This is a genomic window from Alteromonas sp. H02, from assembly GCF_059682525.1.
The window spans coordinates 3,914,961-3,972,631 of sequence record NZ_CM185021.1; the positions used below are offsets into that span (position 1 = coordinate 3,914,961).

The following is a 57,671-nucleotide window of genomic DNA, read 5'->3' on the forward strand; positions in this document are numbered from 1 at the left end:
CAGCACTGACTGCAAAATCACCTCTGGCATCATGGTGTTTCCGTTTTCACGATGGTCGATGGATAACCGGCATGGGTGGTCGCTTCGACCAATCTGTCAGCGTTGGTCAGGGAATCCTCAAAGGTTACTACGGCTTGCTTATGCTCATAACTGACCTCGGCTTTTGTTACGCCTTGGACCTTGGTGAGTGCCTTTTTGACCGTGATCGGGCACATGGCACAGTTCATGGTTGGCAGATCCAGCGTGATGGTTTGTGGCTTGGCCCAGGCCGAGAAGCTGGCGATGGTGAATACGAGACCGAGAATGATTTTCTGCATGGTTAGCTCCAGAGTGTTCATGCGAACAGAGGAATCCAGTAGGTGCTGGTGACGAGCACCAGCGCCACGATTGCAGCGATCCAGAAAACCATTTGCCGCCGTTTCCGAGTTTGCGGCACAGCGCAGACGGTTCCCGGTTCACAGGTATCGACCGGTCGATAAACCTGCCAGCCAGCCCAACCGAGCAACAACATAACAAGCATGATGAATACGGGACGGTAGGGCTCCAATACAGTCAGGTTACCGATCCAGGCCCCGCTGATCCCCAATGTGAGTAAAACGAACGGGCCAACGCAGCAAAGACTGGCGCCAACCGCAGCCAGCACACCGCCTATCAGGGGGAGATTATGTTTGGCGAACTCGTCTTTTACGGGCATGACAGACTCCATGAAATGCATTCAATGAAGTCAGTGTAAACGCCGTACTTCGGTACGGAGTCAAGTCCGCCTTAGGTAGAGGTCTGGATCAGGTTGCAACGACTCCACAATAGGGCAGGCGGTGTTGTCAGGATTGGTGCGGCACTGAATGATTAAATCTTCCAAAACTTGCTCCAGGCGGCACAGATCGTTGATTTTTGCCCGCACGCTGATCATTTTGCCTTCCGCCAACTCCTGGACTTCCGAGCAATGGGATTGACCCAGTATCAGCAGATTGGTGATTTCCTCCAGGGATAACCCCAGTTCCTGGGCGCGCTTTATAAAACGAATCCGGTCCAACGTGGTTTCTGGATAGCGACGGTAACCTTCTGCTGGCTTATCAGGTTGTTCAATAAGACCACGGCGTTCGTAATAGCGGACGGTTTCGACATTGACGCCTGCGGCCCTGGCAAGCTGACTGATGGTATACATAATGCTCCACTAATACCGTACCTAAGTACGGAGTATTATAGCCCGAAACCACGACCAGCAATAGGAGGCATTTAACCGCGGTCTTCGTACCGAGCGGGTGGCAAATAAATGGACCGCGTTGGCGTTTTGACGAAGATCGCTCGGTTCGAGTATACTGAACGAATCGAACGATTCATAGTGAGGAGCCAGACAATGGATACACTTTCGGCCAATGAAGCCAAAACCCAGTTTGGCGACCTGCTGCTAAAAGCGCAACGCGCGCCAATCCAGATCAATAAAAACGGCAAGCCCGTTGCCGTGGTTATCTCAATGGATGAGTACGAGAGCATTGAAGCGCTCAAGTTGCGGTTGCTGCAATCAAGGGTTGCGCAGGCAAAAGCCGATATCGCAACAGGCAACCTGGTCGATGGTGAAGCATTTTTTAATGCATTGGAATCAGGTCATCACGACTAGGAACGATACAATTTCTCGGAGAAGCAAAATGCCTGCTGTCGAACTTAATGCAGAACAACTCCAGATGGTGGAAATCATCCATAACCACGCGCGCCAGTTTCCCTGCAACGAAACCGGCGATGCGCAATTATTACAAACTTGCTATGACTATATGGATGCGTTCAAGCGGGTGATGGACAGTACGTCACGCATCCAAATGGATGACATCTGCCAGCGGTACGATGGCTTTTATCGTTTCGCCAAACTTATGGAAATGCTGGCTCGGGGTATTGCCGATGGCATTGTCGAGGTTCCCAAGGATCATTAGCCCGGCCAAATGACTGTATCAAATTACCGCTTAACCCCAGATGCTCAATCTGACCTCATCGACATTCGCCGCTTTACCCTAAAACAATGGGGGGAGGCACAATCGATAAAGTACCTGTCCGAACTCCGGCAAACTCTTCGCCTGCTGACGGAAACACCTTCCTTGGGAAAACCCAGGCCGGACGTGGGCGCGGAGGTGTTGAGCTTCCCCCATGTCAGTCATGTCATCTATTACGTGTTGCATGAGCAGCAGTTGGTGGTTTTTGGTGTCCTGCACAAACGGATGGTACCAATGAACCACCTGGACGGGCGCGAGCTGTTTTGATGATCTGGCCGCATTGAAACCGCACTCGTGATGGAGAGTATCGAACGTATTCAGCTGTTATCCAGCACGGAAGTCGAAGAGTTATATACTCGCCCGGATTTCAATGCCCATGAACAATGCCTCTATTTTTCATTGAGCACGGCAGAACGCACTGCACTTGAGCAGTTTCGCAATACCCAGACCCGTATCCACTTCATTCTGCAATTGGGTTACTTCAAAGCCAAGCAGCAGTTTTTTAACTATTCACTTGATGAAGTCAGTGCCGATGTTGAATATATCGTTGCTACCTACTACAACGGAACAGATGCGGCACAGTTCACCGGAAGCCTTTCCCGTGAATATTCACGTAAGCAACGCCAGGCGATACTGTCGCTTTTCGACTACCGAAGCTGGTCACCTCAGTTTACGGCAGAAATAGAATCCCACATCGGTCTGTTATTACGCTACTACCCAAAAGGACACAGTGCTTTCCGGCAGTTACTCACGTTTTTCGATCACCAGAATTTAATCATTCCGTCCTATCGAACGTTTCAGGACATGTTCAGCCGCGCTTTTGCCGCTGAGGAGCAGCGACTAAACAACGCCATTTCGTCTATTCCGACTTCCATCAGCGATCAGCTTGTGGCGCTGGTGCGGCGAGATGATGGCATTACGGCGCTCAATATCATCCGCGCCGATCAAAAAGATTTTCAGTATACGGCGGTCAAATCGGAAGTGGACAAAGCCCTGCGGATTGAGGAGCTGTACGAGTTTGCGAAGGGTTTTATTCCGTCCCTGGGTCTGTCAAAGAATGCGGTTCGCTACTACGCCGATATTGCCGAACAGTATGCCGCGTCCCGCTTACGTCGGCTGGGTAAACCGCAACAATGGCTTTATGCGCTGTGCTTTGTTTACCATCGCTACCAACAGATCATGGATAATCTGATAGTCAGTTTTTGCTATCACACGCGCGCAATCATGGACGCCGGCAAGACCTACGCCTCAATGGCTCACATGGAGCACAGCTCCAAGGTGGTGACCGATTTTCCCAAGTTGGCCAAGTTTTTGAAGTGGTTCCCAAACCGAAACCCCAACCTGAGCCAGGATGAACTGAATGAGGCAGCCTACAGCTTGTTACCCAAAGAACAGTTTTCAGCCATGGCGGAGTTTCTGGAAGGAAAATCTTTTGATAAGAAAGCCGCTTTGTGGGAGTACTATGGTAAATCTTCACGCATATTTGCTTTGTATCTTCGTCCGATATTTACAACAGTCAATTTGGAGTACTACAAGGAAAACAGTTACATCGGTGATCTGATTAATCTATTGAAAGCGCATTATGCCAGTGGAAAGAGCCCATCGGATTTAAAGATCTGTGATGACCTGGGATTCACCATCCCTAAAAACATGAATCAATATTTAAAGCGGGAGTCGAGTGATACGCACCTTGATCCGTATCTGTTCGAGTTCTTTGTTTACCAGAAGATTTACCATGAAATTGACCGAGGCCGCCTCTATTGCAATGACAGCGTCTCATACTGTGATATCGACACCGATCTGGTGGACGATGCACTGGTAGATGATGTTGAGAAGATCGCTGCGGAGTTTGGTTATCCCAAGATACCCATCTACTGTGATCAGCGACTTGATGAGGCGCTTCAGGAGCTGAATAACGCCTGGGCGCGAACGACTCACAATATCCGTGAGAATGATAATCCTGGATTTAATGTTCGAGAAACCAAGACCGGACAGCAGCACTGGAGTTTGCTCTATGACAGTGTAGAAAAACTGGATGATGCTTTCTTCAAAAATCTGCCCAAGGTCGATATTGCCAGTATCGTCATGTTCATCGGCAATCGGATCGGAATGTGGAGCGCATTTACTCACATGAAAGATCGCTACACCAAGCGGAAAAAACCGGTGCCGCTGGCGATCAACGCCTGCTTATTATCCGAGGCATTTGGGTTCGGCACATTGAAAATGGCTGATATGTCCGATCTCGAAATCAGCCAGTTGCGTGCAATGCGTGAGGATTTCGTGCGAGTGGATACGCTGTGCGCCGCCAATGATATTGTCAGCAATCATATTCACGCCTTACCGATTTTCAAACAGTGGAACCTCATGGATGAGAAAGTGCTGGCCGATGCCGATGGACAAAAACATTCGACCTCCGACAGCACTATTCAGTCCCGTTATTCTAGAAAGTACCTGGGTAGAGGCCGAGACATCTCACTCTACACGCTGCTCGCCAACTATGTAGCGGTCAATGCGAAAAATATCGGCCTGAACGAATACGAAGGACATTCGCTGTACGACATGATCTACAACAACAAAACCGATATTGATATCCAAATGGTAACCGGTGATAACCATTCATTGAACAAGCTGAATTTTGTCACGCTGGATTCCATCGACGTGGATTATGTTCCCAGCATCAAAAATGTGCGGGACGCTGCCGACGATATTTATGCAGCAACACCACTAGACTACGACACCGGCCTCCTAAAACCCAAAGGCGTAATTAATGTGGAGCGCATCAGATCTCAACGTCGAGGTATCATGCGCGTATTGCTTTCACTCATCATGCAGGAGAACACCCAAAGCAATATCATTCGCAAACTTAACTCTCATGCCCGTTACGCCAGGCTAAAAGCGGCACTGTTCGAATACAATACCCTCTTCAAGAGTATCCATGTTCTCAATCTGATTGATGATATGCAGCTCAGAAAAGCAATCCGAAGCGCCCGCAACAGAACAGAAGCCTACCATCAGCTTCAGAGCAATATCCGGAAGACTTATAATGGCATCTTTCAAGGTAAAAGAATCGTCGAAAACCGGGTCAGCGCCCATGCTGCCAGGTTAATCGCGAACTGTATCGTGGCCTACAATAGCATGATCTTGAATGCCGTGTACCAAAGGATGCTGGCCAATGGTGCCTCACAAGGGATCATTGACGAATTTACCCGGATTTCACCGATTGCCTGGACACATACTTTATTTACGGGCCGGTATAACTTCAAGAAAAGCAGTGGGAAAATTAATGTGGAAGCGATGGCAAGGATATTAGAGGATCATGTGAAACAGCATTTTTGGCGTGACGATGGGCTTTAGAGTTGATCGTAATTTGGTCGTTTGTGCAAACTTGTCAAATTTGTCGGTTCTTCCACAGAACCCCTTATAGATACCGTTCGGGTAAAAGAGATATGAACATGACAAGAACTATCAGTAAAGTTGCCAAAGAACTGGCTATCAATATAGAAACCGTTCGCTTCTATGAGCGTCGTGGATTAATAGAGCAACCGCCAAAACCCGAGTTGGGCTACCGCCATTATCCCGATGAAACGGTTAATCGCATCCGGTTCATTAAGCGGGCGCAAGAATTGGGGTTTACCCTGGAAGAGATCGCCAACCTGCTAAGCTTGAATGACCGCCCATGTGCTCAGGTGCAGGAGCTGGCCGAGTATAAACTCAGCGCCGTCATGGAAAAAATTGCCGATCTGAAGCGGCTCGAAAGCGCACTCAAGGCATTATTGACGCAATGTCAGAGTAATAACGATGACTCACATTGTCCCATTATCGACTCCCTGCAACCTTAATTAGTTTTACACGGGCATCACAAAAACGTTTGACTCCGTACATCGGTACGGAGATTACACTTGCTCCATACACTGAAATCAGAGGAGTAAGTCGTGTCACAGAAAGAATCCAATCTACCTATTATTGGCGGCGTTATCGCGGCTGTTGGCGCTGGCCTGTGCTGCGCTGGTCCTTTCGTGTTGTTGCTGCTAGGCGTGAGTGGCTCCTGGATTGGTAATTTAACCTTGTTAGAACCTTATCGTCCCATTTTTATCCTGCTGGTTTTAGCCTTATTTGGCTTCGCAGGCTGGAAGGTCTATCGCCCCGTTGAGGACTGTGAGCCAGGCACCGCCTGTGCAGTTCCTCAAGTGCGAAAACGCCGGCAGGTGATCTTTTGGTTAACGGCACTGACTGCGTTGGTGCTAGTCACCAGCAATTATTGGATTGTCTGGTTTGCCTGAATACTTTCTTACCGCTCACTTTTATTAATGACTTAATACGTTACTGGAGAAAATGATGAAGAAAATTGCCTTGTTGTCTTTGCTAGCCTTGACCAGCCTGACCGCTTTTGCTGCGCCGAAAACAGTTACTTTGGAAGTTCCAACCATGAACTGTGTGACCTGCCCCTTTACGGTCAAAAATGCCTTAAAAAATGTTGAGGGTGTGAGTAAAGCTGAAGTCACCTTTGAAACCAAATTGGCAGTTGTCACATTCGACGACGAAAAAACCACAGTAAAAGCACTGACCGAAGCCACCACTAATGCGGGTTATCCATCAACGCTCAAGGAGTAAAGCATGGAAATGCTAATACAGTTACTGACCCGTTTCGGCGATAAGATTAGCTCATTGGGCGCGCTGGTTTCTGCTATGGGATGCGCCATGTGTTTCCCGGCCATCGCCAGCCTGGGCGCTGCGGTCGGGTTGGGTTTTCTCAGCCAATGGGAAGGTTTGTTTGTTAATACCCTGTTACCGTTGTTTGCCTGGATTGCCCTGGTACTCAACGGACTTGGCTGGTTCAGCCACCGGCAATGGCACCGTAGTGCGCTGGGTGTGGTCGGCCCCATTTTATTGCTGTTATCGCTCTATCCGTTTTTCCAATACGGCTGGAGCAGCTATGTCACCTATTCAGCGTTAGGCCTGATGGTTGCCGTATCGCTTTGGGATATTTTTTCACCCGCGAATAAACGCTGTGATGATGACAGCTGTGCTGTTTAACACGACGCAATGCCTGACTACTATTTGAGGAAAACGAATGATCTTACTATCGATAGAAGGGATGACCTGTCCAAGTTGCGTCGCTCACGTTAAAGAAGCGCTCGATGCGATCGAAGGCGTGAATAAGGTTGAAATATCTTATGAAAACGCCAGCGCAACGATCACCACAAACGGTGGGGTCAGCGTAACCGATCTCATTGGAGCGATTGAAGCCCTGGGTTATACCGCAAAAGAAAACCCCTTAGCGGAAAACACAGCACCGAACGCCTACTGTGACAACGAAAATACCAGCAACACAGAAAGCAACCGAACTCAACATGTGGCGATTATCGGTACGGGTTCCGGCGCTTTTGCCTGTGCTATCAAAGCCGCTGAAGGTGGTGCCAAGGTCACTCTTATTGAGGGAGCCGATGTGATTGGCGGCTGTTGCGTGAATGTCGGCTGCGTACCCTCAAAAATTTTGATCCGCGCCGCTCAATTGGCACAGCAGCAACGCAATAATCCCTTTGCCGGACTGGAAAATCATGCGCCCCAATTGAGTCGAGCCTTGTTGGCTCAGCAGCAGACCGCTCGAGTCGAAGAGCTGCGCGCTGCAAAGTATCAGAATATTCTAGAGACAAATCCTGCGCTTAGTTTACTTAAAGGTTGGGCGCAATTTAAAAATGCAAACACCCTGATAGTCAGAAAAAATGATGGCACTGAGCAGGAAATCTTTGCTGATAAAATCCTGATCGCCACTGGCTCCACGCCAACCATTCCTCCCATCGAGGGGCTGGCCGAAACGCCTTACTGGACCTCTACCGAAGCGCTGTTTGCCGAGGAATTGCCGCAGCACCTGGTGGTGATTGGTTCATCGGTCGTGGCGCTAGAAATTGCCCAGGCTTACCGACGATTGGGCAGTGAAGTCACCGTGTTGGCAAGACACTCACTACTTTACAGTGAAGACCCCATAATCGGTGAAAAACTGGCAGGCTGTTTTGAAAAAGAAGGCATTCGAGTTTTAAACAACACGCAAGCCACCCAAGTGACCCACGATGGAAATCAATTCACCCTGAACACTAATGCAGGCGAGCTCAGTTGTGATCGTTTGCTGGTAAGCACCGGGCGACACGCCAATACCAGCCAACTCAATCTGGACGCGGTGGGTGTCACCACCAACAAAAAGGGCGAAATCGTTGTTAACGAACGCATGGAAACCAATGTTGCTGGTATTTACGCTGCCGGTGACTGCTCTAACATGCCGCAATTTGTCTATGTCGCCGCGGCCGCCGGTAGCCGTGCTGGTATCAATATGACGGGCGGCGACGCCAAACTGGATCTGTCCACCATGCCCGCCGTGATCTTTACCGATCCACAGGTGGCTACCGTCGGACTGACCGAGGAGCAAGCCAGGGCTCAGGATATTGAGACCGACAGCCGCGTACTGGGTATGGAAAATGTCCCACGTGCGTTAGCCAACTTTGAAACCGACGGTTTTATCAAACTGGTCACAGAGAAGGAAACGGGGTTGTTGCTAGGCGCGCAGATCCTGGCTCACGAAGGCGGCGAACTGATCCAGAGTGCGGCTTTAGCCATCCGCAACCGTATGACGGTGACGGAATTAGCCGACCAGCTTTTCCCTTACCTCACCATGGTGGAAGGTTTGAAGCTCTGCGCGCAAACCTTTAACAAGGATGTCAAAGAACTGTCCTGTTGTGCAGGATAAGAGAGGGCAGTATGGGAACGGCACCCGCCACGCATTCACTGACAGCCCCAACGGTCAATGCGTTGGCGGATGGATTGAACAAGGGTGAATTCGTTCCTTTTTACCAGCCTCTATGGGATGTTCAACACCAATGCTGGGAAGGCGCTGAAACGCTCATTCGCTGGCAACATCCAACTGAAGGATTGATCCAGTCAGACACCTTTATTCCCGTTGCCGAACAAAGCGGATTAATTCTGGAACTGGGCGCGTTTGTCTTACGGGCGGCCTGTCAACAGATGATGCATTGGCGTCAACGCGGTTTACCCGAGGGTATCATCGCGGTCAACGTCTCTGCCTTACAAATCCACCAACCTGACTTTGTCGAAGACCTTGCCAGGATATTGCGTGATACGGGACTGCCTGCTCCGGCATTGGAACTGGAATTAACCGAAACACTGGCCCTGGAGGATACGCCAATCCTGATCGAAAACCTGCATCGCTGCCAGGCGCTGGGCATTCGCCTGTCCATCGACGATTTTGGTACCGGGAGTTCGTCGCTGGCACGCTTGCAATGCTGCCCAGTGACCCGCCTAAAAATCGACAAAACCTTTGTCACGCATATGACAACCGAGCCAAAGGATCGCGCCATTACCGAAAGCGTCATCACCCTTGGCCATAACCTGAATTTATCCATCGTCGCGGAAGGGGTTGAGACGGCCACTCAACAACAACTTTTAGAGAAGCTTGGCTGTGATGTATTACAGGGCTATCGGCTGGCGCGGCCAGCCGATGCCGAAACGACTGAAGCGTTGTGGCCAGGCCGCAGTGTTTGAAACGAACGGAGACAAACCCATGTCAAAAGCCGCCGTGTCAAAAGATGTGTCACGATACTTTGAGGTGATCCCCGACTTTGCGGCATTCATGGATGCCGATGGGCAGGCACTCGAATTTCCCCTGACGATCTCGCAACTGGCGAAAGCCGCGCAAACCACAGTGCATACCGTCAGGAATTACGTCTTGGAAAATTTGGTACTTTGCCCAGAGCATTCCGCGGGTGGTTTCGGTTTATACAATCAATGCGCTTTAAACCGGCTGCGCTTCATTCGCGCAGCGCGTGCGGCGGGCCTGCTGATCCTGGATATAAAACCCTTGCTCTACGCCATCAACGAAGGCGACCAGCAAGCCTGTGAAGCCGCCATGCGCGAACTGCAAACCAAAATTGATGAACGCCAGGCTTACTTGCAGGCATTGGATTCACAGCTGTCGGAGCTGCGCCAACTGGCCTGATCGCCATAACAAAGGAGTATACGATGTCAGAAAAATGTGAAACCGGCCCCCACGACTGGGTAGCCAATAAAGGCCGATTTATTCTCACCTGGGTATTGCCAGCGATACTCATAGTGATTACCGGCATGATGCAACTTGCACCGTGGATGACCGGCAGTATCTGGGCGATCGCTTTAAGTTGGATGGGATATGCCTGTTTAAGAAATGCGCGTCAATGTGGGCGAATGCATTGTTTTTTCAGCGGGCCATTTTTTCTGGGTTCCGCCATGTTGGCATTAGGCATTGGGATGCAGTGGATACAATGGCTCACCTTTAACGGATTAGGACTCTTTTTACTGATCGGTACACCACTGGTTTGCGTGTTACCGGAGATGTTCTGGGGAACTTACAAAGTTGCGACAAACGGCAAAGAAGAATGAATGCGATAGTGAAGCGCGCTACAAACTCTATAAAACGCCTCTGGTCACTTGTAGTGTATGCATTTCAATCGCCGGTTCAGGATTCTCACTCAAAACGGCGTACCGCGATCCTCTTTAGTCTGGTGCTGGTCGTCCACTTGGTAGTCCTGCCAGCGCATGAACTGGGTTCCGATATTGGCTTGCGTTCTTTTGCACATCTTAATCTGAGAATCGCGCTATTTGCGTTTTTGTTCGCAACGCTGGAGAGCGTTCTCATCAATTTATGGGTTCAACTGATACGCAAGAAGACCCATTGCAGAACGGCACCAGCGGCGGGCGGCATAGTTATCGGGATTGTAAGCCCCCTGTTGTGTTGTACCCCGCTGCTGCCGACCATCTTAAGTTTTATCGCCATTTTGTTTCCTTCCGCTGTTTCTGGTATGGGTCTCAAAATTCAGTATGCGGTCAATGTGTATCAAACCGAACTGTTGCTGTTGGCGTTGGTATTACTGTTGTTTGCGATTGTTCAAAATGCTTGGCATCTCAATTCAGGCGACGTAATGGCAGGCCATCACAAGGAATAAAGCAATGAAAGCCACTTGCGACTAATCTAGGCATATCCAAATGACGACTAGAAACCTGATAACTTTAACGCGATGCTTTTACACAATAATGCATCTATCAGAGAAAATTTAAGTCGATGGCCGCTATCTATCAGACAGCTTATCCACGAATTAAATCTGATATCACCGAAGATGAGTTAGGGGATGTCTATACACCTACGCCGGAAGATCAGAAGTTTGCACTGCGTCACTGTAAACGAACCAGCGCATCCTTTTTGGGGCTCCTGATTCAGCTAAAAATCACGCAGCGATTGGGCCGGTTCGTAAACCTGGGTGAAATACCAAAGGTGATCATCACGCACATTAAAAATCAGTGCCGTTCGCGGGTGACACTGAAGGATCTCCAAACCTATTACACATCGGGCGCGAAGGATCGTCACGTAAAGCTGATTCGGCGCCATCTTAATATAAAAGCCTACGATGCGGCCAAGACCTCTGAATTGGCACAGATTTGGGCACTTGAGGCAGCGACTACCAAAGAAGCATTACCGGATATCATCAATGTCACGTTGGAATATTTGGTCAAAGAGCGATACGAGTTACCGGCGTTCAGTGTACTTGAGCGGATATGTCAGGCGGCCAGGGCCGAAGTCAACACTCGGTATTACGATCAATTGTGTGGCTTTTTAGAGTCTGAAAGTCGCCAATGCATCAACGATATTCTTCGATCTAGCACAGGACTGAATGGTTTTGGTTGGAGCACGCTGAAAAATGAACCCAAACGCCCGACCCCTCGCAATATCCATGCGTACATCCAATACCTGGAATGGCTTACATCCCTGCAAACACTTTTGCCCACGGATTTGGGGTTGCCGCCAGTTAAACACCAGCAGTTTATCAACGAGGCCAAGGCCCTGGATTACGCCGAATTGATGAAACTAAAGCTGAACAAGCGACTCGCACTCGTCATCGTTTTAATCCGGCACCAATACGCACAAACACTGGATAACGCCGCCGATATTTTTATCAAGATGTTGTTAAAAATGGATCGCTCGGCGCAGAAGCTGTTGGAGAAGTACCTTGCAGACCATCAAAAGCAAACCGATCATTTGATTTCTGTGTTGTCTGGGACGGTCAAGGTGTATCTTGATAAACCCGATTCGGTGGCAGCTTTTGATCCGATACTGGGAAAGAACAGTGATCAGCTAATGCAAATGTGCGAACAATATATGGCATTCGCAGGCAACAACTATTTGCCGTTTATGGTTCGACTCTATAAAAAGCAACGATCCACCTTGTTTCGTACGATTGAAATACTCAACCTGGCATCGGCCACGGAAGACAAGGACTTGCTCAATGCGTTCCAGTTTATTTTGACGCACAAAAAGCGTCGCACGGAGTTCCTGTCAATTCAAAGCGATCCGAACGATCCCTCTTCCAGAAATGTCATTAATATTCGCTGGATTCGCGAAAGCTGGTGGAAATTAGTCACGGGAAAATCAACCAAATCAGCACAGGTGTCGGAGGTTAATAAAACCTGTTTTGAGCTGTGTGTGTTTGAACGGATCGCTGAAGAACTAAGTACCGGTGACTTGTTCATTCCCTACAGTGAAACCTTCGATGATTACCGGGAGCAGATGATCACCTGGGAAGAATACGAAGCGCAGTTGCCTACCTATTGCGAGGAGGTAGGGCTCGTCGCCGGTGATACTGAATTTACAACAACGCTGAAGAAGTCCATGGAAACGAGCTGCCGGAAAGCTGACAGCCAATTCCCGGAGGACGAACTGGTTCGTATTGAAAACGGGAATCTGATTATCGGTAAACCAAAGCCTGATCAACCCTTACCTGAAGTCGAAGAAATTGGAGCGCTTTTGCGCGATCGGTTGGACAAAATCAACCTGCTTGATGTGATTATCAATGTCGAAAAGTGGCTGAACCTGAATAAACATTTTGGCCCGTTGTCGGGCTTCGAATCACGTATCAGCGACCCGGAGTTACGTTTTGTCCTGACCGTGTTTTGTTACGGTACCAACATTGGTCCCACCGAAACCGTGCGATCTGTGCAGGGCGTTTCTCGCAAGCAAGTCGCCTGGCTTAACTTAAAACGCACGACGGAAGCGCGTCTCGATAAAGCTATTGCGAAGATCAATAGCGAGTATAAGAAATACCGGCTCATTGAGTGTTGGGGATCAGGCAGCAGTGTGTCCGCTGATGGAAAGCTTTGGGATCTCTACGAAGATAATTTGCTATCTGAATACCATATTCGGTATGGCAGCTATGGCGGCATTGCCTATTACCACGTCTCGGACACCTATATTGCATTGTTCAGCCGGTTTATTCCCTGCGGTGTCTACGAGGCGATTTATATCTTGGACGGCCTACTCAACGATGAATCTGATTTTAATCCGGACACCGTTCACGGCGATACACAGGCGCAATCCACACCCGTCTTTGGCCTGGCGTACTTGCTGGGCATAAAGCTCATGCCCCGTATCCGAAATATCAAAGATCTCAGCTTTTATAAGCCTGATCGCTCCATGGTACTCAAGCATATTCAGTCTTTGTTCAAGGAGCCGATCAAGTGGGATCTCATTGAAAAGCACTATGCGGATATGATGCGAACGGCCATGTCAGTTAAAGCAGGGAAAATCACCGCTTCGACAATCCTGCGCCGGTTCGGCACCAAGAACCGGAAAAACAAGCTGTACTTTGCGTTCCGTGAACTCGGGCGCGTGGTCAGAACCATGTTTTTGCTGGAATACATTACCGACGTTGATCTGCGCAAAACAATCCAGGCAGCGACCTGTAAGAGCGAAGAGTTCAATGAGTTTGCCCGGTGGTTGTTTTTTGCTAATGGCGGGAAAATTCCTGCAAACTTGAGACACGAACAAAGCAAAATCGTTAAATACAATCATTTGCTGGCCAACTTCGCGATCTTATACAACGTAAACGCGATGACCGAAGTGTTCAATCAATTGAAGTCGGAAGGGTACAATATTACCCGCGACATTATGGCCGAATTCTCACCGTATCATACCGAGCATTTGGGGCGGCTAGGAAGTTTTGAGCTGGATCTAACCAAGCAGGTTAAGCCCATGACTTTTGAACTGCTGGTTGATTAATTCATAATATTCAATCGGTTACGTTAGAAGTGGCTAAATTCAACGCTTTTACCGGCCGGACCTCAAAATCACGTAATTCATTGCTTATAACAAGCGTGGCACCTTCCCACTTACTTTGAGTGTGATGGTAATATAATCCACATGCTATGTGCGATAACACGCTGTCAAAACGTCTTAGGTCGATTGAATACGCCGCAGTGTGTTCTACTTTTCCATCGGGATGTTTTAGCATTACACGTTGATAGTTATCTAAAAAGTTCGAGTATGTGTCAGGCCGCCGGTCAATTGCTCGCATGATCTTGGTATTAAACAGCTGCTCTTTTATGTCATTTCCATGAAAGCACGTAGATAGACAAAACACTAAATACTCATCGTCTCTACTCTTACTATTATTGTGTTTCTCACAGGATGGTACCGTTATTAAATCTTTGCGTAGACTGATTTCACTGAGCACATCTTTTTGTTTTGGAAACAATGCTTTTGGAGGAATATGCTCCTTCGTTGTCGCTAAGGCATCGCACATGTAGCACGTTCTCTTTCGCATTAGCTACTCGACTTTTCTATCTTTGCCAGATGAGGCACGCTTTTTTCGCTCAACCTGCACATACACCGTATCGGTTGTCGCACTGCTAGAATGGCCCAGATCTTCTGATAGATCCTTTAGCGGTCTATCACGCTCTATCTCCATGCTTGCACCGGTATGACGCAGATAATGTGTGGTGGCTTCATTTAATTTCTGAGCGGATTCTAATCCTTGTTCTGACTTCATTTTGTCAAATGCAGCGTCGAACACGCTCTGAATAAGCCTCGAAATTTGACGACCTGTTAAACCACCGCGGCCTCTTATTTTTTCAACCAGAACGGTTTGCTCACCTTTGGACGGTAAAGGTGATAGTCCACGCCATTTTCTATAGCGTTTCAAAAACGTAAGATAACCCGGTGGTACCGTGATATCTCTTATCTTTTTACCTTTTCCATAGGCCTTAAACCACCAGTTGTTGCCCTCATCTGTCCAAAAATGACTCATCAAGGGCGTCCAATCATTGCGCTCCGAGAGTTCTGAAAGCCTCAGAAATAGGGTTTTCATGGTAGCAATAGTAAATAAACTACGCTCCAAAAGCGGATCACTATCCGCCATCTCAACGGCAGTATCCAAGAGATATTGCCATTGCTGCTCAGTTAATCGACTTATCGTCTTTACCTGACTGTCTTTTATCAAGTACTTACAGTCTCGTTTTGCCAATGGAATAGGATTGCCGAAACAAATTTCTTCATCGATGAGATGGCGGTAAAAAGAGCTTAATGCCACAAAGGTAGATTCGAGGGTCTGCAATGAGGGTTGGTACTTTTTCGGATCGAGCACTCTGTCTTTATCGTATTTCGGCGGCGTTTGCCTGAACGGCGTCCACTTAAGGTTTGAAGCAAAGTAACCGTTATTGAGGCGAAATCGGTCATGGAGCTGGGTGCTTATCCATTTAACCGGTGGCGCCACACAGAAATCAATGTATCGCAAAATATCTGCTTTACGTAAATCATCTACTGGCTGCTTATCTACCATAAAGACCCACAATAGGAACTTTTCGATGTCATTTCGAAAACGCACGTACGTGTGTTGTGATTTGTTGCGACCAATATATAAAAGGTATTCTTTCGCCCAGTCCCAGTGCTGTCTCATCCATGTCGGTTGATTGTCTAAGAATGAACTTAGCTGTGGATAGTCAGACAAACTGAGCTCTGCTAGCTCAGTATACGTGGGAAACAACGGTGTGGGTTTAGTGATGGCCAAGTGTGTTGTGATTGTTAGTTAAGATGCAAACATTATAACTTAATCCTGCACCCTATGTCTAATACTGAACAGTATTAGACATAATGGTGGTAATGCAACAAATCTACATATAAAAACTGTAACTGACTTGAGGCTTTTCACCTAAATCCACGTATTTCATTATATCCCCAACCTTTTTTGCACACTCAAGAGTAATAGGCAATCTGCCATCTAGTTGTGTGTTATTCCAATTCATCTTAGTTAAACCCAATACTTCCTCAGACAACTCCTCTAAAGACGAATCGTTTTCATAAACATCTATTTTTAGCGGATTTGGTACGTAAGCTCCAGGATAAGTTTGATAAAAATCGATTGTGCCGCGTGTATACAAAACGCCTTCACTTTCATTTATTGAGAGCAATGTGCCTCTCTTGGGTGGATAACTAGTCTGACTAAACAATCTAATATCCGTATTAGTGATAGAAACAAAGTCCTTAGAACGAACGCCTTTCTCTTCTAAAACACGACAAAACCCCCTGATTTCAGTTTCTCGAAATTTTGACGTTTTATGAATAACAATTCTGGCAGGCATTTGCATAAGGGCTTTATCGTATTCAGATAACGCTGAGCTTAATAAATCATAAGCTTGTTCTTCTGACATAAACGGACGCTTATCATTTTTATCGATGACAACAGGTGTCCCGCGTAAGATTACCCCGTGACCAAACTCATCAAATACTTGAGCTAAACTTGTTGATATAGTTTCACCATCTCTACTCTTATAAAATCCAATTCCAACATAACAACTCTTCGGTTTAAAGCGCTCTTCTTTTAGCCTCCATGGAACTGTTTTATTACCTTTATAGTACAAAGCCGTTGCAAAATTCCACGCGCGAGTCGCATCGTCCTGATTCCCTCTATTCGCTTTCCCTGTCAATAGCGTACTTTCGAGCACAAGTTGCAAAGGTATGCCAAGGTGCATGCATTTCGCCTTTAGTAAACGTCTAAAGTCATGTTCCATATACTGTTCGACTGATCCGGTGTCTTTTTTCGAACCAGCATCTTTTTGCGTTAATGATAGGAATAGTTCTTCTGGTATAACGCAAATAATGACGTCAATTGCTCTATTCTCTGCAAGAAACTGGACTTGTTCGTAGTACAAGTTTACTGCTGCCACGACTCTTTCTTCTCTAGTTTTAATACGACTAACTTTAACAATTGAAGATTTTTGAAGCGCGCGCGTGAATCCTGGTGAAGATAATAGTCGCGTGAAAAAACCATAGTCAGCCGAAACACCACCAAAACCTTTAAACAGGTTTGATAGCTCACTTTCCTTGCCGACAATACCGCTGCGACATAAGTCCAACCAAACGTCGAGTTTATCTACGCCCTCCCCCCTTCCTACTATTCCGAGTCTTAGCTCTGAGCGTCTAAGTTCATCTTTAGTATCATAAACACCCATTCGTTCGATTCCATTACGTGGACAAATATGTGTTCCTTTACCGAACTCTAAAAGCGGCTCTTCAATTACGGTAACCTTCACTGTTTATTCCTCCTCATCGATATCAATCAATTCTTCGGTGATGTTTTCTGGGACAAGCTGAATAAGCGAACCGAACTTAATTTCCTGATGTGTCATTTGAGAGAGAAAAAAAGCAATAAACCGGGTCAGATTTCTCACTGCTTGATTGTTTTCAAGCCTTTTTTGCTTCGTTACCAACTTGTCGTGAAAACGGATGCGACGATAAGAGTTATAGGTATAAAGCCAACTCGGTACGATCAGGGTATGGTACTGACCCATCGTATGAATAAACCTTAATTGGAAGCTTAGGTGTTTATAGTGTGCAAGACTACCGGGTTCTTTCTTACTATCTACACGTTCAAAAACTGTTCTATGAGCTGTTTTCATACCTTTCCATGTTTCTTTCCTGTGTGTTTGCTTTTCGTCCTCTTTATTAAAATAGAATTGCTTTTCATACATATCAAAGTTGACATTATGGTGTATGAGCTGCTCCCGTATTTGCCCTTGAAGAAGCGACTTAAAGACATTTTCATATTCTACATATTCTGAGTTATATAGCTCATCGCTATCGACTTCTTCGATAGTTCCAACATCAATTAGAGACTTCAGCGCGGATTGGACTTCGAAATCTTCGAACGTGAATATCTTACCATCATGAAAAGCCCACCCCGTAAACTTAGAGCCTTCAAGTTCTAAAGCAAGACGAATGCACATGTGCATATCTGACTTCCTGCCCTTATATTCAAGTTCACTTTTTGCTCGCGAAAGCACATCCTTTTTGACTATTGTAGTTTCAGCAATAAAAACCTTAGATGGGAAAGTAATTGGCGCAATATTTGACGTGAACACGACTGGAACATCGGTTTTTGGTTCGCGAAGCGCTAAATAAACATCAATTTCTCCAAGAATAAGTTTGAATTCGTGCAGGATCCGACGTTGGGCAGTAACTCTTAATTCTGTTACTTTTGATAAAATGTCGCCGCAATCAATAATATGTGTTTTTGCAATGAAATTAAATTTCTCTCCCGTTATTTTATCAATAGCCTGTTGTGAGTAGCTTTTCTGTTTGCCCACAAGCATCAGAATAAAGAGCTCATCAAAGTTGGATTGATAGTTTTTATCAACGAAAATGGATAGCGTTTTTTTAACTTTTTCGAGATCTGTAGTTGCGGTTACCTGAAATGCTACTCGATCATACTCATCCCCTAGATCTATACCAGGGTAATTTTTCTGCTTCGCATTTAGATTGTGTAACTTTTGCAAGTGAAACAACTCTTTGAGAATGGGTATAAATGCATCTTCCATCGCTAAGTTAATATCAAGCCTACCCTGCTTACTTGCGAGCTCAACCTGACTAACTATTCTTGATACGGCTTCGCGTAATTCGTTTTCGACAGTTAATGCATCCATGTTGATCCTTGATATAAGCCTGATTTTATATACAGTATACATTGGCGCTTGTTTGTATAAATCAAGCTTAATTTACCTTTTTGTTTAGAAACAATACAAACAGTAAAAATACATAAACCTATCAATGTTATTGCAGCGAATGTACTACACTGCTTGTAACTGCTCAGACAGATTAGTACTGTAACTATTATTGGCTGGTCACATGTTCAGCAATCACCCTCGCATTTTCGGGTATTGATTCAAATGTAACGTTGAAAATAGCTTTGTTCGTTGGTCTTATTCTACGATGTCTATCGGTGCTTATTCTCCTTCTGTATTCTGCATACTTTTGCTGAATTACCTTTCCATCATCTGAAATGACTGATATCCGTATGCGAACATTTCGCATTGTACTGTGGGTGATTGACTGTAGCTCACCCCATACGTTCCAGCTATCTCCACTTTGGTTAACATTCACACTAAGAATAGTAACTGGGTCATTAGGTAAGTTTACTATTTCTGTTTCTCTAAGTGAGCTGCTGCAAGCCACGACAGACATCGTCAGGACTATTAGGAGTGCCCATCTTTTCAATGTATATGATTTTTTCATAATTTACTGTCCTTTGAAGAGATTAAGTCATTGATTGCAAAAGAGCCTCGCGTCTTGACGCCCCGAGGTTTCCTGACTATTTCATTTTTTTAGCATGAGCCATTCATTCGATACAGCACTGGCATCACAAAAGGGGTTAGTAAGGTTGATCTACCGATGGCCACTGTCGCCAGAGGCGTTTGAACTTCAGTACCCGTACCCACATTTAACTCCATGTGAATAAAACCCAAGTTCGCAACGAGCGCTGTCATCAACACAGGGCGAAATCTAGTGATTGCACCTTCTACAATCGATTCGATCAAATCATCTGTTTCCTCCAACTGCTGTTTAATAAACGAAATCATCACCAGCCCGTATAACGCCGCAATAGCAGATAGCGCTGTGAAACCTACTCCAGCGGATATAGACAATGTAAAAAAGAGATGTAATATTTTTTGGTAGCCTTTGATAGTTTTTCATATCTACTCCTATAAGGTTTGATGCTAGCCTATCGATGCTTATCGCATGCAACAGGCCAGCTCAAATTAAGATTATGCTCTTGTCATATCTTTTAACTTCCCTTTTGAAAACCAGGCAAAAAGCACAGGCAGTACAAAGAGCGTCAAAAATGTCGCGGTTACTAAGCCGCCTACAATAACACTTGCTAACGGTTTTTGGATTTCAGCACCCACGCCGTTAGACATTAACATTGGAATTAGCCCTAGCGCAGATGTAATCGCCGTCATCAACACTGGCCGAAGTCTTGATGTAGCACCATCGAATACAGCGTCAGATACTGATAATCCGTCTGCAATGCGCTGATTGATGCTTTCTACCATCACCACCCCATTTAGGACCGCCACTCCAAATAAGGTAATAAAACCTACGGAGCTCGGTACAGAAAGATATTGCCCTGATAACCAAAGTGAAAATACTCCGCCTATCACAGCTAGAGGCACATTCACGAGGATCAGCATTGCCTGACCAAACGAAGCAAAAGCAAAGTACAGTAGTAATGCAATTAAGCCCAACGAAAGCGGCACAACTAGTGATAATCGTTTCTGCGCCCGTTGTTGATTCTCAAATTGCCCGCCAATATCCACTGAATAGCCAGTAGGCAGTGCTAGCTGCTCATCAATAGATTGACGAATATCTGCCACCACGCTACCCATGTCTCGACCTTGAACATTTGCCTGGATAACAACTCGCCTCTGTACGTCATCACGTCTGACTTGCGGTGGACCAGAAGCAATCGTCACTTCTGCAACATCTCCTAAACGAACCCATGCACCTGACGGAGTTTGTAAGCGCAAGTCGGCTATCGTTTGACTGTTATTTCGAAATTGTTCAGCAAGCCTGACATAAATATCATAGCGCTCATTACCATTGATGATTTGGCCAGCGCTGGCTCCACCTAAACCTTCGCTTACGAGCTCCATTACATCACCCACGGCCAACCCATAGCGCGACAGAGCGCGGCGATTCGGTGTCACAATCAGTTGAGATTCACCGGCAATTTGCTCCATAGCAACATCTCTTGCACCTTCAACTTCTTTTACTAAAGCTTCAATGGCTTGGCCTTTTTCAGCCAAGATGTCAAGATCAGGTCCAAATAATTTAATGGCAAGTTGAGCTCTTACACCCGATAACAACTCGTCCACTCTTGTCGCGATAGGTTGAGAAAAATTGAAGAGCAAACCCGGATGTTGCTCCATTTTTTCTTCCATTAACGCTTGCAGTTCATAGCGGTTACTTGCACTTGTCCATTCAGGCACTGGCTTTAACCCGATATAAATTTCGATATTGTTTACAGGCTCAGGATCGCCTCCTATTTCGGCGCGACCGATACGCGACAATGTATAGGTGACTTCTGGAAACCCCATTAATATATTCTCAAGCTTAGGGGAGACCTCTAGGGCAGTATCTAAACTAGATGAAGGCGCTAAAGTAACACGCAAGTTAATGGTGCCCTCTTCCAGTTCTGGTACAAACTCTGTGCCAAGCCGAGGAAGCACTACACCAGCAGCGACTACCATAATTGCAGCAATTCCAATCACTACTTTTTTATGCAAAATTGCCCACGATAGCCCTTTGCGATACCCCGCGTCTAAAGGTTTCAACACAACGCTTTCTCGTGGTTTCACGCCTTTTTTAAATAGATACGTCGCCAATGCCGGTACAATAATCAGTGCAACTAATACCGCCGAAAGCATGGCCAACATAATACTAATAGCCATTGGTTGAAATAATTTTGCTTCAACGCCTTCAAAGCTAAACAAAGGCATGAATACCACAAGGATTATGGCTGTTGCGAAGAAGATAGGCCGGGCTACCTCCTTGCCCGCTTCTTGTAATCGCAAAGCGATACCGTGCGTATCATGGGACGAGTCTAATGGATCATCATCTTCAACATGTTCACCCAATTGTCTCTTGTGATCATGCTCAGCATCAGTGTGAGTCAAGTGTTTAAACATGTTTTCAACCATTACCACTGAGCCATCTACTAGCATGCCGATTGCCACTGCAATGCCCCCAAGCGACATAAGGTTGGCAGAAAGTCCAAACCACGACATGACCATTAAGGCAATACCAATAGAAATAGGGATCGAAATCAGGACTAAAAACGTGGCTCGTAGATTCATCAAAAATAAAGCTAGAATAACAATAATAAATACGAACGCTAACATTAGCGCATTTACAACCGTATCCACGGCTTGAGTAATTAAGTCAGCTTGATCGTAGAATACTTCAAAACTCACGCCATCAGGCAATGCTTGGTTAATTCGCTGAATACGAGCATTGACGCCATCAATTGTGGCTTTCGTGTTAGCTCCCATGCGCTTAAGTACAATGCCTGAGACGACTTCACCTAAGTTTTGAATGTTACCGTCGGCGTCTTTTCTGGTCATGGTGGCAGCACCCTGACGAATTTCGCTACCTAACTCAACGTTCGCCACATCGGATACAGTAATCGTTGTTCCGTCTACGGTTTTTAAAGGTACCTGACGTAATTGCTCTAACCCTTCCTCGCCATGATCTAACCAGCCAGTGCCTCTTATCACAAGTTGCTCCTGCCCTCGGTTCATATACCACCCCCCCACATTGGTATTATTCCGCTCAAGTGCTTCCATCACTATATCTTGAGTCAAGCCATATCCAAGTAATTGAGATGGATTGAGGTTAACTTGGTATTGGCGTACTTCCCCACCAAAAGAGAGCACATCCGTTACGCCATCGGCAGGAAGCAGCAGCAATTTCACCACCCAATCATTTAAACTACGCAACGCCATAGCGTCTAGGCCTGAATCGGGCTCAGCCAACAATAGATACTGATACACTTGCCCCAATCCTGATGTGTTGGGTCCCATTTCTGGCGTACCGACGCCCTCGGGAATTAACTCTTTAGCCGCTTGCAGACGCTCGAATACCAATTGACGTGCAAAATAGATATCTGTGTCCTCGCTAAACACAACGGTCACACCTGAAAGACCTGTTTTGGAAATAGAGCGCACTTCCATCACATCCGGTAAGGCATACATCACCGCTTCTATTGGATAAGTAATTAACTGCTCTACTTCTTCGGCAGCTAACCCCGGTGCTTCTGTATTGACAGATACTTGCACGTTGGTGACATCTGGAAATGCATCCAAATTCAGTTTTGGAATAACAAAAACCGCGCTGACTATTAACGTTGTCAGAGCAATCACCACTAACAAACGATTAGTAACAGCCCAATCAATTAATTTATTAAACATAAAGACTCCTCCTAATTAGTGGTTGTGTGGGTCAAAACCGCCTTTAGCGATTTGTGAAGCGACAAAAAAAGCACCTTCGCTTACTACGCGAGAACCCGGCTCTACACCGGTTATTTCCCGCAAGCCACCAAGCGCTCTTCCAAGTTCAACTTCGACGGGTAAAAACTCGCCGGGATGATCTTCTACAAATACCATCCAGTCTCCATCGGGCCCTCGCATTAGCGCACTTTCTGAAACAGCCATTACCGGCATTTTTGTCAGAAAACGGAAATACACCTCGGCAAATTGACCAGGATGCAAACGATGTTCAGGGTTGCTCACTAATAGCCGAACCGTTCTCGTTCGAGTAATTGGGTCAATGGTATGTGCCTCTTGTGTAACCGTTGCATCAACTGTGAAGTCTCCCACTTTGATTTGTGCCGGAGAACCTGCACCTAACCGCAGGTTAATATTCGATGGTAGATGCGCTTCTACCCAAAGTTCACTTTCATCTGCCAACGAGATCAACGGTTCTCCCGCATCAATACGCTGACCTTGTTCAAACGAGTCACTGAGTACCGCGCCATCAATTTCAGCACGTAAGCGATATTCTCCTAATGTTATTGATTGCTGTGAGGTGAGCGTTTTCAAATCTGCATCGGATAAACCATATGAGATTAATACTGCACTAGCCGCTTCAAAATTAGCTTTTGCATCAATGTAGCGCTGCTCTCCAACAGTTTTTCGACCAAGTCCTTTTACTCTTTCCCATTCTGGATATGTTGTTCGGTAATTGGCTTGTGCTTGCGCAACGGTTTCGCTAAAAAGCGTGACAAGCACTTGGCCTTTATTTACCCTGTCTCCCAATGCCACATGACGACGCGTGACAACGGATGCCACTCTGGGTGATACTCTATAGCTGCTATAGCCGTTTGAAAATATTTCACCCGGTGCATACAAAGTATAATTGACAATTTTGGGGCTTAGTGTGCTTACTTTAATGTTGGCTAATGCCATTTGATTGGAGTCTAACGATGCAGAAGCAGTTTCATCATGCTCTTCATCATCTTTATCCTCGTTTTCACCTTTATCATGAGCATGTTCGCTTTCGTGATCATCATGTTCATCGGCACCCTCGCCTCCGTGCTCATCAAGCTTTTGACCATCTTGTAGTTCATGTTCTTCATGACCATCATCAGTATGTTCGTCATGTTTATCTTTTATGCTTTTATCGATGCTTGTTACCGTTTCATTGTGAGCATGCTGTTGATCAGACTTTTGTGCGAAACTTGGTGCAGCGCCGACAAATGTGGCGATGAAAACTGCTAATACTGTTTTATTCATTTTGTTAATCCTGTTACTCAATTGAGAAATCGTGTTGAACTGGGGGCAAGTCGATAAGACGACCTGATTGCAGCATGAGATTTTTTAATGCTATGCGCGTTTGCTTTTCGAGCTCTATGCCAGACAGTAAACTTTCTGCGCGTTGATTCAGTGCAATAAGGTAGTTAGTCGTTGATAAATCGCCACTGCGCCACTGCTTCTCTAACAAATCACCACTACTCTCGATGCGACCCTTTACCAATGATTGCCATTGCGTAAACTGTAGGTTGTAGCTCTGCCACGCGCCAAACGCTCCTTGTAAATCGAAACGAAGTTTCCGATACTGCGCTCTAAAACGTGCTTCAGTTTCTAACGCCATGCGTTCTGCGGCGCGAGTTTCTGCACTGTAATTGTTGCGAATGTTTAACGGTATGGAAAAGGTCAGCCCAACGGTGTTTTCTCGTTCTTCCCGCCCTGCATTAATACCAAAAGTAGGATTTGCTTTTGCACTACGTCTAGTGACTTCTGCTTCTTCTTTTTGCGTGAGCCATTGCGCATAAGCGCTTGCTACTTTTGGGTGTTTTAGTAATTCTTCATCAGACGGATATGTAGCATTAGAAGGCCAAAAGTCGTCGGGTATAATCCCTCGCTCTGGCTCCCAATCAGGAAGTAACTCCCGCACCATTGCTTCGGCCATTTGAAGTTGAGCCTCTGCTCCCGCCACTTGAGCAAATTGTTTCGATAACGACAAAAAGGTAAGCTCTGCATCGATACTCCCTAGATCACCAGCCGCTTGACGTATTTCGACCAATTCAAGTAACGAATTAAGTTGCTGTTGTTGTGATTTTGCAATTACAGCGGCACTTCTTGCTGCACGCCAATTGATTAATGCATCAATAGCATCAGCTGATTTGTTTAAAACGACTTCTTGGTATTGAGCTTGTGCAGCAGTGCGCATAAAACCCGCTTTTTGTCGCCTTGCGCCTTGCCTGTCCCAAAGGTCGATTGTCTGTTCAACACCCACGCTGTAGTCATTGTTATCGCCATTACGCGTATAGTCAGTTGACAATTCAGGGTTATAAAGGGCTCGTTCAGAAGCATCAGCGAGCGCACCTGTGCTTAACAATTGTTCTTTGGCCGCGACAATATCGGGATGTTTGTTTATCTGTGAAGAGAACCAACTTTCCCAGTTCTGATTTTGCGCATGAGCAAAAATCGGTACAAACAATAAGCAAGTGCACAGCAGTTTGGTGCCATTAAATGTAAGTAAGCTAAGCCGTCTCAATGATGTGGCTTTTGTTGTTTGAATACGCTTAAAAGACGCAGATAGCAGTGGCGGCCTGACATGCAGGTCACGCCCAATAAAATGAGTGAGATTCATAATAATCCTAAAATTAAATAATAACGGACGTCGCGTTTAAGGTTATCGCGACGAGCTTTAAACAGAATTTAGGATTTTTGCTTAGGTGGGCGCAGTAGGCGGTTGATAGGTGCGTCTATAAGAGCATCTAGATAGTTAAAGTTGTGGTTGGACACCACGTGATGGTGTTTACTGATACTGTCATGACCGACCCACTGAACATGTGTACCATGGCAATGACCACAGTGATGACAGTCGGCTGGGTTATGCTGCCCCTTTACTTGGTCGGTACTTGCATCTTGAATACTTGTTGATGACAAACTCTTATCATGCTCAGCATGATTGTGTTCATGTTGCAAATGTTGAGTATCTATTGCATGAAAATCTAATGAATTGGCCACAGCAGAAAACGACTGAAAGAGTATCAGCGAGATCATGATGTAACTTATTCGTTTTAAATTTTTCATAAGCGTGAGTCTACCAAGTCTCTTTCACTTCGTCACGACATTGTTCATTGGCAAATTCTAGCTCTACTGTGGTATGTTCAAAATGATACTTTGCTAATGAGCTTTGTATGCTCTCCTTTAATGACTGAATGTGTTCAACACTAACTTCTCCTTTTAAGACAAGGTGGACGGTCATCACATTGCGCTCTCCGTCTAAAGACCAAATATGAAAATGATGGAGGTCGCTTACCTTGTCGTTTGCAAGCAAGTCTTTTCGGATTTTTGACATTTGCTCCTCATCTGGCGTTGCTTGTAAAAACAGCATCAGGGTTTCTTTTAGGTTACGAAACACATTGAAGAGGATGAACAAAGTGAAGCCAATGGATAAGATGGGATCTAAAATCGCCCAAGGCTTGAACATTAAGACGATGGATACGATAAATACTGCCACCCAACCGAGAACATCTTCTAACAAGTGCCAATTAAGCACTCGTTCGTTTAATGACGTTCCTTCGCTTAGTTTATAAGCGGCAAAACCGTTTACTGCCATACCAAAAATAGATAAGGCTAACATTCCCTCTACTTGGGGCATTTCAGGCTCTGCTAAACGAGGGATTGCTTCAAACAAGATCCAAATAGAGCCTATGGTCAATACAACTCCGTTGATTAACGCCCCAATAGTGAAAACCGCTTATAGCCATAGGAAAAAGTGCGATTGGCATCTTTATCGCTAAGTTTATTTAAGCCCCAAGAAGTACCAATCGACAAACTGTCGCCCAAATCATGCACCGCGTCAGCCATGATAGCGGTGCTGTTGGTTAGCCAACCACCAATAAATTCGATGATGGTGAACACCACATTTAGAAGGAACGCCCAGCCAATGCGCTTTGATGCATCGTCTGAATTGCCATCTGAGTGCGTATGGCTATGTGAATGATTATGACTGTGCATGTTTAATTTCCAATAATGCATTTACCTTATTATGTTTGTATGGATTCACTTAGCATATAAAACCCCGTTCTTTATCTTGTCTTATATCTATTGAATAGTGACTTTTTTGCATTACTCTCGATGTGTAGATACAGCTTCAAGCGCAATCTCCCTCTCACTTTTAAGACCGAATAATTTTTTGAGTATAATGGTTGCTGGACAAAAGCCCGTAAAGCTTTGTTGGAACAAATTTACGCCGACAAAAACAGTGAACCATACGAAATATGGGTGTAGCCAAATAGTTAGAATAACAGACAACAAAACCATAAAACCTGCAAATGCAGTGAGTGCTCTCTCTGAAGACATGACAACTCCTTAATAAAAATACCGAAAACGAACAAAAAAATTTGAGGCATCCTCGAACTGTCCCCAAAAAGTAAAAGGTTGTTTACCATAAAAAATGTTTAAACCACCTGATAATCGCCATAAATCAACAGGGCTATATTCTGCACTAACTTTTAAATAACCATCCTTATCTGTGGTTGAATAAAAGTTAAAGGCATTTAATACCAATGCTTGCTGCATACCTTTATAACGCAATCTTTGCGTAAACCATACTCGATGTTGTTTAGGCTCAAATTTAGGCGTCAGTGAATTTTGAATCAACGCTTGATGATCGAGGATGCTTTCGGTGTATAGTTGGAGGCTTCCTTCGAGGTTTCCAACAATTTCCTGTTCATATCCGAGTAACCATCGAGCTTGCCCATTAGGTACTAACGGGTTATCGCCATTTTTATCATCAACCGAATCGTAATAAGCAAATTCGGCATTAAATATACCATTTCCCAACGTAGTGCGAAAGCTTGCTCCGTAGACGTTCAATGATGAAAATGTAGGTCTATAGTCTTGTGTAAGACTATTAGGGCTTTTATGAAATCCACTGTAAAAATACCCCGCGTACTCTGATGTGCCTACCGATTTATATAGCCTCAACGCATACTCAGGCGATTGGGGTCTCAGGGGAGGAGTGACATCAAAACCTAATGCTACCTGAGTGGCTGCAGTGGGGAGAAAAAATGAAAAATAGTCGCCATTGATGTATACGTCAGGTTCAAATTCAGGTGTCAAAACTACATCTAGATTAAACACATCAAAATACGCCGATACCTTTGCAGACAATGATGGAGACTTTAAATATTCAACCTCTCGTCCCGCAAAAAATGATTGAAAGTCTTTCGGAAAAAGATCGTTTAAAAAAACATTATCTCCAGTTCCCCACGTCAAAACTTGTTGACCAACCTTCGCATCAAATCTGTTTCCCCATGCACCCAAAAAACCAAGGCGAGCCTCCCATGTAGCTTCTCTGATGTTTATTCTTGTCTGTTCCAAGACACCATCAAAATATGCGTCTGATACAAAAGAAAACTGGGAGGCCTGAAGGTCATAATCAAACTGCACTTGTAGACGTAGATCACTGAGGGTTTTGTCTGTTCCAATAATAGGATCATTCGACAAGCGGACGCCTGAAGCCATTTCTAGAAATCCGCTCAGCTGATAAATGTCTTCACTTTCCTCTTCCCAATCAATCATTCCCCAATCATCTTCATATGGTTCAGGAAAAGGTTTGGAATATACCTCGCCATGAACACAAACAATGAATATGATTATACTCAGAACTCGCTGAAGCAAGCGCCTTTGCATGTCCTCTTTGTTAAACCGGCTCATTATGGGGTTCTAGGGATTTTCCCCTCTAAAAAGACATAATCCTCTGTAGACCACACCAATAAAGTAAGCGATCAATTTAGACCGTCTTTTCCTCATTGAACTACCCCGTAAAATAGTCCCCGTAGATTTTACTAACGGAGACTTTATTGATGGCAACAAAAAGACGTACACGCGAGCAATGGCAGGTATTGGTTGATAAGCAAGCAGCAAGCGAACTGTCGGTCAGTGAATTTTGTGCACAGCATGCGTTAACAGTATCAAACTTCTATCTGTGGCGTAAAAAACTGAGCGATGATAGCCAATCGCTTGCGCAGCAAGATAACTGGCTTGCCTTTGATATGCCAGCAAGTGCGAACCAGAGCGCAGGCTCTGCCTGGGAGATTGAACTGACCTTGCCCGGTGGTGTGGTGCTGCGGATGAACCGAGCCGCCTGATGTTACCCTTATCCAATGGGCGTATCTGGTTGTATACCGGCAATACCGATATGCGCAAACAGTTTGACGGGCTGGCGGCACTGGTGCTGGGCAAGCTGGGGATGCAGGCGCATTGTGGTGACTGGTTTGTGTTTATCAATAAGCGCCGCACCCAGCTCAAGGTGTTGTATTACTACCAGGGCGGTTATTGTTTGTGGAGTAAACGGTTAGAAAAAGGGACTTACGCCAACGTGTCTGACGGCAACGCAAAAACACCGCTCAACAGTGCCCAGTTACAGTGTTTGATTGATGGCATTTACTGGCAAAAAGACAAACAAAACAGGCGATTTAATTAACTGATTTTGCTATAATTTACGCCATGAAAACGCCTTCGAATAACACCTCAAAAGATGCACAAATTGCGGCTTTATCAGATGAAGTTGCACAATTAAAGCATCAACTGGACTGGCTTAAACGCCAGTTGTTCGGGCGTAAGTCTGAAAAGGTGTTAGTGGATAATCCGGCGCAGAGCAGTTTGTTTGATGAGGGTGAGACACACGCCTTACCGGCAGACACCAAACCGGTGAAGGCCCATACCCGTTCCTCACAAAAGCAACGTCGCGACTCGGATGTGAATGATGACGGCCTACGCTTTGATGAGACGGTGCCTCAGCTGATTATTGATGTGCCTGCGCCTGAGTTACAGGGGGCGGATGCCGACCAGTATGATGTCGTGGATATCAAAGAAACCCGTCGCTTAGCACAACAGCCCGGCAGTTATGTGGTACTGGTGTATCGTCGTCAGGTCGTGCGTCATAAAACCACGCAAACCCTTAAGGATACCCCAGCCCCCATCAATGTACTGGAAGGCTGTTACTGCGATGTCTCACTACTCGCTGGGCTGATGGTGGATAAAGCGGTATATCACTTACCGCTTCACCGCCAACATCAACGCATGCTTGATAGCGGTATCACCCTTAGCCGGGCTACCTTAATCAACTGGATACAACAAGGCATTGAGCTGCTTCGGCCCATCGCCAAGGCCCAGTGGCAGCACATTCTGCAAAGCAAAATCCTGATGATGGATGAAGTGCCCATCAAAGCCGGGCGTACCAAAGGGGCTGGCCGAAAACCGGGGCAAATGAAACAAACCTACTTCTGGCCGATGTACGGTGACAGTGATGAGGTGGCGTTTACCTGGAGTCACAGCCGGGGCATGTTGCACGCCAAAGCACAGTTACAGGACTTTACCGGTACCTTGCTCACAGATGGCTATGCCGCTTACACCAAAACGGTTGAGCAGATAAACCAACACGAACAGCAGATTGTGCATGCTGCCTGTTGGGTACACATGCGCAGAGGCTTTGAAAAAGCCCTCGACAGTGAGCCGCAAGCCGCACAGCAGGCACTGGATATTATCGCTGCGCTCTACCGACATGAAAAACACATCAGGTATAAACAATTAAACCTGGCCGATATCCATGCCTACCGGCAACAACACAGTGAGCCACTCGTTACTGACTTCTTCCGGTGGGTTTATCAACAACGACAGCGCACTGATTTACTCCCCAAGTCTCCCTTCGCCAAGGCACTCCATTATGCGCATGAACGAGAAAGCCAACTCAAGGTGTTCCTGAGCAATCCTGCTTTACCCATGGATACCAATCATCTTGAGCGGGCATTGCGGGTAATCCCCATGGGGAGAAAAAACTATTTGTTCTGTTGGTCCGAACTCGGGGCTGAACAACTGGGCATATTACAAAGCCTGATGGTGACTTGCCGCCTGCAAGGCATCAATCCCTACCATTATCTGGTGGATGTATTACAACGCGTGGCATTGCATCCGGCCAGGGACGTAATCGACCTCACGCCGCGGCTCTGGAAACAAAAATACAATCAAAACAGGTTAGTCAGCGATGTCAAAATACTCACTTCCCAACACTAAAATCTCAGCCACAATTATGGAGTTCGGTAAAGGAGTGTTAAATGCACTCCCTGCTGATTACAGCCAGTCAGAAATGGAAGATGCTATGCTGACGATAATAACCGTGTGGAATGCCATCGTACTGGACACTTGGCACAACACAGACAAAAATGAAAAAATGGTGCTTGATGCACTCTCTCAAGCGCCTAAAGAAGGACAACTTCAAGTAAAACGATTGATAAAAAGAAAGAAGACCAAGTTTAGCGATGATATCCGCGCGGTTGGAGATCACTGGATAAGAGAAGAGCAAGGGGACTTTATCTTCGGCTGTGAAGCACGGTTAGATATAGAACGCATCTCCTTAAACGAAGATAGCCTCAAACACTAAACGAATCACAACGGTCTATATTGATCGCTTACCCAATAAATGGCTGCGGAGGTGGGTTACTACTTATAAGTGTGGCAAATTAGGTAAATATCGTACATTTAATACGGAACAACCCTGATATGGCCATCAAAAACGAAATTACTATTCTCACGAGAGCAGAACAGGCAGATCTTTATTCCCCACCCATTTTTTCAATCGAAGAACAACGTCTGTACTTTTCTCTGAACGATGCGGAATTGGCAGTTTTTCGGTCAATTCGTCTCAGAGCTCATAGATGTTACTTTGTCGCGATTTTGGGATACTTCAAATCAAAGCCCGTCATCCTAGATATCGCTTACTCGCAGGTTTCTAAGGATTTAATGTTCATCAGTAAAGAGCTGCTTGGCGGCAAGGGGCTCAGACCATTCACTCCCTCACAAAAACAAAAAGATCGACTCTACGCAAAAGTATTAGACCTTGCTGGTTATCACAAATGGGACGAAAGTCAGCACTTCAATTCTCTTTTCGACCACCTTGTTCAGGTGGGCAATGCCTGGCTGGAGCCGCGTTACCTCTTTGATACTGCTATTGAATTCCTAGCCAGTCACAGCATTGCTATCCCCAGGTATACCGTACTCCAGAGACTGATAAGCAGAACAATGCAGCAGGTCAGAAAAGACCTGGCGCACCAACTTAATCAACTCACCAGTCCTGAACTTCACGTCTTTCTGGACAGCATAACAGCCATTGATGACGGACTAAGCCTGAACCAGCTCAGAGGCGGTGCAAAAAGTCTGACCGTACCTGAGCTTAAAAAAGAGCTTGCCCTTTATCATCAGTTAGCGCCATGGCGCACGCAAATCAATGGCGTTATCGATGGGCTTAATCTGTCTCTTAAAAATCGACAACACTTCGGTGAGCTCATCAACTATTACGGCAGTAAACTCAAACGATTCAAACGCGCACAGCAGCATCTATGGTTGCTATGTCACCTGACAGAGCGGATACAACTGGCACTGGAACGGTTAACTGATGGGTTCATTTACCATATCCGCAAGCAACAAGAAGCTGCCAACACCTTTGCACAACAAGCAGTGTTCCTGTCCTGGCAGTCAGCCGCGGACAATGTCACAAAAGCGGCAGAGTTACTGCATCTGTTTGTGGATGAGAACATTGATGATAATCAACCCTTCTCAGTAGTCAGACAACAGGCATTGAAGGTCATGAATGACAGGGATATCCAGACCCTCTGCCTTTACCTGAAAAAACAGAAACGGACCGTGGAAGAGTACCAGTGGCAACATTACGATGAACAATGCAATCTCCTGGAGCAACTGTTAAGGCAGGTGTTCTTGTGCCTTGAATGTGAGGCCGGTAAAGGCTCAGAAGCCGTCGTCGCCCAACTTCAACAGATGCAGACGGAAATCGCATTCGGTGGACCACTGAAGACGATGGATACGTCGCTCATCCCGAAAAAGCACCTCCCATGGTTGGTTAAACAGGATAACGTTAACCCGCAACGTTACGAATGGCTGCTCTACCGGCAGTTAACCTCACGACTGAATGGACGCATTTATTTGCCAAATGTTACCAAATACCGCGCACTGGAAGACGACCTGATCCCCCAGACATCGCAGGATACCTTGCTGGCCTCATCAACACTGGACAGACTAAAACAGCCCGCAGAGTTATTGTTACAGGAGAAACAACACCGGCTGGAAAGTGCACTCAAAGACGTTGCTCTCCATATTGATGAGGGAGACAATCGAAATGTGATCATGAAAAATCGTACCGGTACCCGCTGGCGTCTGCCGACCAAAAGCGCTACATCTCTGGTCAACAATCCCTTTTTTAAGCGAATGCAACCGGTCGGTATCGCGGATGTACTGCGGTATGTAGAGCGCGAAACCGGGTTCATGAAATGTCTGACTCATGTACTTCCGATACAAAAACAAGGGTTCACTCATCAGGATGATTTACTGGCCATTCTGATTGCCAACGCCACTCACCGTGGTGTGTATGGCATGGCGCAGATCTCCGATCGAAGCTATGAACACCTGAGTACGGTGCAGGCCAACTATATCCGGCCTGAAACGCTGCATGACGCCAGCGACGTGATCAATAATGCGGTTGCAGCGCTACCCATCTTCCGCCACTACCATATTCAGGAGGACCAGCTGCATGCCAGTGCGGATGGTCAGAAATTCGAAACCCATCTGGAAACCTTTAAAACCCGGTACTCCTCTAAGTATTTCGGCACCAACAAAGGGATCACGGCCATGACACTGGTGGCCAACCACAGCGCCCTCAATGCTCGGATCATCGGTTCCAACGAGCACGAATCACACTATATTTATGACCTGTTACAATCCAACAGCAGTGAAATCAAACCTGACGTACTCTCGACAGATACACACGGTGTCAATCATGTTAACTTCGCCTTACTGGATCTATGCGGTTACAGTTTTGCACCGCGATACGCGCAGTTCAGTAGTGTCATCAATGATCTGTTTGACGTAACTGAAAATGAACACGGCGGCACCAACCTTGCCCTGAAAAAGCCCATCAGGACGAATGTCATCGAAACGGGATGGCAGGATATTAGGCGCATTGTTCTGTCACTTCAGACAAAGCGAACGACACAGGCAATGCTGGTAAGAAAGTTGTCTGGTTATCCTTCGGGGCACCCGACATTACAGGCGCTGACGGAGTATAATCGACTGGTCAAAGCGCAATATTTACTGGATTACATAGACAATGCCAGTTTGCGGCAGTACGTTCAGCGTGCCCTTAACCGGGGAGAAGCGTGGCACTTCCTGAGACGGGCTATTGCGTCGGTGAATGGCGATCAGTTCCGAGGCAAAAACGAGAGTGAAATCGCTATCTGGAATGAATGTGCAAGATTGCTTGCCAACGCGATCATCTACTTCAACTCCGCGATACTGAGTCATCTGCTGGGACACTTTGAAGCGAGAGGAGATGAAGAGAAAGCGGGTATCACTCGTGCTGTTTCGCCCGTTGCGTGGCAAAATATCAACTTAAGCGGAACGTATAACTTCACTAATACTGGGAAATTGCCCAATATTGGCGAAATAACAAGGCCGATAGTGGATGATTAGGCTCCAAGCTGAAAGTAAACCACCTCCGCAGCCATTTATTGGTGTGGTCTACAGAGGATTATGTCTTTTTAGAGGGGAAAATCCCTAGAACCCCAAATTAGAAGGCATTATCGAGGCAGACGAAACACTTTTTCCCTACTCAGAGAAAGGCTCAAAACGGATGACTCGTCAGCCCCGTAAAAGAGGGGTGAAAGCGAAAAAACGAGGACGTTCAAAGGATGATTGGGTGCCAGTTTTAACGGTCAGAGACCGAGCTAAGAGTACGTATGAAGCCGTTGTGCCAAGTGTTACATCGGAAGCTTTGCATCAGGAGCTAGCAGGAAAATTAGAGAAAGACAGTGTGTTGTGTAGTGATGGCTATAAGCCCTACATAGCTCTTTCTGAGAAAAATGATTTAATACACAAGCGCTTAGATGTGGCAGGAGGAATTAAGGTGATAGATAAAGTCTTTCACATTCAAAATGTTAACGCCTATCACAGCCGTCTGAAAGCGTGGATAAAACGGTTTCACGGAGTAGCCACAAAATACTTGGAACACTACCTGGGTTGGTTCAGGTTTATGGATAATCCAGAAAACCTTAACGAAAACAGGCTCTTTTCGATTCAACAACAGTTAATCCGAACATAGCCTTTTTATTAATTAATCATCGGACTTAAGCCGAACATAAGTGCGATACTTTTTCTTCAGCAACTTATCGATATATTGCGTCAGCTTAATCTTGTGGCTGATGGCATCATCAAGGGCATCGACCAACTCCCCTAACATCGCTTTGTAATATTCAGCGTCTTTCACTTCGTTTCCGTTGGGCGTAATGAGACGCTGCCGAGGCACACTATCCGAAGCCTCCTGGCTACTATCCTGAGCGTCTTGCGACACTTCCTCGCTAACCTCTTCATCCTCTTTGACTTCCGGAGAGTCGGGTACAAACATTTCTTCACGCACTTCATCGATGACCGAATCGACAGCTTGCTCATCGAGAACTTCCAGTTCTTCAAGGAAGCCGAACAACAGGATACGGTCCATCAGCGTATTGATCTTACGTGGAACGCCGCGGGTAAACTTGTAGATATGCTCATAAGCATCACTGGAGAACAACTGAGAGCCATTCCAGCCAGCGTGCTGCAGACGATATTCAATGTATGACTGCACTTCTTCCAGTGTCAGTGGTGCCAAATGGCAGGAAGCCACAATTCGCTGACGAAACTGTTCCATATTGGGTGCCCGCAGAATCGGTTGAAGCTCTTCCTGACCAAGCAGGAAGCTCTGCAACAAAGGTTTACCTGCTTGCTGAAAGTTCGACAACATGCGTAATTCTTCAATGGTTTCCAGCGGCAGGTTTTGGGCTTCGTCCACCAGCAGCAGCGCGCGGCGCCCCTGGGCACTCAACGCAAACAGATAACCTTCCAAATCTTTGAGAATGTCAGCTTTGGTTTTACCGGCCACATCAATTTCAAACTTGGCCGCCACCATTTTTACCAGTTCATCCGGCGACAGCTTAGGCGTAACAATTTGCGCTGCAACGATATCGTCTTCGATATCAGCCAGCAAACTGTTGGCAATAGTGGTTTTTCCGGTACCAATATCACCGGTGATCACAATAAAGCCTTCAGCCTGAGATAATCCATACTGTAAATAGGACATCGCACGCTTATGCCATTTACTGGCAAAGAAAAAGGCGGGATCCGGGGTCAACTGAAAAGGCTTGGAGTTAAGTCCGTAATAACTTTCGTACATGAAATGCTTCTACCGCTGTTATTGCGCCCACGCATTATGCGCTCAACGCGTTTTCCCTAGCTTATCCTAAAGCGCCAAAGTGTGCATTAAATCAACACCGAAAATCGTCAGGATTTGCCATAACTTTGTTGCTTTACAATTGTCTCAATAATGCCCGTGGTGGAGACCCCCTCTTCGAAATGCAATACCTTCACCACACCACCATTTTCCAGCACTTCCCTGCCGCCGGCAATCTCCTCAACCTTATAATCGCCCCCTTTAACCAGCACATCCGGTAAAATCCCGGCGATAAGACGTTGCGGGGTTTCCTCACTGAAAGGCACAACCCAGTCAACCGCGCTCAGTCCGGCAAGCACAGCCATGCGGCGTTGTACCGGGTTCACGGGGCGCCCCGGACCTTTTAATGCCTGTACCGATGCATCGGTATTCACCGCGACAATCAACCGATCACCCAGTTTGGCTGCGGCAACAAGATAAGACACATGACCGGCATGTAAAATATCAAAGCAACCGTTAGTCATGACGACTTTTTCGCCCCGCTGTTTGGCAGCCGATACGGCAAGAGCCAGCTGTTCCTCTGTCATCACACCGCCATCCGGGTGATTGTGCTGACCTGCAGCCACAGCCAGCTCGGTGGTAGTAACCGTTGAAGTGCCTAATTTACCGACCACTATACTCGCGGCAAGATTTGCCATTACGCAAGACTGTTGCAGGCTTTCTCCAGCAGCGATGCAAGCGGCCAGTGTAGAAATGACCGTATCACCGGCACCGGTTACATCAAACACTTCCTTGGCTTTGGCAGGCAAATGAAACTCGGTTTCATCTGGTGTAAACAGTGTCATCCCCTGTTCTGAACGAGTGACCAGTAACGCGTCCAATGCCAATTCTGAACAAAGCATGTTAGCCAGTTCAACCAGGTGCTGCTCGCTATTCACATCGCCCATAACGGCTGTAAATTCAGCCATGTTAGGTGTGATAAGTGTGGCGCCGCGATACTTTTTGAAATCGGTACCCTTCGGATCAACCACGACCGGCTTATTTTCGGCTTTGGCAAGCTCAATCAGGCGTGCAGGGTTACTTAGCGCCCCCTTGGCATAATCTGACAGGATCACCAAATCATGGTCAGCAAGGGCTGAAGTAAACTGGCTTTCCAACAATGTTTTATCCACATCGGCAAAAGAGCGCTCAAAGTCCATTCTCAGCAACTGCTGATTACGGCTCATGACTCTGAGTTTGGTGATAGTATCGAAACCGTCACAGCGGCTGAAATGACAATCGATGCCATAGCCCAGCAGCCGTTTTTCCAGCGCATCCGCATTGGCATCGTTGCCGGTCATCCCCAACAAGGTAACTTTAGCCCCCAGTGAAGATAAGTTAATCGCCACGTTGGCCGCGCCACCGGGGCGGTCTTCCGCGTCGTTAATGTTAACTACCGGTACCGGCGCCTCAGGTGATACCCTTGCCGTTGCACCACTCCAGTAGCGATCCAACATTACATCACCAACAACTAATACTTTGATTTGACTAAAATTCGGGAGTGCCATTTCTGTCTTTTTCGATACACTAATGGCGGGATTATAACAGTGATCAGACACGAAGAGCCAACTCATGACCCCGTGGTACGTATATTTACTTAAAACCGCCAGTAATACTTTGTATACCGGCATTACTACCGACCCCAAAAGGCGTATGCGGCAACACAGTGGTGCAATTAAAGGCGGGGCTAAGGCGCTACGAGGCAAAACACCACTTTCTTTTTACTGCATCTTTGAGGTGAGTGATAAGTCTCAGGCGCTCAGACTGGAGGCCTGGATAAAGCAGCGCAACCGGCAAGCTAAAGAGGCGCTTGCCAGAGCGGAAAGCGAATTGCCTGTTCCGGCAACCCGCCTGACCAACAAGGCTATCCGGCAGATGAACTCAACACACTGCTAATAATCATAGCCAGGCCGATACTGAGCGTGAGCTCCACAGCGGCAACGCCTACATTATGCTGCTCATCCACTTCTTTCTGATAATTAATACCATTTAAAATGGCACGCTTGCTGATAGCAACCAGGACCCACAATAACAAAGACAGCAATACGCTGGTCACCAACCAACCGGTCACATTACTCACATAGCCTTCCGGGCTGTAGCTTAACAAGGCCCCGGCAGAAGACACCACAATCGCAGTACCCAACAGATTGCCGGCATGCTGCACAGCCAGTGCTAACTGACCGGTATCCAGCGCACTCTGAAAGGAGTGATTCTGGTTTTGTATGGCATAACGCATTTCATAAATGCGGGTCATGATCAGCAGAATGGTCAGCACCACCAGAAATCCGGTAACGATAGCAATCATTGCATTCACATCGCTGCCGTCAACCCACACCATAATGCTGCGTAAAATAATCGCGCTGGAAACCAGACTAGAAGCATCCACCAACGCAACACTAACATTCCGGTCGCTAACTTTATGCTGTGTATCTACGGCATCAAGCACAATTTTATCGTGAGCAAAACGCCCCACTTTCACCAGCAAAATACCAATAATACCAAAAATAACCATGCCAATAGCGGCCTGCTCATACCCCTGCCCTACATGACGGCCAACCACTGAACTGAGCACCAGACAAAGCGATAACATACCGCCGGCAACGCTTATCCCAAACGCAAAGTTATCCTTAACGCCTAGCTCGTCACTCACCGAGACCTTGGCCCGGGAGCGGGATAACCACTTCATAACGAGCAATAACAGCAACGCGAGCCCCACGTCAATCGCTACATACACCCATAAATCCCGGGCCAGTGGCACCAGCTTGACTAATATCTCCATTTACACCTCTAATTTGTGTTCATAATTGGTGTGATACCTCCCGGTTAATCAGCGCAGAGTTTCCACTCATAACACTGGAGGCAAGGCCACCTTTGTGCCAGACTCACACTCATAACACACCATCCTAAGTTAATATGTGTACGGAAAAAACAATAAACGGGATTATTCAACAACATGCTGAAGAAAACTGGCAAAAATTGCAGGGTAGTGATTATCCGGCAGAATGGCTAAACCAGCATCAGAACGCCATCACGGAGATTTTGGGGCTCAGCCCTTTCGTCGCTGAGGTTGCACTGACTAAACCCGATGTGTTTACCCGAATTGTTATGCATCAATGGCATAAACAGGTTGATATTGATCAGGTTTGCAGCGAGTTTACAGCCCGACTCGCCGAGACCGACAGTGAAGAAAAACTGCTGGCCGCCCTGCGGCTGTTCAGAGCGGAGCAAATGGCAGCGCTCGCCTGGCGGGATCTGACTAACCGGCAAACTATTCAGACCTCCCTTAGCCAAACCAGCAAGCTGGCTGACACATTAATTATGGCCGCCTACAACTGGCTTTATCAGGCTCACTCAGCGCGATATGGGGTGCCGCAGGGTCCGGATGGTCCCCAACCTATGTTGATACTGGGAATGGGTAAGCTGGGCGGCAAGGAGCTCAATTTTTCCAGCGATATCGATCTTATCTTTTCGTATCCCTACAAGGGCGAAACCGATCACCCCCGCAAGCCCATCGAGAATCAGCAGTTTTTTACCAAGCTTGCGCAACGACTCATTGCCGCCTTGAATAAAACCACACCTTTAGGCCAGGTTTTCAGAGTAGATATGCGTTTGCGTCCCTTCGGCGACAGTGGTCCGCTGGTAGCGCATTTCGGTGCACTGGAAGATTACTATCAGGATCAGGGCCGTCAGTGGGAACGCTACGCCATGATTAAGGCACGTATACTCAACCCTGCGTCCCACTATGCCAGCCAGCTGGAAGCCATACTGGCGCCCTTTATCTACCGGCGTTATCTGGATTTCACTACCATTGACGCCATCCGCGATATGAAACGACTGATCAGCAAGGAGCTGCGCCGGCGCCGCTTAACCGGCAATATTAAGTTGGGTGCCGGTGGTATTCGTGAGGTGGAATTTTTCGCCCAGAGCTTTCAGCTTATCCACGGCGGACGCGAGACAACGCTACAATCACGGGAATTGTACCCGGTATTAACCCGCCTCGCAGAATTACAGATTATCGAACCCCAGGCCATCAGTCAGTTGCTGGAAGATTATTATTTTCTGCGCAAAGCAGAACATACCTTGCAGCAATTTAATGACGAGCAGACCCAGCTACTACCTGACAATAACTGGACGCAAGCGGTCATAGCCAAGGTTATGGCGTTTTCTGAATATCAGGCTTTCTTAACCACTTTGACGAACGTGATGGATAGGGTTCACGAACAGTTTAACCAGTTGGTGTCTGAACCCGGTGATGAGCAGCAGGAGCAGGACTCACTGTTCAGCCGATGCAAAGATGCATGGCTGCTGAATGTGTCTGAATGCGAATTTTGTGACCTGCTAAGCGATACCCTTGACGAAGGCTCAGCACAGGCGCTGTTTGAGCAACTGAGAGACTTCAAAGGACAACTTAGCCGGCATCGCATTGGTCAACGCGGAGAAGACACGCTGGGTAAACTCATGCCGGAGATGATTTACTATATGCTCCGGCAATGCCCTACCAACATTACCCAGCTACTGCCGCGCCTGATCAGTGTTATTAGCGCCATAACCGGCCGTACCACCTATTTGGATTTATTACACGAAAACCCGGATGTGCTCAAACAGCTTATTAAGCTGTGCGCCAGAAGTGCTTGGATCACCGAACAGATCCGCAGCTTCCCGCTCCTGCTGGATGAATTGCTCACGCCACTTTATCTGCAGCAGCAACAAACAAGCTTGCCGGTAGTGTACGAAGAGTACACCGATGAACTACGCCAGAGCCTGTTGCGGGTAGAGCCGGATGACACCGAACTGCTAATGGAGCAGTGGCGCCAGTTCAAGCTTTGCCAGCAGTTACGTATTGCGGCCAGCGATATCTCGGGCTCGCTGCCGATTGCAAAAGTCAGCGATAAATTAACCGTCCTTGCCGAAGTGTTACTCCAGGCGGTCTTTAAGTCCGCCTGGCAACAATTAACCGATAAGTTCGGTGCGCCCTCGCACCTGCAGCAGGATGAAACCGGCTTTTTAATCGTCGGTTACGGTAAGTTAGGGGGCTATGAGCTGGGTTATGGCTCAGATTTGGATTTAGTATTTATCCATAACGCCCCTCAGGACAGCGAAACCACCGGCGCCAAAAAGGTTTCTGCCCAACAGTTTTATATCAAACTGGCCCAGCGCATTATGCACCTGCTAAATACCCGCACCTTGTCTGGTCAGCTCTACGAAGCCGACTTGCGCTTGCGTCCATCCGGCAACTCCGGCCTGTTATGTTGTCATTTAAGCGGCTTTGAGCACTATCAGGAAGAGGAAGCCTGGACATGGGAGCATCAGGCGCTGGTCAGGGCCCGCAGCATTCTGGGAGATGAACCACTGCTGGAGGCATTCAAGCAGGTCAGAAACAGGGTCTTGCAGCGTCAGCGTGAGCTGTCCTCTCTGGCAAATGAAGTGGTTAAAATGCGCCTAAAAATGCGCGACCACCTGCTCGATAACCAGGCCAGCGGGTTAGACCTCAAGCAGTGTGAAGGCGGGATCACGGATATTGAGTTTATGGTGCAATTCTGGGTGCTCGGTTATTCACATCAGTTCCCGGCACTCACACAATGGCCAGATAACCTGCGTATTATAGAACAGGTTCAGCAAGCCGGACTCATCTCAAAAATCGCTGCTGAAAACCTGCAAAGTGCTTATTTAACGCTGCGTGATCATTACCATCAGTTAACCCTGGCGGGTGAGAAATTTGCCCATAGTAATGAGGAGTTGGAAGCAGTAAGAAAGTTAGTTACCACACAGTGGCAACAAACATTTAATCAAGCCTGAGGGCGGCTTTATGCCGATTGGTATTAGCTGCCCACCCGGCTGCACTGTGTGTTGAGGTATTCGGTCACTTTTTCAGTGACCACCAGAGATCGTTGTTTGGGGCAAACGAAGGTTGCCACCTTGCCTTCAAAATTACTGTCAATTGCACTGGCAATTTTTGCCAGTGAACCGGCAACCGTGTTATCCATCTGGAACTGGTGTTTGATCACAAAGTCCTGATTCAGATCCCATATGACCTGCATCCCCTCCTGCTCGGCATAGGATGAGATTGCTTCTCGAAGCGTATTACCAGCCCGGAAGGTCCGGTATTTGTACTCGCCTTCCCAGCGGCTATCCACTGGCTTCAGCGCACTGGACATAGACTGCAGACGGTCATCCAGGCTTTGTTCTGACGGCGTTAGATCCAGCACCATATCAGCCCCTTCAGAACGCTCCGGCTCATTGGCCGTCATTCTGAATTCGCGGTAAAAGTCTGATAAGCCTTTGGCTACGGAACGCTCTTCCGGCGCATCTACGGGTGTTGGCGCTGATGTCATATTCATTTGCAGGTGAATAACAATACCCGCCACAATAATCACCGCCAGGGCCAGGCCAAGGTGTTTGGCCCAAAAAAGGGTAGAGGTAGGCTTTTTGTTCATTCAGGCTCTCTGCTTCTCGTCGATAAAACCAGCTGCCGCTGATTTACAGCTATCTCGTTATGTGTACCACTTCTTTTCATGACCACTTTGCTCGGTTATGAATCAACCCTACTTGTATAAAGACGGCGCCTGCGGATCCGGACGGGTTTTAAACCGCTTGTGCATCCACAGGTAACTTTCAGGTTGCTCATTTATAATATCGGCAATGTTTTGATTAAGTAAAGTCAGGGCCGGCACATCCTCAAGTTCTTTTAACTGTGGCATGGGTGGATAAAACTTCACTTTGTAGCCTTTCTCAGCATACTGGGATGTCACAATCAGCGGCTCACTGTTTGTTCGTCTGATAAACATCATCGTAGCCGTGGTCGTTGCCGTTTCCTCTACACCGGCAAAGGGCACGAAAATACTTTGATTACGACCATAATCCTGATCCGGTAAATAAAGGCACAATTCACCTTCATCCAAGGCTGCAATCAACGCCCGGGCATTACGCTTGTGGATCATATATTTATTCGAGCGGGCCCGGCCGTGATACTGCAAATAGTCCATCAGCGGGTTATTGTGTTTTCGGTAAAAAGCGATGCTCGGATATTTTAAACCTAAAATCCGGCAGGCAAATTCAAGGTTCATGTTGTGCAGCGCCATGCCAAACACGCCTTTGTTAGCCGCCAGAATAGCTTCAACATGTTCAAAGCCTTCAACTGTTCCGTGTTTTCTGACCCGCCAATCAGGCCACCACCAGCCCATGGCCGTTTCATACACAGCCATCCCAGCTCGCCGAAGATTGTGTTTTACCAGCTTATCCTGCGCCTCCGCGGACATCTGCGGATAGCAAAGCTGGATATTACGCCGGGCAACTTTTACCCGAGACTTTGCTAATTTACCCAACAACCAGCCGGTACCACGGCCTAATCCGCGAATTGCCGGGAAAGGCAACCAGGTAACAACATAAAGCAGGATAACGCCAAGCCAGACTAACCAGTAGCGGGGTCCGAGAAACGCCAATGAAAATTTGGGCGGCTTAATTGCTACAGCCAAGATGATGGTCCTCTGTCACTTTAACGAGCGAACAGAGCAGGTGCCTCTGCCGCCAAAATTTGACGGCATTGTAGCTTAAGTCAGTCTTTTTGAATACTTACCGTGCATGCATTACGCACAATGGAGCTTGCAGCAGCTGACTTAATAAGATTTATCGATATAACGAAGCTTCTTTTCGAAGGCGTCAAAATCGTCGGATTTTTGATAATCAAAGTGGTACTGGTTGTGGAAACCAAATTGCATGGCCACTTTGGCGTCATTGATGTAAAGCGTATAACCGTCAAAGTCGGTATAAGCTACTACCCCTTCGAGCCGGTATTTCCCTTCCTGTTCTTCGCCTTCCTGACGGATTTTATCAAACACCCGCAGGACAAATTTTGAATCTATTTCGTTTTTCATAAAAAAGGCACCTCCGGGTTTTTATACCACTGAAGATGCCTTTTAGATTACAAGAGTTTAGTTCTGGTTAAAGTCCGGCAACAGACACTAATTAAAGTTATAACGCACACCCAGCGAAATAAAACTGGTATCAAAACCATCCTTTCCGCGTAAATATTCAGCTTCCAGACGGATAAACGTTTTGGTGGCCACATAGTAATCGAAGCCTAAACCAATGATTCCTGCAGCAACGCTTTCGTCATAAGCACAAATGGTTTGCGTACCAGCCGTAGCCACCGCTGCACCCACTTCACAATTGCCACTTCCACTGAGTTCTGCGCTCTGCACGCTGACGTTAGCAACGCCAAGCCGGTAAAACAACTCACCAACCGGATGTGATGCCTTTCCTAACACGCCAAGGTAAAGAGCGTCAGACTGCAAGCCGAAATCAGAACCATCGGCTTGAGCATCCACATCGGCCAATTGATAATAGCCGCCTTCCACATACCACTGCCGGTGGAACTGGTGACCTAACACAAGCTTATAGCTGAAAGCTTCATCCTGCGCCTGTCGGTATTCCAAATCAGAGTATCCGGCGCCAATTACTCCGTACATTCGTTCGATAGCGTGGGCCGACTGCGCACTAACCAGTACCAGCAATCCCCCTAAAAGTGATTTCAACTTCATAAATCTTCTCCCTGCTATCATTTAAAAGAAAAACTCAACGTTTATTTCTATGTGATCGTCGCGGCGCACAAAATAGTACGGATCGGTGGGTGAATCAGCAGAGAAAAAATAGCCATTGATGGTAAATTTCCAGTTATCCGTCATACGGCTGGACGCTTCAACAAAACCGCTGTAAGTGTTGGTATCATCGAGATCCTGCACATAACCGAACAGCACCTGGGTACCGTCAGGATCATTCCAAACCCAGCGTAAGCCCACCATTAAATCGTTTTGGGCCGGTGCAAAAAAGCTGTTATCACGTTCATCGTACTGGTACTCCATTAACCAGCCAATGTCATACACAGAATCGAAAATCCCCACCGTGGTGTATTCAAATCCACCCACTGCAGCATAAAAAGACTGCAAGTCGGTTTTCCGGTGAATAGCTTCAAGTTTGTACAACATGGCCCCATTGACCCACAGTAAATCTGCGCCCACTTGCTGCATTTGCTGATAATAGGGTCGTAGCAGTAAATCGTTAGTTTCGATGGCGCCATCAACCAACAATAACGGCTCACGGTTAGTCCCATCAAAATACGAAAGGCCGACTTCCCAGTCGCCCAGAGTCTGCTGCCAGCGAATGGCGTAATCAATATTCTGCTGCTCGTCTTCCGACTCATAAACGGCATTGTCATTGTTGATCGGCGCCAGCGGACGCAAACGTCCTTCCTCACCAGCAAAGGTACGCTCGCGGAAATAAGGCATTACAAATACGCTTATCGCGCCGCTTTCCATCAGATAAGAAGCACTGACCATAGGCTGGCCGAGTTTCTCCTCACCGTCCACCCGCTCAACAGCATCGGTTTGGTTAATTACGTCAACTAAATGCAGCGACTCGGTCTGGCCCCAGAAAACTTTACCAATACCAGCTTTAAATTCGTAGGAGTCAGCCGCGTGCAACCACATAAGCTCGCGGATGTCGGCATGAGTACGTTCATCGTCGTACTGATCGATTCGCATGAAAGGTTTGAAGGTTATCCTGTCATAACCATCATTCCAGTCGTAAAACACCTCTGGTGTAACCGTTAACGAGGTTTGTGCACGGGCTTGTTCAGGAAAAGCGGCGTCCTGCAGAAAAAAGCGCTGTTCAACGGTGAACACGCCGGAATATTCTACTTCAGCGTTAACAGAATAGCTTTGCGACAGCAGTCCGGAGGCCAGTAACAGCCCCATAGCATTGGTTAGTTTCATATTATCTGGCTCGTTTCAGACTGTCTTTGTCGAGATCGCTGTCTTTCAGACCGGTTTTAAATTCAATATCGTTAATGTACATGGCAGTACTTTTACCGGTTTGTTCATTAAACATCTCTGACGTATGCGGTCGCCAGTAAGCATCGAGATACAATTCGTAGTCATCCAGGATAAGGGTTTTGAGCAAGTCGCCTTTTTTGTCATAGAAGTCCATCTTTAACAAGCGGTAATGCTCTTTATCAATATAGGCAATTTGTTTCGAGTAACCGGAGTATTTATCCACAGGTGTTTGTTCCACAACAAAAACGTCCTGATCATCAAACTCATCATCCCCGGTGTAGTCAAATTTAAACTTCTCCAGTTCAAAAGACGTCATGTCTTCGTAAGCAAATTCACTGCTCATAAACGGGCCGGACTTATTCTGGGTGGCAATGCGTTTGACCCGCTTAACCTTGGGTAAATACATCCATTGATCATCCGGCGTCAGTGTATTTGAAAAACTTAAAAACGCGGCCCCTTTTACATCGGCTGGCGATTCAAATACGGTCAGTGACTTATCGCCCTCCTCTACTCTTTCGAGGGTATAAACCCGTAATTCACGCTCACTTTCTTTACCCCGGGCATCACGCAATACCATAGTGGTTGATGCCACGGTGTCTTCCCACCCTGAATTACGCGACTTTCTCTCAGTTGCAATGCGCAATCCCTCTGCTTCATCGGCACTTACCGCCGCAGGCCACAGTAGTGGTAAAGATAACCCGACTAGTAATGAACCAAATACAAGCTTACGTTCCAACATATTGAAATCCTTTATGCTTCTAAAGAGTTATTGGCAGATACTATACTGGTATCGAAAACAAATTACAGTAAGCCTACACGTTTAAAGCGATGGCAACCCACTACTCGTCGCTCTACACAGCATGATTACTGGTTCTGTTACCTAACTATAGTCGCCTTAACGGTAAGCACCAGCCACTAAACTGAACATAAAACCATCAATAGTAACTCCCACTAAGAGACCTTTTTTTCACCTTATATGTTTCTCCACACATCGAAATCACAAAAATAAACCATAAAATACATGAGGTTAACAATATGTTTGCAATTGAATTTTTTTTCTGTATCATTTGCAAAACCAACTGGTCAGATGAGCGGATGAGTTATGAGTATCAGAACAAGTTTGAAGAAAGTTTTACCTCCCATTTCAATTACAGAACAAGAAGCCCTGGATGCGGGTGATATTTGGTTAGAGTCTTCCATTTACCGTGGAGCCCCTGACATGGAGGCGTTGCGAGCAGTTCCTCAAGCCAAGCTGAGTGCCGATGAGCAAGCGTTCATGGACGGACCGGTGAAAGAACTGTTAGGCATGGTGGATGATTTTGAATTAGGTAATTCAAAACATATCCCACAACATATTCTTGATTTCTTGGGCGAGAATCGTTTTTTCTCGATGATCATTCCCAAGAAATTTGGGGGTCTGGAGTTTAGCCCTTATGCCAACTCGACCATCGTATCAACCATTGCAGCCAAAAGTGGCGCACTGGCAGTAACTGTTATGGTGCCTAATTCATTGGGCCCGGGCGAGCTGCTGATGCACTACGGTACTAAAGAGCAGCAGGATTACTGGCTGCCACGCCTGGCCGTAGGTAAAGACATTCCGTGCTTTGCCCTAACCAGCCCTGAAGCAGGTTCAGATGCCGGCGGCATCCCGGATGCAGCAATTGTTACCAAAGGCCAGTTTAACGGCGAAGAAGTGATTGGTCTGCGCGTAAGCTGGGATAAGCGTTATATCACGCTGGCACCTATTGCTACTGTACTGGGTCTGGCCTTTAAAGTATTCGATCCGGATCAGTTACTGGGCGACAAACTGGAACTGGGTATTACCTGTGCGCTGCTACCTAAGTCACACCCAGGCGTTGAGCTAGGCAACCGTCACGATCCCATGGGCGTCAGATTCTACAACGGTACTACCCGTGGTCAGGACGTATTCATCCCAATGGACTTTATCATTGGTGGTCAGAAGAATATCGGCCGTGGCTGGCAAATGCTGGTGAGCTGCTTAGGTGCGGGTCGCGGTATTTCACTGCCGGCAATGGGCACCGCTACAGCTCAAAGCGCGTTAAAGTCTACTGCCGAGTATGCGTTTGTTCGTGAACAATTCGGCCTGCCTATCGGGCGTTTTGAAGGTATTCAGGAAAAGCTGGCAGAAATCGCCGGTAAAACCTTCCTGTGTGAGTCAATGCGTGTGCTGACTACTGAAGGTCTCGGCGAAGGTCTTAAGCCATCAGTGGTTACCGCTATCGCCAAATATCACATGACCGAAATTGGTCGTCAGGTGATGAACGCAGCGATGGACGTGCAAGCAGGTAAAGCAATCCAGCGCGGCCCGCAAAACACGCTGGCAGCCGGATACTCAGCATTACCTATCGCCATTACGGTGGAAGGCGCGAATATCCTGACCCGTAACCTGATGATCTTTGGTCAGGGGGCAATGCGTTGTCACCCGCACTTAAAAGAGATGGTTGACCTCATCTACAGCGAAGAAAAGTCGGCTGACGCGCAGTTTAATAAAGTGCTGCGTAAAACCGTGGGCTTTAGCGTGAAAAATGCGTTCCGCAGTCTGTTCAGCAGCTACCTGCCATTTGTACGTGGCGCGCAGTCAAGTCTGCCGGAAGTGCGTGGTTACGAAAAACGCCTGAATGCGTTATCTGCCAAACTGGCACCTATGGCTGATTTGTCGCTGGCAGTACTGGGCGGCGATCTGAAGAAAGCCGAGTTACTGTCTGCCCGTTTAGGTGACATCATGAGCTACCTGTATGGTGCCATGGCAGCCATTCGTTTTTACGAGCAGCGCATTGAAGATCGTCAGCAGGCTAAGCCTTATTTCGATTATGCCATGCAGTGGTCACTGCAGCAGGCCGAACAGGCTCTGGTGAACTTTGTGCGTAACTTCCCGAACACGCCTACCCGCGGTCTGATGCGCTTGCTTACCGCAACATACAGCGGCAGTGTCAGCACTATCAGTGATGATCTGATCCGTGAGTTGTCTATGGCAGCCCTGCAGGACAACAGCGTGAAAGCGCAGTTAACGCACCTGGTACAGCCAGTTGCAGGCGACGGTAACGACATCAATGAGCAGGCCTTCAAAGCCAAACACAAGGTACTGCCGTTATTAAGCAAAGTGCAAAAAGCGCTGCGCAAAGAGCCTGTGGTGCCATTCCTCTCGTTTGAGAATGCGCTTAACAAACTCCAGGAGCGCGGTGTGGTGACGGCTGAAGAAGCCCGCGATCTACACGACTATAACGAGAAACGTAAACTGGCAGTTCGTGTCGATGAGTTTACCTTTGACCTGGAGCTGATTTCAGCTGAAGCGCCCAGTCAGGAGACCAAAGACGCTGCCTGAGTAACGTCGTCTATCTAATTCAAAGCCGGGCCCTGAGCCCGGTTTTGTTGTTTTAATCACCACAATTTGCCGTATATCTCTCAAATAAGCTTGCATTACTAGCGCTTAAACTCAACACTATAAATCAAACAGGATTTGTAATTTGCGGGGAACGCATATGAACATTCAGGGGGAGGCTGCCCTGAATAGCCCGCACACCGAGTAATATAACGCAGTATGATCAAGTCACCGCCTTCATCAGCGAGTAGCACGACTACCAGAGAAGTTGTCGAACTGCTATACGCCAATGTTTTTACCGGGCTGGTTATGACCATCCTGACTATCAGTGCCGTTACCTTCGGCTTTGCCAACCCCGAAATAACCTCATACAAGTTTTCGCTGTGGGCGGGCATGATGTTTCTGTCATTGCTGCGCACCTTCGACGGTGCCTACTGGTATCTGCGCCTGCGCAACAGCAACTTCCCGCCACGCTGGCCACTCATACGATTTGTTCTCGGCTCTTCATTATCTGCGCTGATATGGGCATTTTTCTGTGTCAGCCTGTACGAGAGCATGTCGTTAATCGAACTGTCCACCACCATGGTTATTGTTGCCGCCATGGCTGGTGGTGCAGCAACCACCCTGGCCTCCCATTTACCGCTGGTGTTACTTTACACAACCTTATTGCTACTACCGTTATCGGTACGCGCCCTGTTCGACAGTGATGAGCAATTTACCCTACTGGGCGGGCTCGGTACCCTGTTTTGGGTAGCTATGTGCAGTGCCGCAGTAAAAGCTAATGATTTCACTAAACAGGCCATAGCCATCAAGCATGAAAACGAAGAGTTAGTTACGCTAATGCGTCAGGAGCGGAATGAAGTCAGAAGGGTCAATCAGGCGCTCCTCGACTCCAACCAGAAACTCGACCATGCCAATAGCAACCTCGAATCAGAAGTAAACCGGCGCACCAAAGAGCTGCAGGATATTTCTAACCGCGATCCGCTAACTAACCTGATGAACCGCATTGGCTTTATGCAAAATTTCAATGCTATTCTGGAGCGCGCTACCCAGGGTAAGTCCTCCATGGCCGTGTTATTTATCGATCTCGACGGCTTTAAACAAATTAACGATAGTCTGGGACACCAGGCTGGCGACGTGGTGCTATCCAAAGTCGCCGCCAAGCTGAGCGAGTACTGTGAAGCCAACTGTATCGGCCGCTGGGGCGGCGATGAATTTATCATTATTTTGCCCCATGCCGATGGTGATACCGCCGTTGCCATAGCCCTGGCAATCAAAAGCAGCCTGACCACACTGAATCCTATTGCCAACAGTCCGCTCTCCCTTGACGCCACCATAGGTATTGCCTTGTACCCATTACATGGCGATTCGGCTTCGACTCTGGTGCAGTTAGCCGACCTGACTATGTACCACTACAAACGCACTTCGCCGGGTCTGGTAGGTATTTACACAGAAGCACTGTACGACAAAATGCACCACGAGCAGCAACTTCGTGAAGGCTTACGCCAGGCCATAGAGAGAAAACAACTACTGGTGGTCTATCAACCTATTATCGACGCATCATCAAATCGCTTATGGGCAATTGAGGCACTATTACGCTGGCAGTTTAATGATACCTGGGTAAGCCCTGACGAGTTTATCCCGTTGGCAGAAAAAAGCGGTACTATCCACGACATCGGCGCCTGGGTATTACACCGGGCTTGTATTGATGCCGCCCAATGGGACGATGAATCCTTCGGCGTCTCGGTTAACGTCTCTGTACTACAACTGGTCAGTGAAGATTTTGTTGCCTGCGTAGACCGGGCACTTGCCAGTTCAGGGCTCGCACCACAACGCCTGCATCTGGAAGTCACAGAGTCAATCTTTGCCGACGATATGGCAGTACTTACCGCCAATATCAGTGCACTTAAAGCACGGCGAGTAAAAGTGGCTATCGATGATTTTGGTACCGGCTTTTCCTCGCTCAATTTACTCCAGTCACTCGACTTTGATCTGCTCAAAATAGACCGGGCTTTTGTGCAGCAGATGGCAGTCAGCAGTGATGCCATCGTGAAAGCAACAGTATTAATGGCCAAAGCGCTTGGCTGTAAAACCGTTGCTGAAGGCGTAGAAACAGAAGAGCAGGCCAGCCTGCTCAGACTGCTCGGCGTCGACTGCCTGCAGGGTTATTTATTTGCCCGCCCACTAGAGAAAAAAGCCCTCCAGGAGTGGTACACTAGCTGGCAGGATAATAAGTAGAACAAATTATGGCGCAACTCTATTTTTACTACTCGGCGATGAATGCCGGGAAATCAACTTCATTGCTGCAATCGGCGTACAACTATCGCGAACGGGGTATGAACCCGCTTATTTTTACCTTTGCGCTGGATAATCGTTTCGGCAGCGGCAAAGTGGCCTCCCGCATTGGTCTGGAAGCCGACGCCCGGCTGTACAGCGAAGACGATGACCTGCTCAGCGTCATTGCTAAACTACACAGCGAACACTATGTGGATTGTGTTTTTATTGATGAGGCTCAGTTCTTAACCAAAGCCCAGGTATCGCAACTTATTGAGGTGGTGGATGAGCTGGATATTCCGGTTCTCGCCTATGGCCTGCGCACCGACTTTTTAGGCGAAACCTTCACCGGTAGTCACTACCTGCTGGCCTGGGCCGACAAGCTTTTTGAGCTCAAAACCGTGTGTCATTGCGGCCGCAAAGCCAACTTTGTGGTGCGTATCGACGAAAACGGTGTGGCAGTCACCAGTGGTGCACAGGTGGAAATCGGTGGTAATGACCGCTACGAATCCATGTGCCGTAAACATTTTAAAGCGCTGGTGTGGGACCCTGCCAAAAGAAGCGAAGAATAAGATGGCATTGACAATCGCCGCGCGAGCCTGCAAATTGAATAAATTATTCCAAATTGTTCAATTTGCAGGGAATCAATATGTCTGCCATTCGCGCTACTCAACTTCTCGCCGGCCTGGTGTTATTAACCACTACCGCCTGCTCTGCTACGCCTGACAAATCAACGTCGCCGCCTCAGAACACCACGGCGGTAATAGAACAGGCATTAACGGAGTTTTATACCCCGGGTATGGGGGTTGGTATCATTCATCAGGGTGAAGCCGTTTATCTTAACGGTGTAGGGCAGCGCAACCTGGCTAACAATTTACCGGTTACTGAAAGCACTTATTTCCGTTTAGCCTCAACGTCCAAAGCCTTTACGGCGGCAGCGCTGGCTATGGCAATCGATGAATTTTCCCTGAGCTGGCAAACCAAAGTCACCGACATCATGCCAGAGTTTCAAATGCAGGATCCCTGGGTAACCCGTGAGTTCACCTTACTGGACCTGTTAACCCACCGTTCCGGGCTCGCCAGCGGAGCCGGCGACAGCATGCTGTGGCCGGAGCCGAGCGGCTTCAGTCGTGAGGAGATTATTCATAACCTGCGCTACCTGACGCCGGTCAGTAGCTTTCGCAGCGAATATGCTTACAGCAACCTGATGTTTATTACAGCCGGTGAAATTGTTGCGCAGCTTTATGGTAAACCCTACGCCTCGGTGATAGAGGAAAAAATCTTTGCACCGTTAGAAATGCAATGCTTCGCCGGCGATTTGAATGACGCAGCCCTGCAAAATGCCGCCATGAGTTACGGTCATAATGATGAGCGCGGTTTATACGCTATCCCTCGTAATGCTATTAACGGCACTGAGCTGGTGTCAGCCGCAGCAGGAGGCATTGTGTGTAACGCAGAGGAAATGCTCAAATGGGTAGCAATGTGGTTGAATGATGGCCAGACAGCTGACGGCGAGACTCTGCTTACCCCTGGTCAGATTGCCTTTATGCAAAAAGCCCATAGGGTGCTGTCGGTTTCCAGCACGGATGAAGAGTGGGACAACACCAGCCTCAAGTCTTACGGGCTTGGCTGGCGGTTATCCAATGTGTATGGTCATAAAGTAGTATCACATACGGGTACTTTGTCAGGCTATCAGGCCTACGTAGCCCTGGTGCCTGATTCGGAGCTGGGCGTCGTACTGCTTAACAACGGCTCAAACTATGGTGCCCGCAGTGCCGTAATGCAGCATATTCTCAAGGCCTACATTGCGCCACAGGAAAAAACCGACTGGGTCCAAACTTTAAAAGACTATCAGGCTGAGCGCGAAGCCATTTATCTGGATAACTATTCTGTGCCTGAAGGAACAGGAGAAGTGATTCTGGATCCGCTTGCCTATGCCGGGCAATTCTCTGACCAGTGGTTTGGGCAACTAACCATTACCATGATAAACAACCAGTTGCGGATCCAATCTGAAAAAATGACTACCTTAACCGGCAGCCTGGAAGCGTTTGCTGATCACACGTTTGTGATCCGCTGGGATAACCAGAATGCCGCCAGTGATGCGTTTATTCACTTCGATGTGAACACCAGGCGGGAAGTGACCGGTTTCAGCTTGTACCCTTTCACAGACAAGGAAAAAGCGTCTCACGAATACACAGACATGTACTTCAACAAAAATGATTCAGAAAAACTATCAGATTAATCACTATTAATAGATATATTAGACTTAACTTTACTCATATAGTGTCTGTAACCAATCAGGAGACAGACACATGAGTAAACTTATCAATCAAATTAAACAACGTATCGCGGCTGAAAAACGTGAGGCTGAAACAAACTGTAACTATGCCAATAATTATTATGGCGATCAGCTTTGCAAAGGCTCAGTCAACAAGCGTTAGTAGTAAAACCGTGACCTGACATTGGATGCAGCGCCCTTCCCGGGCGCTCTTTTATTGCGGAAATGTTAATTTAACCACCTTAGGTTTTCGGGTCTTTTTATCCCGCCCTACCAGATAAAAATTACCCGCGGTATCCTTGGCCTCTGTGCCGAAAAACAAAAAATCTTTCAGTTCCGGCATCGCATAATTCACCGTTGCCCCGGATATTTTCTCGTAAATTAACCACTCAGGATCCGTGCCAGAGCGACGACTGACCCCCATTACAAATTGTTCACCATCAACCGTAAACAAACTGGGAATATTTGCCTCACCGGCCGGATTAAACAAACCGTGATTTATCAGCTTTTCAGCACCTGATTCATTAGCCTGTACCTGCAGCAGGTAACCCTGTCCCAGTGTGAAATATACATCGCCGTTGCGCATATTGGTGTAACCAATAATGCCCCGGTAACGGGTCATATCCTGGTTTTGATAGTCGGGTAACGGATATTGAGTCACCGGATTGAGGTTTTGATCAAATTCAACAAGCATCGCCGATGGTTCTTCGTTAATGCCACTTTGCGATACTTTGGGTACGTAAACATGGCCTTTACCATCAACCAAAAACTGGCGTGACACATGACCAGGTACAGAACCCACTTCGATTTTATTGACCTTTGCTGATTGCGTGTCGTACTGATACAGCACATGCCCCCAGTAACCCAGCGCATAAATATAGCGGCCATCGGTGTTAACCGCAATTAACGCTTCCGGGGTAGCAAAGAGATGCTCCCATTGTCCGGATTGGTTATTTACCCGCCACAGATGACCACCATAATCAGGTAATCGCACATCGGTTTCACCTGCTTCATCAAAACTGGAAAAGTAAAGATAGCCATCATTGGCAGCGACAATCTGACTGTGAATTTTGCCCTGACTCTGGCTCGCAGAACCTATTCCCTCGCGCCTGAGCTCACTGACCACATCCCCCATCACTGCTGGCTGACCAGCGGCATTGACCTTTAGCAGATGGGCACTTCTGGGATCACCGTAAGACTCCGCCAGACCCACATAAATATTACCCGCAGGATCGTTACCCACCGAACCCCAGGACACATCGGTACGGCCTACGTCCGGCAACAATACAGGCTCGACTTGTGGTTTCTTAAAATGACGCTCTGACACAGGCTCGTAATGCCGCTTAACGGGCTTAACAAGTTCAGCATTAAAGGGGGGTTGTGGCTTTTCACCCACCGAGGTATCTAAGCCCGGTCCACTACTTAGCCAACCAAATACAACAATCGCGATAACGATAACGATAACGATAACGAAAAATAACCCACCAAATAATTTCACTGTTCAAACTCCCTGGCCGTTGATGCCTGACTGGTTGTCGCCTGCAACAAATTATTAAGCTACCAAACCCCGTTCGGATTGCCCAGTTAATTCAACGCTTTCAATGCTGGTTTGTGGCTATTTTGCAGCGCCTTGCAACACGGTCACTTCAGTTTACAGGGGCCAGAAAAAATTCGGCGCGTAAATTTATACTTTTGTGACTTTTGTTCTACATTTACTAAGTACCATTAGTTAGGCATCAGTGTTATTTATGCATATTCATAAATGTAAAAAATATTCGCTATTTACTTATTTTTAATAATCATACTTAATCGAAAAAATCTAACCGGATAAACCACCTACACGAAATACCACTAAGCCTCAGTAAATAAAGTTAAATTAATTTACTTAATTGATTAAGAAAATTGCTTGACGTCTGACGACACATTAACTATTGTTAACATCGATATAACAAGTTCGCACCGTTCAAACTTTAGTTAGGGCACTAAACATGAAGACTAAACACATTTTTAAACCAGCGTTGTTGTCACTGGCTGTGACCTCAGCAATGTATTCAGGCCACGCGTTATCACAAGAAAATAACGGCGCCAGTGAGCCTGATGTAGAAGTAATTGCAGTAAAAGGTATTCGCGGCTCACTGATGCGTGCTCAGGCCATCAAGATGGACAACACGTCGATTGTTGAAGCCATTTCTGCTGAAGACATCGGTAAACTGCCGGATTCATCTATCGCAGAATCGCTGGCACGTCTGCCAGGCCTTGCCGGTGAGCGCGTTGGCGGCCGGACTTCGGGTATCTCTGTTCGTGGTTTTAAAGAAGATTTCACCGGTACATCCTTAAATGGCCGTGAACTAATCGGTATTGGTGACAACCGCGGCGTTGAATACGACCTGTACCCTTCTGAAATCATGACCGGTGCAACCATTTACAAAACCACTGAAGCCGACCTGATGGTTCAGGGTATTGGTGGTACCGTTGACCTGCAAACTGTGCGTCCGCTTGCTGCTCAGGAAACCCTGACATTAACCGGCGTATACGAAATGGGCGGCAACGATTCCGATAACCCGGAATTCGACAACACCGGTAAGCGTCTGGCGTTATCATTTGTTGAGAAATTTGCTGACGATACCGTGGGTATCGCTGTAGCACTTGCCACTACCGAATCACCACGTAACGAACGTAAATACGGTGTTTGGGGATACAGCGCCAATGACGCTGGCCAAATTACTCCGTCTGGTCTGGATACACAGGCCATCAGCCGTGAGCTGGACCGTGACACTATTTCAGCTGTACTGCAATGGCGTCCTACCGATAATCTCGACATCGTCGTAGATGCCCTGAGTATCGATTACTCAGATTCAGGCGTTATTCGTGGTTTCATCGAACCTTTCAATGCTGCAGAAGGATCACTGTCAGGCTCAGGTATTAATGTTTCTGGTACTCAGGCTAGCGTAAACCCGGTTCTGCGTACTGACCCGGCACAAAAAGACGGCGAACTACAAACCCTTGGCCTGAATGTTAAATACAACATTGACGATAACTGGTCGATAATGGTTGACGCGGCAAACAGCCAGTCAGAAAAGCGCGACCTGCGCGGTGAATCATACGCCGGTTTAGCCCGTAACGGTGCCATCGATACCTTCGGCACCCGCCAGTTCCAAATGAGCGCTGACGGGGTATTCTTCACTGGCAGCACGGGCCTTGAAGCCTTCTCTGATCCTGCTCTGTTACAACTTACCGGCCCCCAACAATGGGGTGGCGGTATGGCGAACATTGCCGATCAGTTTGCCACTGACGTAAACACAGTATTTACCGACAAGGATGGCAACCCCATTCCATTCAGTTATTTAAATGCTCAGGATGGTTTCTTAAACTACGCAGACTTTGAAGAAGAACTGACTACCGTACGTGTTGAAGCAGAAGGCTATGTAGAGTGGGGCATTGTTAACAAAATCAAGTATGGAGTTAACTACAGCGATCGCTACAAGATGAAAGACAATAAAGG

Annotated in this window: 51 protein-coding genes and 3 pseudogenes (2 of these 54 cut by a window edge); 28 read left to right on the forward strand and 26 right to left on the reverse strand. The window is 47.1% G+C overall.

The features are described 5' to 3' along the window. The 4 genes in view from AC566Q_RS18185 to merR (AC566Q_RS18200) are tightly spaced (at most 60 nt apart) and all read right to left on the reverse strand, a layout consistent with a single transcriptional unit that may run on beyond the window. Positions 1-33 carry the 5' end (the start) of a GDCCVxC domain-containing (seleno)protein gene (locus AC566Q_RS18185; protein ID WP_427616048.1) on the reverse strand. 204 nt of this gene lie to the left of the window's left edge, so 33 of the gene's 237 nt are visible here — the first part of the coding sequence; the start codon lies at positions 31-33; the stop codon falls past the left edge of the window. Next, on the reverse strand, positions 30-317 hold the full coding sequence (merP, locus tag AC566Q_RS18190; protein WP_050660120.1) for a mercury resistance system periplasmic binding protein MerP: 288 nt from the start codon (positions 315-317) through the stop codon (positions 30-32). The genes AC566Q_RS18185 and merP (AC566Q_RS18190) overlap by 4 nt, the downstream gene beginning before the upstream one ends. A gap of 17 nt (positions 318-334) precedes the next feature. Further along, on the reverse strand, positions 335-694 hold the full coding sequence (locus AC566Q_RS18195; protein ID WP_499609150.1) for a mercuric transporter MerT family protein: 360 nt from the start codon (positions 692-694) through the stop codon (positions 335-337). Between the two features lie 60 nt (positions 695-754). Continuing rightward, positions 755-1,168 carry a mercury resistance transcriptional regulator MerR gene (gene merR, locus AC566Q_RS18200; protein ID WP_499617548.1) on the reverse strand — a complete coding sequence of 138 codons (414 nt, stop codon included), beginning with the start codon at positions 1,166-1,168 and terminating at the stop codon, positions 755-757. A 189-nt stretch (positions 1,169-1,357) separates the two neighbouring features. Here merR (AC566Q_RS18200) and AC566Q_RS18205 point away from each other — a divergent pair, with 189 nt between their 5' ends. The 14 genes from AC566Q_RS18205 to AC566Q_RS18270 all read left to right on the forward strand — a co-directional run bounded on the left by AC566Q_RS18205 (position 1,358) and on the right by AC566Q_RS18270 (position 14,073). Further along, positions 1,358-1,618: a type II toxin-antitoxin system Phd/YefM family antitoxin gene (locus AC566Q_RS18205; RefSeq protein ID WP_499609153.1), complete on the forward strand. Its 261-nt coding sequence runs from the start codon at positions 1,358-1,360 to the stop codon at positions 1,616-1,618. Between the two features lie 28 nt (positions 1,619-1,646). Further along, complete coding sequence (locus AC566Q_RS18210; protein ID WP_499609155.1) at positions 1,647-1,925, forward strand: arylsulfatase regulator; 279 nt, start codon at positions 1,647-1,649, stop codon at positions 1,923-1,925. Between the two features lie 9 nt (positions 1,926-1,934). Then, positions 1,935-2,249, forward strand: coding sequence for a type II toxin-antitoxin system RelE/ParE family toxin (locus AC566Q_RS18215; protein ID WP_499609158.1), 315 nt, complete (start codon positions 1,935-1,937; stop codon positions 2,247-2,249). A gap of 30 nt (positions 2,250-2,279) precedes the next feature. Continuing rightward, a complete protein-coding gene (locus AC566Q_RS18220; protein ID WP_499609161.1) occupies positions 2,280-5,336 on the forward strand; it encodes a Tn3 family transposase in 3,057 nt (1,018 codons plus the stop codon). 98 nt (positions 5,337-5,434) lie between these two features. Next, a complete protein-coding gene (gene merR / locus AC566Q_RS18225) occupies positions 5,435-5,821 on the forward strand; it encodes a mercury resistance transcriptional regulator MerR (RefSeq protein ID WP_040133151.1) in 387 nt (128 codons plus the stop codon). Positions 5,822-5,914: 93 nt separating this feature from the next. Next, positions 5,915-6,262 (forward strand): mercuric transporter MerT family protein, encoded by a 348-nt coding sequence (locus tag AC566Q_RS18230; RefSeq protein ID WP_007642845.1) that lies wholly within the window; start codon positions 5,915-5,917, stop codon positions 6,260-6,262. Between the two features lie 55 nt (positions 6,263-6,317). Then, positions 6,318-6,593 (forward strand): mercury resistance system periplasmic binding protein MerP, encoded by a 276-nt coding sequence (gene merP, locus AC566Q_RS18235; protein WP_011711647.1) that lies wholly within the window; start codon positions 6,318-6,320, stop codon positions 6,591-6,593. A gap of 3 nt (positions 6,594-6,596) precedes the next feature. Continuing rightward, complete coding sequence (gene merC, locus AC566Q_RS18240; protein ID WP_007642843.1) at positions 6,597-7,016, forward strand: organomercurial transporter MerC; 420 nt, start codon at positions 6,597-6,599, stop codon at positions 7,014-7,016. Positions 7,017-7,053: 37 nt separating this feature from the next. Continuing rightward, positions 7,054-8,721 carry a mercury(II) reductase gene (gene merA / locus AC566Q_RS18245; RefSeq protein ID WP_020833624.1) on the forward strand — a complete coding sequence of 556 codons (1,668 nt, stop codon included), beginning with the start codon at positions 7,054-7,056 and terminating at the stop codon, positions 8,719-8,721. Positions 8,722-8,732: 11 nt separating this feature from the next. Further along, positions 8,733-9,533, forward strand: a complete 801-nt coding sequence (locus AC566Q_RS18250; RefSeq protein ID WP_020833625.1) for a putative bifunctional diguanylate cyclase/phosphodiesterase — start codon at positions 8,733-8,735, stop codon at positions 9,531-9,533. Between the two features lie 19 nt (positions 9,534-9,552). Next, positions 9,553-9,987 carry a MerR family transcriptional regulator gene (locus AC566Q_RS18255; protein WP_011711644.1) on the forward strand — a complete coding sequence of 145 codons (435 nt, stop codon included), beginning with the start codon at positions 9,553-9,555 and terminating at the stop codon, positions 9,985-9,987. Between the two features lie 23 nt (positions 9,988-10,010). Next, positions 10,011-10,406 carry a hypothetical protein gene (locus AC566Q_RS18260; protein WP_040133152.1) on the forward strand — a complete coding sequence of 132 codons (396 nt, stop codon included), beginning with the start codon at positions 10,011-10,013 and terminating at the stop codon, positions 10,404-10,406. After that, the gene (locus tag AC566Q_RS18265; RefSeq protein WP_040133153.1) at positions 10,403-10,969 is read left to right on the forward strand and encodes a hypothetical protein; all 567 of its coding nucleotides are present in this window, start codon (positions 10,403-10,405) and stop codon (positions 10,967-10,969) included. The genes AC566Q_RS18260 and AC566Q_RS18265 overlap by 4 nt, the downstream gene beginning before the upstream one ends. Before the next feature lie 116 nt (positions 10,970-11,085). Beyond that, complete coding sequence (locus AC566Q_RS18270) at positions 11,086-14,073, forward strand: Tn3 family transposase (protein ID WP_273105602.1); 2,988 nt, start codon at positions 11,086-11,088, stop codon at positions 14,071-14,073. Between the two features lie 10 nt (positions 14,074-14,083). Here AC566Q_RS18270 and AC566Q_RS18275 read toward each other — a convergent pair whose 3' ends face one another. The 12 genes and pseudogenes from AC566Q_RS18275 to AC566Q_RS18330 form a co-directional block, all read right to left on the reverse strand. Further along, the gene (locus AC566Q_RS18275; RefSeq protein ID WP_499609167.1) at positions 14,084-14,596 is read right to left on the reverse strand and encodes a hypothetical protein; all 513 of its coding nucleotides are present in this window, start codon (positions 14,594-14,596) and stop codon (positions 14,084-14,086) included. A gap of 24 nt (positions 14,597-14,620) precedes the next feature. After that, complete coding sequence (locus AC566Q_RS18280) at positions 14,621-15,859, reverse strand: tyrosine-type recombinase/integrase (RefSeq protein WP_071980015.1); 1,239 nt, start codon at positions 15,857-15,859, stop codon at positions 14,621-14,623. Positions 15,860-15,962: 103 nt separating this feature from the next. After that, the gene (locus tag AC566Q_RS18285; protein WP_289622245.1) at positions 15,963-17,381 is read right to left on the reverse strand and encodes an argonaute/piwi family protein; all 1,419 of its coding nucleotides are present in this window, start codon (positions 17,379-17,381) and stop codon (positions 15,963-15,965) included. A gap of 3 nt (positions 17,382-17,384) precedes the next feature. Next, positions 17,385-18,770 (reverse strand): SMEK domain-containing protein, encoded by a 1,386-nt coding sequence (locus AC566Q_RS18290; RefSeq protein ID WP_071980017.1) that lies wholly within the window; start codon positions 18,768-18,770, stop codon positions 17,385-17,387. Between the two features lie 678 nt (positions 18,771-19,448). After that, a pseudogene (locus tag AC566Q_RS18295) lies at positions 19,449-19,769 on the reverse strand (efflux RND transporter permease subunit); the annotation flags it as partial. 120 nt (positions 19,770-19,889) lie between these two features. Further along, positions 19,890-23,093 carry an efflux RND transporter permease subunit gene (locus tag AC566Q_RS18300; RefSeq protein WP_071980020.1) on the reverse strand — a complete coding sequence of 1,068 codons (3,204 nt, stop codon included), beginning with the start codon at positions 23,091-23,093 and terminating at the stop codon, positions 19,890-19,892. A gap of 15 nt (positions 23,094-23,108) precedes the next feature. Further along, a complete protein-coding gene (locus AC566Q_RS18305; protein WP_168477369.1) occupies positions 23,109-24,416 on the reverse strand; it encodes an efflux RND transporter periplasmic adaptor subunit in 1,308 nt (435 codons plus the stop codon). Between the two features lie 13 nt (positions 24,417-24,429). Beyond that, the gene (locus AC566Q_RS18310) at positions 24,430-25,776 is read right to left on the reverse strand and encodes a TolC family protein (protein WP_499609175.1); all 1,347 of its coding nucleotides are present in this window, start codon (positions 25,774-25,776) and stop codon (positions 24,430-24,432) included. Between the two features lie 68 nt (positions 25,777-25,844). Continuing rightward, the gene (locus AC566Q_RS18315) at positions 25,845-26,222 is read right to left on the reverse strand and encodes a hypothetical protein (protein WP_156077905.1); all 378 of its coding nucleotides are present in this window, start codon (positions 26,220-26,222) and stop codon (positions 25,845-25,847) included. A 10-nt stretch (positions 26,223-26,232) separates the two neighbouring features. After that, positions 26,233-27,152 (reverse strand): annotated as a pseudogene (locus tag AC566Q_RS18320) (cation diffusion facilitator family transporter). 111 nt (positions 27,153-27,263) lie between these two features. Beyond that, on the reverse strand, positions 27,264-27,497 hold the full coding sequence (locus AC566Q_RS18325) for a YgaP family membrane protein (protein ID WP_020746026.1): 234 nt from the start codon (positions 27,495-27,497) through the stop codon (positions 27,264-27,266). 9 nt (positions 27,498-27,506) lie between these two features. Continuing rightward, on the reverse strand, positions 27,507-28,721 hold the full coding sequence (locus AC566Q_RS18330) for a hypothetical protein (protein ID WP_126873342.1): 1,215 nt from the start codon (positions 28,719-28,721) through the stop codon (positions 27,507-27,509). 284 nt (positions 28,722-29,005) lie between these two features. Here AC566Q_RS18330 and tnpA point away from each other — a divergent pair, with 284 nt between their 5' ends. From tnpA to AC566Q_RS18360, 6 genes and pseudogenes are all read left to right on the forward strand, one after another. Continuing rightward, positions 29,006-29,290, forward strand: coding sequence for an IS66 family insertion sequence element accessory protein TnpA (tnpA, locus tag AC566Q_RS18335; RefSeq protein ID WP_499609182.1), 285 nt, complete (start codon positions 29,006-29,008; stop codon positions 29,288-29,290). After that, entirely contained in the window at positions 29,290-29,625 is a 336-nt protein-coding gene (gene tnpB / locus AC566Q_RS18340) for an IS66 family insertion sequence element accessory protein TnpB (RefSeq protein WP_499609185.1), read from the forward strand. The genes tnpA and tnpB overlap by 1 nt, the downstream gene beginning before the upstream one ends. 23 nt (positions 29,626-29,648) lie before the next feature. Next, the gene (tnpC, locus tag AC566Q_RS18345; protein WP_499609188.1) at positions 29,649-31,214 is read left to right on the forward strand and encodes an IS66 family transposase; all 1,566 of its coding nucleotides are present in this window, start codon (positions 29,649-29,651) and stop codon (positions 31,212-31,214) included. Beyond that, positions 31,186-31,581: a hypothetical protein gene (locus AC566Q_RS18350; protein WP_015066045.1), complete on the forward strand. Its 396-nt coding sequence runs from the start codon at positions 31,186-31,188 to the stop codon at positions 31,579-31,581. The genes tnpC and AC566Q_RS18350 overlap by 29 nt, the downstream gene beginning before the upstream one ends. 119 nt (positions 31,582-31,700) lie before the next feature. Further along, positions 31,701-34,679: a Tn3-like element ISShfr9 family transposase gene (locus AC566Q_RS18355; RefSeq protein WP_499609193.1), complete on the forward strand. Its 2,979-nt coding sequence runs from the start codon at positions 31,701-31,703 to the stop codon at positions 34,677-34,679. A 94-nt stretch (positions 34,680-34,773) separates the two neighbouring features. Then, a pseudogene (locus AC566Q_RS18360) lies at positions 34,774-35,307 on the forward strand (IS1595 family transposase); the annotation flags it as partial. A gap of 12 nt (positions 35,308-35,319) precedes the next feature. On the opposite strand, the gene AC566Q_RS18365 reads toward AC566Q_RS18360, so the two are convergent. Both AC566Q_RS18365 and hldE read right to left on the reverse strand, forming a co-directional pair. After that, positions 35,320-36,414 (reverse strand): XrtA/PEP-CTERM system-associated ATPase, encoded by a 1,095-nt coding sequence (locus AC566Q_RS18365; protein WP_105936022.1) that lies wholly within the window; start codon positions 36,412-36,414, stop codon positions 35,320-35,322. 107 nt (positions 36,415-36,521) lie between these two features. Continuing rightward, positions 36,522-37,958: a bifunctional D-glycero-beta-D-manno-heptose-7-phosphate kinase/D-glycero-beta-D-manno-heptose 1-phosphate adenylyltransferase HldE gene (gene hldE, locus AC566Q_RS18370; RefSeq protein ID WP_499609197.1), complete on the reverse strand. Its 1,437-nt coding sequence runs from the start codon at positions 37,956-37,958 to the stop codon at positions 36,522-36,524. Between the two features lie 64 nt (positions 37,959-38,022). Between hldE and AC566Q_RS18375 the strand changes: the two genes are divergently transcribed. Continuing rightward, positions 38,023-38,346 carry a GIY-YIG nuclease family protein gene (locus AC566Q_RS18375; RefSeq protein WP_499609200.1) on the forward strand — a complete coding sequence of 108 codons (324 nt, stop codon included), beginning with the start codon at positions 38,023-38,025 and terminating at the stop codon, positions 38,344-38,346. Here AC566Q_RS18375 and AC566Q_RS18380 read toward each other — a convergent pair. Beyond that, positions 38,315-39,229, reverse strand: a complete 915-nt coding sequence (locus AC566Q_RS18380) for a DUF350 domain-containing protein (protein ID WP_499609203.1) — start codon at positions 39,227-39,229, stop codon at positions 38,315-38,317. The genes AC566Q_RS18375 and AC566Q_RS18380 overlap by 32 nt on opposite strands. Before the next feature lie 134 nt (positions 39,230-39,363). Here AC566Q_RS18380 and glnE point away from each other — a divergent pair, with 134 nt between their 5' ends. Beyond that, complete coding sequence (gene glnE / locus AC566Q_RS18385) at positions 39,364-42,246, forward strand: bifunctional [glutamate--ammonia ligase]-adenylyl-L-tyrosine phosphorylase/[glutamate--ammonia-ligase] adenylyltransferase (RefSeq protein ID WP_499609206.1); 2,883 nt, start codon at positions 39,364-39,366, stop codon at positions 42,244-42,246. Positions 42,247-42,269: 23 nt separating this feature from the next. Here glnE and AC566Q_RS18390 read toward each other — a convergent pair whose 3' ends face one another. The 6 genes from AC566Q_RS18390 to AC566Q_RS18415 form a co-directional block, all read right to left on the reverse strand. Then, positions 42,270-42,884, reverse strand: a complete 615-nt coding sequence (locus AC566Q_RS18390) for a TcpQ domain-containing protein (protein ID WP_105936018.1) — start codon at positions 42,882-42,884, stop codon at positions 42,270-42,272. A 108-nt stretch (positions 42,885-42,992) separates the two neighbouring features. Beyond that, entirely contained in the window at positions 42,993-43,922 is a 930-nt protein-coding gene (lpxL, locus tag AC566Q_RS18395) for an LpxL/LpxP family Kdo(2)-lipid IV(A) lauroyl/palmitoleoyl acyltransferase (protein ID WP_499609209.1), read from the reverse strand. 141 nt (positions 43,923-44,063) lie between these two features. Continuing rightward, positions 44,064-44,321, reverse strand: coding sequence for a DUF3081 family protein (locus tag AC566Q_RS18400; protein ID WP_105936016.1), 258 nt, complete (start codon positions 44,319-44,321; stop codon positions 44,064-44,066). A gap of 87 nt (positions 44,322-44,408) precedes the next feature. Continuing rightward, positions 44,409-44,987: an outer membrane beta-barrel protein gene (locus tag AC566Q_RS18405; protein WP_170308538.1), complete on the reverse strand. Its 579-nt coding sequence runs from the start codon at positions 44,985-44,987 to the stop codon at positions 44,409-44,411. A gap of 21 nt (positions 44,988-45,008) precedes the next feature. Then, complete coding sequence (locus AC566Q_RS18410; protein WP_240622020.1) at positions 45,009-46,217, reverse strand: TonB-dependent receptor; 1,209 nt, start codon at positions 46,215-46,217, stop codon at positions 45,009-45,011. A 1-nt stretch (position 46,218) separates the two neighbouring features. After that, the gene (locus AC566Q_RS18415; protein ID WP_105936014.1) at positions 46,219-47,016 is read right to left on the reverse strand and encodes an outer membrane lipoprotein-sorting protein; all 798 of its coding nucleotides are present in this window, start codon (positions 47,014-47,016) and stop codon (positions 46,219-46,221) included. Between the two features lie 363 nt (positions 47,017-47,379). Between AC566Q_RS18415 and AC566Q_RS18420 the strand changes: the two genes are divergently transcribed. From AC566Q_RS18420 to AC566Q_RS18440, 5 genes are all read left to right on the forward strand, one after another. Then, positions 47,380-49,620 carry an acyl-CoA dehydrogenase gene (locus tag AC566Q_RS18420; protein WP_499609217.1) on the forward strand — a complete coding sequence of 747 codons (2,241 nt, stop codon included), beginning with the start codon at positions 47,380-47,382 and terminating at the stop codon, positions 49,618-49,620. Between the two features lie 216 nt (positions 49,621-49,836). Continuing rightward, on the forward strand, positions 49,837-51,855 hold the full coding sequence (locus tag AC566Q_RS18425; RefSeq protein WP_105936012.1) for a putative bifunctional diguanylate cyclase/phosphodiesterase: 2,019 nt from the start codon (positions 49,837-49,839) through the stop codon (positions 51,853-51,855). A gap of 8 nt (positions 51,856-51,863) precedes the next feature. Beyond that, positions 51,864-52,463: a thymidine kinase gene (locus tag AC566Q_RS18430; RefSeq protein WP_499609221.1), complete on the forward strand. Its 600-nt coding sequence runs from the start codon at positions 51,864-51,866 to the stop codon at positions 52,461-52,463. 77 nt (positions 52,464-52,540) lie between these two features. Then, the gene (locus tag AC566Q_RS18435) at positions 52,541-54,133 is read left to right on the forward strand and encodes a serine hydrolase (RefSeq protein ID WP_499609224.1); all 1,593 of its coding nucleotides are present in this window, start codon (positions 52,541-52,543) and stop codon (positions 54,131-54,133) included. Between the two features lie 70 nt (positions 54,134-54,203). Further along, positions 54,204-54,332: a hypothetical protein gene (locus AC566Q_RS18440; protein WP_276309525.1), complete on the forward strand. Its 129-nt coding sequence runs from the start codon at positions 54,204-54,206 to the stop codon at positions 54,330-54,332. Positions 54,333-54,383: 51 nt separating this feature from the next. On the opposite strand, the gene AC566Q_RS18445 is transcribed toward AC566Q_RS18440, so the two are convergent. Further along, a complete protein-coding gene (locus tag AC566Q_RS18445) occupies positions 54,384-55,667 on the reverse strand; it encodes an NHL repeat-containing protein (protein ID WP_499609227.1) in 1,284 nt (427 codons plus the stop codon). A gap of 490 nt (positions 55,668-56,157) precedes the next feature. Between AC566Q_RS18445 and AC566Q_RS18450 the strand changes: the two genes are divergently transcribed. Continuing rightward, positions 56,158-57,671: the 5' portion of a TonB-dependent receptor gene (locus AC566Q_RS18450; protein ID WP_499609230.1), read on the forward strand. The gene runs 1,414 nt beyond the window's last position; 1,514 of the gene's 2,928 nt are visible here — the first part of the coding sequence; the start codon lies at positions 56,158-56,160; its stop codon lies off the right edge, out of view.

Bases quoted from the DNA above. Each gene is read 5' to 3' on its own strand.
- merP (WP_050660120.1), bottom strand. From the start codon at position 317: ATGCAGAAAATCATTCTCGGTCTCGTATTCACCATCGCCAGCTTCTCG.
- AC566Q_RS18195 (WP_499609150.1), bottom strand. From the start codon at position 694: ATGCCCGTAAAAGACGAGTTCGCCAAACATAATCTCCCCCTGATAGGC.
- AC566Q_RS18205 (WP_499609153.1), top strand. From the start codon at position 1,358: ATGGATACACTTTCGGCCAATGAAGCCAAAACCCAGTTTGGCGACCTG.
- AC566Q_RS18210 (WP_499609155.1), top strand. From the start codon at position 1,647: ATGCCTGCTGTCGAACTTAATGCAGAACAACTCCAGATGGTGGAAATC.
- AC566Q_RS18215 (WP_499609158.1), top strand. From the start codon at position 1,935: ATGACTGTATCAAATTACCGCTTAACCCCAGATGCTCAATCTGACCTC.
- AC566Q_RS18220 (WP_499609161.1), top strand. From the start codon at position 2,280: ATGGAGAGTATCGAACGTATTCAGCTGTTATCCAGCACGGAAGTCGAA.
- merR (WP_040133151.1), top strand. From the start codon at position 5,435: ATGACAAGAACTATCAGTAAAGTTGCCAAAGAACTGGCTATCAATATA.
- merP (WP_011711647.1), top strand. From the start codon at position 6,318: ATGAAGAAAATTGCCTTGTTGTCTTTGCTAGCCTTGACCAGCCTGACC.
- merC (WP_007642843.1), top strand. From the start codon at position 6,597: ATGGAAATGCTAATACAGTTACTGACCCGTTTCGGCGATAAGATTAGC.
- merA (WP_020833624.1), top strand. From the start codon at position 7,054: ATGATCTTACTATCGATAGAAGGGATGACCTGTCCAAGTTGCGTCGCT.
- AC566Q_RS18250 (WP_020833625.1), top strand. From the start codon at position 8,733: ATGGGAACGGCACCCGCCACGCATTCACTGACAGCCCCAACGGTCAAT.
- AC566Q_RS18255 (WP_011711644.1), top strand. From the start codon at position 9,553: ATGTCAAAAGCCGCCGTGTCAAAAGATGTGTCACGATACTTTGAGGTG.
- AC566Q_RS18260 (WP_040133152.1), top strand. From the start codon at position 10,011: ATGTCAGAAAAATGTGAAACCGGCCCCCACGACTGGGTAGCCAATAAA.
- AC566Q_RS18265 (WP_040133153.1), top strand. From the start codon at position 10,403: ATGAATGCGATAGTGAAGCGCGCTACAAACTCTATAAAACGCCTCTGG.
- AC566Q_RS18270 (WP_273105602.1), top strand. From the start codon at position 11,086: ATGGCCGCTATCTATCAGACAGCTTATCCACGAATTAAATCTGATATC.
- AC566Q_RS18275 (WP_499609167.1), bottom strand. From the start codon at position 14,596: ATGTGCGATGCCTTAGCGACAACGAAGGAGCATATTCCTCCAAAAGCA.
- AC566Q_RS18290 (WP_071980017.1), bottom strand. From the start codon at position 18,770: ATGGATGCATTAACTGTCGAAAACGAATTACGCGAAGCCGTATCAAGA.
- AC566Q_RS18300 (WP_071980020.1), bottom strand. From the start codon at position 23,093: ATGTTTAATAAATTAATTGATTGGGCTGTTACTAATCGTTTGTTAGTG.
- AC566Q_RS18305 (WP_168477369.1), bottom strand. From the start codon at position 24,416: ATGAATAAAACAGTATTAGCAGTTTTCATCGCCACATTTGTCGGCGCT.
- AC566Q_RS18310 (WP_499609175.1), bottom strand. From the start codon at position 25,776: ATGAATCTCACTCATTTTATTGGGCGTGACCTGCATGTCAGGCCGCCA.
- AC566Q_RS18315 (WP_156077905.1), bottom strand. From the start codon at position 26,222: ATGAAAAATTTAAAACGAATAAGTTACATCATGATCTCGCTGATACTC.
- AC566Q_RS18325 (WP_020746026.1), bottom strand. From the start codon at position 27,497: ATGTCTTCAGAGAGAGCACTCACTGCATTTGCAGGTTTTATGGTTTTG.
- AC566Q_RS18330 (WP_126873342.1), bottom strand. From the start codon at position 28,721: ATGATTGATTGGGAAGAGGAAAGTGAAGACATTTATCAGCTGAGCGGA.
- tnpA (WP_499609182.1), top strand. From the start codon at position 29,006: ATGGCAACAAAAAGACGTACACGCGAGCAATGGCAGGTATTGGTTGAT.
- tnpB (WP_499609185.1), top strand. From the start codon at position 29,290: ATGTTACCCTTATCCAATGGGCGTATCTGGTTGTATACCGGCAATACC.
- tnpC (WP_499609188.1), top strand. From the start codon at position 29,649: ATGAAAACGCCTTCGAATAACACCTCAAAAGATGCACAAATTGCGGCT.
- AC566Q_RS18350 (WP_015066045.1), top strand. From the start codon at position 31,186: ATGTCAAAATACTCACTTCCCAACACTAAAATCTCAGCCACAATTATG.
- AC566Q_RS18355 (WP_499609193.1), top strand. From the start codon at position 31,701: ATGGCCATCAAAAACGAAATTACTATTCTCACGAGAGCAGAACAGGCA.
- AC566Q_RS18365 (WP_105936022.1), bottom strand. From the start codon at position 36,414: ATGTACGAAAGTTATTACGGACTTAACTCCAAGCCTTTTCAGTTGACC.
- hldE (WP_499609197.1), bottom strand. From the start codon at position 37,958: ATGGCACTCCCGAATTTTAGTCAAATCAAAGTATTAGTTGTTGGTGAT.
- AC566Q_RS18375 (WP_499609200.1), top strand. From the start codon at position 38,023: ATGACCCCGTGGTACGTATATTTACTTAAAACCGCCAGTAATACTTTG.
- AC566Q_RS18380 (WP_499609203.1), bottom strand. From the start codon at position 39,229: ATGGAGATATTAGTCAAGCTGGTGCCACTGGCCCGGGATTTATGGGTG.
- glnE (WP_499609206.1), top strand. From the start codon at position 39,364: ATGTGTACGGAAAAAACAATAAACGGGATTATTCAACAACATGCTGAA.
- AC566Q_RS18390 (WP_105936018.1), bottom strand. From the start codon at position 42,884: ATGAACAAAAAGCCTACCTCTACCCTTTTTTGGGCCAAACACCTTGGC.
- AC566Q_RS18400 (WP_105936016.1), bottom strand. From the start codon at position 44,321: ATGAAAAACGAAATAGATTCAAAATTTGTCCTGCGGGTGTTTGATAAA.
- AC566Q_RS18405 (WP_170308538.1), bottom strand. From the start codon at position 44,987: ATGAAGTTGAAATCACTTTTAGGGGGATTGCTGGTACTGGTTAGTGCG.
- AC566Q_RS18410 (WP_240622020.1), bottom strand. From the start codon at position 46,217: ATGAAACTAACCAATGCTATGGGGCTGTTACTGGCCTCCGGACTGCTG.
- AC566Q_RS18415 (WP_105936014.1), bottom strand. From the start codon at position 47,016: ATGTTGGAACGTAAGCTTGTATTTGGTTCATTACTAGTCGGGTTATCT.
- AC566Q_RS18420 (WP_499609217.1), top strand. From the start codon at position 47,380: ATGAGTATCAGAACAAGTTTGAAGAAAGTTTTACCTCCCATTTCAATT.
- AC566Q_RS18425 (WP_105936012.1), top strand. From the start codon at position 49,837: ATGATCAAGTCACCGCCTTCATCAGCGAGTAGCACGACTACCAGAGAA.
- AC566Q_RS18430 (WP_499609221.1), top strand. From the start codon at position 51,864: ATGGCGCAACTCTATTTTTACTACTCGGCGATGAATGCCGGGAAATCA.
- AC566Q_RS18435 (WP_499609224.1), top strand. From the start codon at position 52,541: ATGTCTGCCATTCGCGCTACTCAACTTCTCGCCGGCCTGGTGTTATTA.
- AC566Q_RS18440 (WP_276309525.1), top strand. From the start codon at position 54,204: ATGAGTAAACTTATCAATCAAATTAAACAACGTATCGCGGCTGAAAAA.